This is a genomic window from Amycolatopsis orientalis DSM 43388, from assembly GCF_000411975.1.
Classification (GTDB): domain Bacteria; phylum Actinomycetota; class Actinomycetes; order Mycobacteriales; family Pseudonocardiaceae; genus Amycolatopsis; species Amycolatopsis orientalis_D.
On record NZ_ASXG01000155.1, the window covers coordinates 1 to 56413 of the forward strand.

Here is a 56413-nt window from a genome sequence, read left to right on the forward strand (position 1 = left end):
ACCGGCACCCCGAACCGACCAGTACCCCCGCTGCCGCTTGACAACAACATAGGGACACCCCCCGTTCTTTTTGGAGCTCGCCCAAGAGCCGGGAGTCCGGAGTCAACGGGGCGGCACCAGAGACGTTTGCCAGCAATTCGGCGACCTGCAACAGCGCGACCCGAACGGCTTCGATTTCCGCGCGCAGTTCTTCGATGTGTTCCCATGCGTTCTCGTGGTCGATCGGAGCCACGCCATCCGTGCGGGTGGCTTCCCACGCGCCGAGGCGGGGGTGCCAGCGCGCCAGCAACGGGCGCACCGCCACGTTCAGCACCGTCAGCGCGAGTTTGCCGAACGTGATCGCGTCCGCGCTGTCCCGCGGCGAAACTTCGGGACCGTACTTGCGCAGGATCTCCCTGGTCGTGCCGAACAACGTGTACAAGCTGCTCAGTGCTTCCCGCGCGAGGCCTTCGTCCCGGCGAAGCTTGACCACTGAGATCCGGGTCGCCAGTTCGACGTACAGCTCCCAGGCCGCTTTCGCCTCGGCCTGGTGCGGCGTCCAGGAACCGCTGATCTCGCCGACGAACGGCAGCTTGAGTTTCACGCCGACCTCGCGCGGCCGGAACTGCCTGGTTCGCCTGCCCATCACCGCACCGCCACAAGGAGCGAACCGGCACCGGCGAGTTCAGCGAGGCGTTCGGTCGCGTCGCGCAGCAGGACTTGCAGGTCGGCCAGTTCAGCGCGCAGTTGCCCGGCCTGGTCCCAGGCCCTCTCGTGCTCGAACTGGGACGAGTTCGGCGGACGACGCTCCAGATGGGCGTCGAGCAGCGGATGCCATTTGGCCAGGAACGGCCGCAATCCGTCGTTGAGCAGCCGGAACACCACCTGGTGCAACGAATCCGACGTCAGCGACTGCTCCGGCGGGTGCTCGGCCAGCGCGCGGCGGGCTTCGGTGAAGACCTGGTAGAGGCTGCTGAGCGCCTCCGACAGCAAGCCTTCGTCCGGGCCGAGGCGGACCGCGGAGACCCGGCTGGCCAATTCGACGTGCAAATTCCAGGCCAGGGACCGGTCAGGTCGCTCGGACTCGCTCATATTCGGCATTCTAGGTGTCGGCGGCAGCGATGGCAGCCGCCTCGGAGGGGAGGGCCGAGTGCCGGACTGGGATGTGTTCGTCAGCTACGACCGGACGGACGCGGCGGCCGTGCAGCGCATCGCGACGGCGCTGGAAGGCGCGGGACTTCGAGTGTTCCTGGACACCGAGCAAATCCGGCTGTTCGAGTCCATTCCGGACCGGGTGCGCCACTCTCTCGAACACTCCCGGGTGCTGCTCGCTTACTACAGCCGCAGCTACGGGTCGCGACGCGCTTGCCAGGAAGAATTCGTGACTGCGTACCTGGCCGGTCCCGAACGCGTGCTTGCGGTGAATCCCGAGCCAGGTGTCGACCACCTGACTCCGCGGGAAATCCGCGAGGTGTTGTTGCCGGGCCATCCGGTGACGGAATCCGCGGTGGCGGACCTGGTCGACGCCGTGCGGGCGCGCAGTGCCGCGCTGCGGGGACCGATCGGGAGCCAATCGCCGTCCGCCGGGTTGCCCGCGCTGGCCAAATTCACCGGCCGGTGGACGGAATTGTGGCAGCTGCACTCAGCTTTGCGCCACGGAGGAACCGCCGTCGTCCACGGGGTTGTCGACGTCGGCAAGACCACGCTCGCCCACGCCTACCTGCAGTTGTTTGGCCACCTGTACCACCGCGTTTTCCTCGGCAATGCTCCCTCCGCAGCCGCCGGTGACCTGATCGTGCTCGACGACGTGACCGCTCCGCCAGATCGGCTCCCGGACGAGACGTCCGTCCTGCTGCTGACCCGCGACCGGCGCCTGGCGAAACTTGGCACAGCCATCGAACTGACCGATCTGCGCGACGACGAACTGGACCTGGAGCCGATGCTGCGCACGGCCGCGAAAGGCAGCACCGGCCTGGCGCACCGGCTCGCCGTCCAGTTCTCCGGGAGCCCGGATTCCGTGCTCGACCGGCTGCACAGATTCGGCTCGCCCTTGCTGGAACCTCTGGCCGAACGGCTTCTGCCCGCGCTGCACCGCACTGGCGAATCCGGCTGGGACCTGGTCCGGGCATTCGTCGCGATCGCCCCGGAGCACGCGACCCGAGATCTGCTCAACGACATCCTGGCCAGAGCGGTCGGACCGGCTGTGATCGACGACGGCCTCGCCGAGCTGCTCGCCACCGGGGTACTCGTCGACGACGGAGTCGGGCATTTCGCGCTGCCTCCGGCATTCAGACTCGTGCTGCACCAGAAGGACTCCCGGCCGGGCCGAGCCGAGCAAGTGCGCAAGGCGGCGGTGAAACTCCTTGCCGACCGCACCCGGCCGCCGCACATCGCCATCGCCCCGAGGCGGCGATCGGACTTGGACGAGGCCGAACGCCGGACCGCGCACCGGATCCACAACGAGCTGGCGAGCCGGATCGCACTGCGCGAACTGCCGGACAGCGAAGGTCTGCTGCGTGGGGCACTCGCGTCGCTCCACGCCCTGTTCGACCGCCTCCGGCAGATCAGCGGCGAGGTCGACCCGGACGTCCTTCGCACCTCGACGCCGGTAAGGCCAGGACTGGGCACTCTCATCCATCAGCTCCGGGAAGAGATTCTGCGGCCGTTCCTGTCCCGATGGCACCCGCGGCTGGACAATCACCACGACCTTCGGCCGCCGGGAATCGGCAGTCGCGACCACGAGCTCGCCTGGCCGATGCAGGCCGAAATGCGTACCGACCTCGCGACCCTGCAGAGCGAAGTGGCCGAGGTTGCGGCAAAACTGGCCGTGCTGAGCGGAAACCCGCTCAGCTGACCGGCCAGGGAAGCTGTTCCCCGCGCAGTTTTTCGAACTCCGCCGCCACCCGCAGGACCTCCAGGTCGGCGAACCGGCGGCCCGCGATCTGCAACCCGATCGGCAAGCCCTCCGGCGTGTAGCCGCAGTTCACCGATACCGCGGGCTGGCCGGACATGTTGTACGGCACGGTGAACGCGATGTGTTCGAACGGCCGCGACGGGTCGTTCGTCGGGGAGGGCCAGTCGGCGGGCGGGGGCAGGACTGGGCAGGTCGGCGACAGGACCACGTCGTACGGTTCGGTCGCGCGCAGGGCCGCCACGCTGATCGCGTCGATGGCGGCGAAGCCTCGGTAAGTGTCCACACCGGACGTATTCGCTCCCCCGGCGGCCCATTCCGCGATGTACGGCAATACTTTCGCGCGCTGGTCCTCCGAGAGCACGGCCAGGTCGGACCAGGCTCGGACGCGCCAGAAAGTGTCCAGGCCGTCCAGGTGTTCGCGGGTCAGGAAGGGGGCGACGGGTTCCACGGTCGCACCCGCACCAGCGAACAACTCGGCCGCGGCGGTGATCGCGTCGGCGACCGCTGAGGCGACGGGGAGGCCGACGCCGGGGTCCACCTGGAGGCCGACGCGGAGGCCGGCGAGGGAACCGCCCAGGGAAATCCAGTCGATGGAAGCTGGCGGCAGGCTCAGGTGGTCTCGCGAATCAGGCTGCGCCAGGACGCTCATCAGCAGCGCGGTGTCGGCGACAGTCCTGGTCAGGGGGCCGACGACTCGACCGAGGAAGGGCGGGTCGACCGGTACGCGGCCGAAGCTGGGTTTCAGGCCGACTAGTCCGCACCAACCGGCCGGAAGCCGGATGGAGCCGCCGATGTCGGTGCCGACGTGCAAGGGTCCGTAGCCCGCGGCGGCTGCGGACGCGGCACCAGCGCTGGAGCCGCCGGGAGTGCGCGTGACGTCCCACGGGTTGCGCGAAGCAGCGTGGAAGCTCGAGAGGCCGGAGGTGAGCATGCCGTAGTCGGGCATGGTCGTCTTCGCCAGCAGTACTGCACCTGACTCGCGTACGCGCGCCGCGGCGGGAGCGTCAGCGGTAGCGGGCGTCAACGTTGTGGCGGCGGTGCCTAACGGCGTGGGGACACCTGCGGAGGCGATGTTTTCCTTCAGCGTCAGAGGGACACCGTCGATGGGACCCGAGGGCTCACCGGCGTGCCAACGTGCTTCGGACGCCTTCGCTGCTTCGCGGGCTGAAGCGGCGTCGTACGCGTACAGGGCGTGCAGTTCGGGTTCGCGAGCGTCGATGCGCGCGAGGACGGCTTCGGTGACTTCAACCGGCGAGAACGTCTGCGCGCGGTACCCGGCTACCAGCTCGTTAGCGGTCAGGTCGGCCAATTCGGTCATCGCGGAACCTCCGATTCACGAAGCGGGTGGGTCAAAGCGGCCGTCGACTGCGGTCCAGCCGCCATCGACTGCCAGGACGGAGCCGGTGACGAAGGTCGAAGCGTCCGAAGCGAGGTACACGACAGCGCCAGCCAGCTCGTCCGCGCGCGCCCAGCGGCCGAGGGCGCCTTTCTGGGCGTAGGCGTCGTACCACTCGGGACGCGCTTTGATCTGTGCGGTCAACGGTGTCTCTACAACGCCAGGGGCGATGGCGTTGACGCGTACGCCGGACGGCCCGAACTCAGCGGCCGCTGTGCGGAAGAGCTGCACTAGGCCGCCCTTCGTTGCTGCGTACGGGCCTTGGCCGGGTTCGACAGTAGTACCGCGGATCGAAGAGAAGCCGATGATGCTTCCCCGGCCCTGTGCGACCATCGGGGCCCCGAACGCGCGCAGCACCTCGAAGGCGACGCCTAGGTTCAGCTCCACTACGCGGTCGAACTCTTCGCGCGTGTAGTCCAGCAGGCGTTTCCGGACGTTGGTGGCAGCGGTGAGCACGACGGCGTCCAGCGGACCCAGTTCGGTCGCGGCAGCGGCGACGGCACCCGGCGCGAGCAGGTCGATCTCGTACGCCTCGCCGACGCCGGTCTCCCGAGCAGCGGCGACGTCACGGTCCGCGCAGATCACCGACGCACCGTGCGCGGCCAGCGCTCGGGCGGCCTCGCGGCCGATCCCGCTGCCCGCGCCGAGCACGACGGCTCGGCGACCGTCCATTCGGAACAGTCCGGCGTAGTTCACGGGCGCAGCACCGCCATCCTGGTCACGGTCAGCTCTTCCACCGCGAAGCGCGGCCCTTCCCGGCCGATCCCGGAGTCCTTGACCCCGCCGTACGGCATCGTGTCGGACCGGAAACCCGGCACCTCGTTCACCACTACCCCGCCGACCTCCAGCTCGTCCAGCGCCCGGAACGCGGTCTTCAGCGAGCGGCTGTACACGCTCGCGTGCAACCCGTACCGCGACGCGTTGACCGCGGCGAATGCTTCGTCCACATCGGACACGGTGCGCAGGCAGACGACTGGGCCGAAGATCTCCTCGTCCCAGCATTCGACGCCGTCCGGGACGTCCGCGAGCACCGTCGGTTCCAGCACTCCGTCCCGCACCGAACCACCGGCCAGCAACCGAGCACCCGCCGCGGTCGCTTTGTCGACCCACTCGGCGACCCGGGCGGTCGAGCGCTCGTCGATCAGTGCGGACACCCTCGTCGACGGAGAACGCGGGTCACCCACGGTCACTTCACCGAGCCGTGCGAGCACCTTGCCGGTGAACTCGGAAGCAACCGACGAAACGGCCAGCACTCGCTGTACCGAAATGCAGGCTTGCCCGGACGCGTAGAATCCGCCGCGCAGCACGGCGTCCGCGGCCGCGTCCAGGTCGGCATCCTCGGCGACCACGAGCGCGGCGTTGGAGCCCAGTTCCAGCAGGGTCTTCGTCGGCGCGGCGTCGCGGGCGATCCGGTGGCCGACGGCGGCCGAACCGGTGAAGGACACCGCACCGATCCGCCGGTCGGTGACCAGCTCCGATCCGACGGGAGCGTCTCCGGTGACCAGCTGGACCATCGCGGGCAGCCCGGTGCGGGAGCGGACCAGGTGCACCAGCCACAGCGTCGCCAGCGGGGTTTGCGGGGCCGGCTTCACCACCACCGGGCAGCCCGCGGCGATCGCGGGGGCGATCTTGTGCGACGCCAGCAGCAGCGGGTAGTTGAACCCCGCGATGCCGACCACCACGCCGATCGGCTTGCGCTTCCAGAACCCGACCAGCCCGTCCCCGGACGGCAGCAGATCGAGCGGCACCGTTTCGCCATGGAGCCGTGCCACTTCCTCGGCCGCGGCCTCCCAGGTCACGATCGTCCGCGCGACCTCCACCTGGCAGTCGACCAGCGGTTTTCCGGTCTCCAGCACGAGCAGCTGCGCAAATTCCGCCCGCCGTTCACGCACCGCCGAAGCCACGTCGTTCAGCAATGCCCGACGGCTCCGCGAAGGCAGCGAAGCGACCTCACGCGCCACTGCCACCGCCTCGTCCACCGCGCGCGAAGCGAGTTCGGCGGTGCCGACCGGCGCGGTGCCGATCACGCTGCCGTCATAGGGAAAAACGACGTCCGCGGTATCCGCTGTGGACACCCAGCCGGGACCGATCGGCAGGCCGTCCGGGTAGTCAGGCATCCGTTTCTCCCTTCAACCGAGCCAGTTCGGTCCGCAGATTCGGCGCGGCGGCCAGCAGCTCCCGGGTGTACTCGTGCTCCGGCGCGGCGTAAACCCGGTCGACCGCACCGATTTCCACGATCTCCCCGCGCCGCATCACCGCGACGCGATCGCACACGTGCCGTACCACGCCGAGGTCGTGCGAGACGAAAATCAGCGTCAGCGCGAACTCGTCGACCAGCCGGGCCAGCAGGTCCAGGATCTGCGCGCGCACCGAAACGTCCAGCGCGCTCACCGGTTCGTCCGCGATCAGCACGCTCGGATTCGGGGCGAGCGCACGGGCGATCGAGATCCGTTGGCGTTGCCCGCCGGAGAACTGGTGCGGGTACCGCGTCGCCGCGTCCTCCGGCAGCCCGACCGCGGTCAGCAATTCGGCGACGCGCTCGGGCGACCGGCGGCCGAGCGGTTCGGACACGATGTCCCGCACGCGCATCCGCGGGTCCAGCGAGCCCATCGGGTCCTGGAACACGATCTGCATTTCCCGGCGCAGGAACCGCAGTTTCCGTTCCGGCAACGAGTCGATCCGCTTGCCCTGGAACGACACCGTGCCCGCGGTCGGCCGGTCCAGCGCGGCGAGCAGGCGGACCAGCGTGGACTTGCCAGACCCGGATTCGCCGACGATCCCGAACCGCTCACCAGCCGAAACGTCGAAACTCACGCCGCGCAAGGCATGCACGTCGCGCCGCTGGTACCGCCGCTCCAGCTCCCGTACCGAGATCATCGCGCGCCCTCCAGGTCGGAAGCCGCCAGCAGCCGCTGCGTATAAGCGTGCTTCGGCGCGGTCAAGACCTCGCGTGTCGAGCCATGCTCCACAATGGACCCGTCGAGCATCACCAGCACCCGGTCGCACATCTGCGCCACCACCGCCAGATCGTGCGTGATGAACAGCAGCGAACTCTCCGCCGACAGCCGCTCCTTGATCAGCGCCAGAATCTGCGCCTGCACCGTGACGTCCAGCGCGGTGGTCGGCTCGTCGCAGATCAGCAGCGCCGGGTCGTTGGCCAGCGCGATCGCCAGCACCACCCGCTGCCGCTGTCCGCCGGAGAGCTGATGCGGATACGCCCGCGCGACGCCCGGCAATCCGACCGCGGCCAGCAGCTCCTCCGCCGGACGCCCGCGCCGGCCGTGCACCCGGAACGGCTCGGTGACCTGCCGTCCGATCCGCATCGCCGGGTTCAGCGCCGTCATCGGTTCCTGGAAGACCATCGCCATCCCGTTGCCGCGCAACCGGGACAGCTCCTTTTCCGGTGCGCCGAGCAACTCCCGGCCGTCGAGCCGCACCGAACCGGTGGCCGACAACCCTTCCGGAAGCAGGCCCAGCACGGACAGCGCGGTGAGCGATTTCCCGGACCCGGATTCGCCGATCAGCCCGACCCGTTCCCCCGCGCCCAGTTCGAACGAGATCCCCCGCACCAGGTCCGCGACCCGCAGGTTCTCCACCGTCAGCGTCATACCCGCGCCGCCAATCGGGGGTCGAGACGGTCGCGCAGACCGTCGCCGAGAAGGTTGAACCCGAGCACCGCCAGCGCGATCGCCACGCCGGGCACGAGCGCCAGCCGCGGATGCGCGGTGAGCAGTTCCTGCGATTCCTGCAGCATCCGTCCCCACGACGGCGTCGGCGGTCGCGTGCCGAATCCGAGGAACGACAGCGCCGCCTCGGCCAGCACCGCGATCGCGAACGACACCGAAGCCTGCACGATCAGCAGTCCGCCGATGTTCGGCAGCACGTGCGACCAGGCGATCCGCGTCCGCGACCGGCCGCCCGCACGCGCCGCGAGGACGTATTCGCTGCTCATCACCTGCAGCGCACCGGACCGCGCGATCCGGGCGAACGACGGGATGGTCGCGATGCCGATGGCCGCCATCGCGGTGAGCGTGTCCGCGCCGAACACCGCGCCGAACATGATCGCCAGCAACAGCGCGGGAAACGCGAGCACCAGGTCGTTCACCCGCATCACGAACTCGCCGAGCCAGCGGGGAGCGATCGCCGCCAGTACGCCCAGCGGGGTGCCGAGCACCGCCGCGATGCCGACCGCGACGACGCCGACGTAGAGCGTGGTCCGCGCGCCGACGAGGATCTGGCTGAAGACGTCGCGGCCGAATTTGTCGGTGCCGAACAGGTGGTCCGCGGAAAACCCGAGCAGCCGGTCCGCCGCGTTGACCTGCACCGGGTCGTACGGCGTCCACCCGAACGACACCAGCGCCGCCACCACGACGAGTGCGACCAGAATCCCGCCGAGCAGGAGATTTCCGTTGCGGCGCATCAGGACCCCCGCAGTCTCGGGTCGAGCACCGAATACAGCACGTCGACCACGAAGTTCACCAGCAGCACCCCGGCCACCAGCACCAGCACGATCCCCTGCACGGTCAGCAAATCGCGCCGCGCGACCGCGTCCAGCAGCATGCTGCCGAGACCGGGCAGCACGAACACCCGCTCCACCACGACCGCGCCGATCAGCAGTGTCGTCAGCTGCAGGCCAAGCACGGTGACGACCGGGACGGAAGCGTTGCGCAACCCGTGCCGGAACAGCGCTTGACCAGGCAGGAGACCCTTGGAGCGGGCGGTGCGGAGGTAGTCCTGGCCGAGCGTGTCGAGCACTGCGGAGCGGACATACCGCGTGAGCACCGCGCCCTGCACCAGGCCGAGCGACAACGCCGGGAGGATGAGACCGCGCAGGAACTCGCCCGCATCCTGGTTTGGCGGTGTCCATCCGCCGCTCGGCAGCCAGCGCAGCTGCACGGCGAAAATCTGCACCAGGATGATGCCCGCGAGGAACGCCGGAATCGCCACGCCGACCTGCGAGAGTCCGGAAACCGCGACGCCGCTGGCCTTCCGGTGCCGTACGGCGGCGAACGCGCCCGCCGGCAGCGCGATCACCAGCGCGACCAGCATCCCCGCGCCGACCAGCCACAACGTGACGCCGAGCCGGTCCAGCAGCTGCGGGCTGATTGCCTCGCGCGTGACGTACGACCGGCCGAAGTCGCCGTGCAGGACCCCGCCCATCCAGCTCAGGTACTGCTCGACCAGCGGCCGGTCGATGCCGAATTCGGCGCGCGTTTTCGCGAGCAGCTCCGGCGTCGCGTTCACGCCCAGCGCGACCTGCGCCGGATCGCCCGGCAGCACCGCCATGAACAGGAACACCACAATGGACGCCACGAACAGGCTCACCGCGAACACGGCCAGCCGCCGCAGCACGCGCGCGGTCATGCCGGCCTCACCCCGGTCAGGTCGAAGGATTCGCTGACCTGGTTGCGCGCGAGTCCGGTCACCTTCTTCTTGGCGACCACGACGTTCGGGAACAGGAACAGCCAGTCCGCGGCCGCGTCGGTGTTGATCTGCCGCGCGACCTCCTTCATGTCCGCCACCTGCTCCTGCGGGGTGCCGCTGTCCGCCGCGGCGAGCAGCTGCTGCACCCGCTTGTTGTCATAACCCCAGTAGTACTTCGGCTTTCCGAACGTCGAGATGTCGCGCGCCTCCACGTGCTGGATGATCGAGAGGTCGTAGTCGTGGTCGGTGAAAACCTGCTTGAGCCACACCGCCGGGAAGTCGAGCGGCTCGATCGTCGCGGTGACCCCGACGTCCGCCAGCTGCGATTGCACCACCTGCGCCGCCGACACCGCGTACGGCAGGTTCGGAATCCGCAGCCGCAGCTTGAGATCGTGCACGCCGGCCTCGGCGAGGAGCTGCTTAGCCTTCGCCGGATCGTACGAGTAGACCTTCGACAGGTCCTCGTACCACGGGTCGGTGGGCGGGACCATGCTGCCGATGAGCGTGCCGCGACCGTTGAAAACCAGGTCCAGCACGGCTTTTCGATCGATGGCGTAAGTAAGCGCGCGGCGGACGCGCACGTCGTTGAGCGGTGCGCGACGGCCGTTGAAGGCCAGCGTGACCTCGCTGTTCGTGGTGCCCTGCTGCACGGTGAACCGGTCGTCGCCCTGGAACTGCGGGATCGAATCGGCCGACGTGAGGTTGGAGATCACGTCGATTCCGTTGGACAGCAACGCGTTGTTGAGCGCGGTCGGATCGGCGAAGTACTTGAGCACGACCGTTCGATACGCCGGTTTCCGTCCCCAGTACCGCGGATTCTCCCGCAGCACGATGGAATCTCCCCGGCGACGCGAGGCGACCTCGTACGGTCCGGTGCCGACCGGATGGTTCGCCAGATCCGCGACGCCGGTCGGGCTGAACATCGCACCGAGCCTGCTGGTGAGGCTGAACAACCAGCCGTTGCTCGGCTTCGACAGCACGACGCGCGCGTGATCCGGCGCGACGACCTCGACGTGGTCCACGACGTCCATCGCCGATTTGAGCGAGATCGTCCAGTCGGTCTTCACCCGCATCAGCGAGAACTGGACGTCGGCGGCGGTGAACGGCGCTCCATTGCTGAACTTGACGCCCTGCTGGAGCTGGAAATCGTAGGTCTTGCGATCCGGGCTGATCGTCCAGGACTTCGCCAGCAACGGCACGATCCGGCCCTGCGGATCGAGCTTCACCAGGCCCTCGTAGACGTTGTAGAGCAGCGCCTGCGGGATGGCCACGCCGTCGGAACGGGTGAAGTCGAAGTTCGCCGGCTCCGCCGTGTATCCGACGGAAAGCGTGTCCGGACCTGGGGAAACACTCGCGCTGGAGCCTGCCGAACAGCCGGAAGCCACCAGCAGCAGCGCCAGGGCCGCAGCAGTGCTCCGGGCTTTCATTCCGCCTCCTGTGCCCTGCGGGATACCCGCACCCAGTCGGCGTCGCGAGCAGGCTGTCGCGATGATATGCCCACGCCGCCTCCAACTCAGTACACTGGTCTGACCAGTAACCCTAGGCAGACTCGCATCCGGCAGACACCGAGGTCAAGATGAAGTTCGAACCGGTGGCTCCGGTCCGCGCCTACGAGCGGATCGTCGAGCAGATCGAGGAAGCCGTGGTGAGCGGCCGCCTCAAACCCGGCGAACGGCTGCCCGGGGAACGAGAGCTGATGACCCAGTTCGGCGTCGGCCGGTCCACCGTGCGCGAGGCACTGCGGGTGCTGCAGGCCGCCGAACTGATCCGGTCGCGGCCAGGCGATCCGCGCGGCCCCGAGGTGCTGGCCGCGTCGCCGCGTGCGCTGCATCGGTCGATGCACCGGCTGGCCCGGGCGGAACACGTCGGCCTCGCGGAACTGCTGCAATTCCGGATGGTGCTGGACGGTTCGTCGCACCTGCTGGCCGCGGAACTGCGCACCGCCGAGGATTTGACCGCGCTCGATGTCGCGCTGGAAGGAATGGCCGCGGCGGACGGATACGCCGAATTCAGCCGGGCAGACGTCGCATTCCATGACGTCATTGCCCGAGTGTCGCGGAATCCGCTGTTGGTCGTCAGCGGCGAAGTGGTCCGCGGGGTGGTGCTGGAATTGATCGAGGACAAGCTCAGCCACGCCAACGACCGCGGCACGCTGATGCGCTCGTGGCTGCGCCACCACGAAGAGGTGCTGAACGCGATCCGCGCCGCCGACGGGGAGTCGGCGGCGCGGCTGGCGCGGCAAGCGCTGTATGACAATTACGCGGAATACGTGCCGAAGGACCAGCGAACGCTGCTCACTCCGTTGCTGACCTGAGTCAGGAGACCAGGTTCGCGTACACCACGATGTTGTCCTTGTAGCTGTGCTCGGCGTGGTCGAACGCGCCGCCGCAGGTGATCAGGCGCAGCTGCGGCTTGTCCGTGTTGCCGAAGACGGCCTGCGTCGGGAACGTGTCCTTGGGGACCTGTTCCTTGTGGTCCACGACGAACTTCAGCTTCTTGCCGTCGCTGCGTTCGATGTCGACCTCGTCGCCCGGGTTCACGTCCTTGAGCTTGTAGAAGATGCCCGGCTTGTGGTCGCCGTCGACGTGCCCGAGCACGATCGCCGGGCCCACGTCCCCCGGCACCGGCGAAAGCCGGTACCACGCGGCCTGCATCGGGTTCTTCACCGACGGAACCGAAATCTGCCCGTCCTTGTTCGGCAGGACGGTGATCAGCGACGATTTCGCGCCGATCTTCGGGATCTCGACCGAGGTCGGCCGCAGCCCGGTGAACGGCTTGGTCACCGGGACCGCGGCACTGGCCGGGGCCTGCGCGGCCGGGGCCGCCGGGGCGTCCGAACCGCACGCGCTCAGCGAGAGGGAGAGGAGCAGAGCGCCCGCGAGAGCGACGCCCTGCCCGTACTTCCTGGTCATCAGGCGGCCATGCCCCCGAAGCCGGTCTCGATGCCGTGCTTCGGCGCGTACTTCACCTGCGAGCCGCCGTGACCGCCGGTGGTGCCGGCCGAACCCGCGCCCGCGCCGCCCGCCGGGGGAAGCGTGCCGCCGTCGGTCGGCTTGCCGCCGCAGGTCCATTCCGCGCGCACGGTGCCGCTGTCGAAGGAGACGCCGTCGTGGCGCTTGACCAGCCACTCCCAGTAGCGACCGTCGGTCTCGTCCTGGTGCGGGCCCTCGAGAAGGTCGAAGTCGTTGGAGCGCAGGCCGGTCGGCTCGCCCGCGGCGCAGGCGATCACGACGACGCCGAGGTTCTCGTCGAGGTCGACGCCGTAGCCGCTGTCGTCGACGTACGGCGGCTCCTCCGGCGTGGAGGTCTCCGAGGAGGTCGGCGTGGTCGGCTTGCCGGTGTCGGTCGGCTTGCCCGTCTCGGTCGGCTTGCCGGTCTCGGTCGGCTTGCCCGTCTCGGTCGGCGCGCCCGTCTCCGTCGGCGCACCGGTCTCGGTCGGCGCGCTGGTCTCGGTGGGCGGCGTGGCGGTTTCGCTGGCCGGCGGCGTGGCCGGGGTGGTCTCCGTCGGGTCGGCAGGGACCGAGACCGACGTCGAGGTCTCGTCCGCGTTCGCGGCAGGCACGACGGCAAGGCTGATCAGGGCGCCCGCGAGCACAGCGCCCGCGAGTCTGCCCAGGGTCGTCTTCAAGGTGATTACCCCTCTGAGGAAAGGCGCGATGACCCCCACCGCGCCCGCTGATCCTGCCGGGGAATCAGCCCATAGGGGTAACCCTTTAGCTGGTGATTAACAACACCGGGGAAAGAGGTAACGAACGGCTTCTCGTGAGCGATGATTCCGCCCGATTGCCGGAATTCCGGCCCGTCGTGCCCATACCGTAACAGTTGCGAGGCAACCCGCCCAGCCCTCGTGAGGAAATGGCGGAAATCAGCCGAGTGCGGTCAGCAAATCCCGCCACAGGTCCTCCGGGTCTTCCAATCCGACGGAAAACCGGATGAGCCCCGGCGGCACGCGCTCCTCGCCGGGCAGCCACGCCCGCCGTTCCATCAGGCTTTCCACGCCGCCGAGGCTCGTCGCCGGCCGGATCAACCGGACGCTCGCGCACACCTTGTCGGCGGCGTCGGCATCGGCGACCTCGAACGCCACCATCATTCCGAAACCGGGGTAGCGCACCTTGGTTACCGCCGGGTGTTCCGCCAACCGGGACACCAGCAGCTGTGCGGTGCGAGTTTGCTCGGCAAGACGCACGGGAAGCGTCCGCAACCCGCGTAACGCAAGCCACGTTTCGAGCGCACCCGGTGTCGCACCTACCCGAGTCCGCGCTGCGCGAAGCTCGTCCACAATGTTCTGCTCGGCTGCGACCGCGACGCCGAGCAGAAGGTCGCTGTGTCCGCCAATGAGCTTCGTCGCGCTGTGCACCACGATGTCCGCGCCGAGCGACAGTGGTTGCTGATGCAGCGAAGTCGCGAAGGTGTTGTCGACGACCACGCGTCCACGCGTGCCGCGCGCGATGGTCTCGATCTCCATCACGTCGAGCGTCGGGTTAGTCGGCGATTCGAGCCACAGCAGATCTGCGTCGCACTCGAGCCACGCCTGCGTGTCCGTCGGCTCCAATTCGGTGACCGTGAGGCGGCCGAGTTGCTGCGCGTGCTTCAAAGCTCCGCGCGTGACGGCGTAGCTGAACGACGGAACCGCGACCGTCGACCCGACCGGCAGCGCATCCAGCACCGCGGACAACGTGGCGACGCCGGACGCGAAGGAGACCGCAGTGCCGCCTTCCAGTGAGCCGACGACCTCCTCGAAGGCCGCCCAGGTATCCGTGCCGTCGGAGCGGGCGTACACCGCGTCGCCGCCGGCCTCGAAGGTGCTCGTGGCGACAATCGGCGTGGTCAGCGGCTCGCCAGGGCCGTGCGGCCGGCCCGCCGCGATCGCGCGGGTCCGCGGAGTCCAGTCGTCCATGCGGACACGGTAACTTCGCGACCGCTCGGACGGCAGGCGATGAATATCACCAGGTGGTCAGGCGTTCCACCTGGTGATCAACGCGAAGAACCGCCCCGGCCGATCCCGCTGGCCGGGGCGGTCCATCACTGCCGAGGTCAGTGCGCGTAGACCTCGAATTCGTACAGCGAATACCCGTACTTAGTCCCGCGGGTGACGCCCTGCATCCGAACGAACCGCGCGTCCGAGGGCGCGAACGAGACGTTGTCCACGCCGCCGTTCCCGTCCGTCACCACCGCGGCGTCGTGCCAGTCCGTGCCGTCCGTGGACAGCTGAATCCGGTATCCCTTCCCGTACGCCTTCTCCCACGACAGCACCGCGCGCGAAACCTGCTGCACCGAGCCGAGATCCACGGTGATCGACTGGTTGTCGCTCCAGTCGCTCGCCCAGCGCGTGCCAGGGTTGCCGTCGACCGCGTTCGAGGCCGGGGAGGGGTAGAACCCGGTTTCCGCGCTCGAAGCGTTCACCGGCTTGCCCGCCGCGAGGTTCGAGACGTTGTCGCCGCGGTGCGCGGGGTACTCCACGACCTGCTGGAAGGTCGGCCGGTTCTGCGTGCTGATCTTGCCGTGCGAGATGCCGCCCAGCGGACGCTGGATAACCGTGTCGGCGCACCACTGGTCGCCCGCCGAGCAGTCGCCGTCGCCCGGGTACACCGTGTTCGCGGGCTGGCCGGCCGCCGTGGTCAGCGAGTCGATCAGCATCTGCCGGCACGCGGTCAAGTCGCCGCCGCCGCAGAACTTCGCGCCGAGCGGGCCCGCCACCGGCTGGCCGAGCGCGGTGCGGAGGTCCTTGCTGACGTAGCCCCACCAGCCGTGCTGATACGCCGAACCCTGGTGCGGCTGCCCGACGTGCTTGCCCGGCGTCTCGTTCTGGAACCCGGACGGGCTTTCGTTGATCTGCAGCACGTTCGTCATCGCGCCGAACGCGTCGTCGCCCATCGCCGGTTTGAACTCGCCGGTGACCAGCAGCGGCCACCACGCGTCCATGATCCGGATCGCGTCGGCGTCGTTGTAGGTCTTGCTGCCCGGGCTGGACTCGACGCGCTGGTGTCCGTGCTGCATCCACGTCTTCAGCTTCGCCTCGGCGTCGGCCGCGGCACCGGTGAGCGGGGCCTGGTCGAGCACCTGCAACAGCAGCGGCAGCACCTTCTCCGCCCGCAGGTCGGCCAGCGCCGCGTCCTCCATCGCCTGGGTCAGGTTCACCCGGGTCACCTTGGTGCCGCTGGAAAGCAGCGCCTTGACGCGGGCGTCGAGGAGATCGCCGCGGTGCACGGCGGACTTGTCCGCACCGCCGGACGCGTAGCCGGCTGCCTGCGCGTTGTTCCAGCTGATGTAGTAGTCCTGGTTCACCGACTGCGGATGCTGCGCCGCGGGCGTGTACTCGGCCTGGTTGCCCGCCGGGTTCCAGCCCTTCCAGTCGAACCCTCGGTCTCCCCACACGGGCATCATCGGGTCCACAGTGGAATTGCGCACCGGGTTCGCGCCGGAGTTGAAGTACGCGATGTCCTTCGAATCCGCGTAGAACCAGTTGAAGGTGAAGTTGACGTCGTTCGCGGCGCGCTGGAAGTCCGCGGCCGATTTGACGAAGCCCGGGTCGTTGAACTCCTGGAACCCGATCAGCGAGTCCACCTCGTGCAGGAACGACGACCGCAGCGACGAGTACGCCACCGGCTTCCCGTCCACCGTCGCCCGCGCGGTCACCGGGCCGTACTTCGTGCGGTAGCTGCGCAGGGTGTAGGACCCGGCGGCGGTGCCGTCCGCGACGGTCGGCGACCAGGAGTTCTTGCGCTCCACGGTGTCCATCGGGAGGCACTTGCCCTGGTAGAGGTAGTAGTTCGAGTCCTTCGTGGCCGGTTTGCCGCTCGGGTCGCACAGCGGCAGCGCGTAGGTGTCGATGATGTCCTGCGCCGCCGTAGTCGCGCTCCACGAGTAGTCCTGGCCGCGGCCGAGCAGCACGTACATGCTGAGCCCGGCGAACGACGCGCCCCGCGCGCTGATGCCCGGCCCCTGGATTTCCTGCAACAGCAACAGCTGCGGCGCGAAGTACCCGGTCTGCGGACCGAACACGGCGACCGGATGCCCGCTGGCGGTCTTCGCGCCGGATACCAGCAGTGCGTTGGACATGCCGTGCTTTTCCTTGAGCATGTTGCCCGGAAGCACGCCGTTGTCGAACATGCCGCGCGCGGATTCCTGGTCCTTCGGCGCGGGAACCTTGACCTTCGCGGAGTTCGCGGAAGCCGCCGAACCGGTCTGGTCGAACACGATCTGCTGATTCGTCACCGAGCCCTTGTCCGGCAACGCCGCGCCCCGCGGGTTCGCCGGAGTGGTGCCGTACGGGAAGGTTTGCCCGTCGTGCAGGGTCTTCACGGCCTCAGGATCGTCCGCGGCGCGCAAGCTCTGCCACACCTTCTCGCCCTGTTCGACGCCGTATTTCTCCTGCAGCGCCAGCTTCGCGACCGCGTTCTGCACCTCGCCGCCACCGCCGGCGCCGAACTGCGCGCCGACCACCGAGGCGAGCACGACGAGATCGGTGAGCTTGAACGGTTCGATGGTGCCCGCGTTGGTGATCGCGTCGACGTGCCCGGTCAGCACGTATTCGCCGGGGAAGTACCGGCCGTTGTGCGCATCGGTGATGTATTTGTTGATGCCTTCGATGTACGCCTGCGCGTCGGCGAGGCCCTGCTTGCCGCGCGGACCGCTCGCCGCCACCGCGTCGATCTGCCGCTGCAGCTCTTCCTCGGTATAGGGCGCGGAGGCGAAGAAGGACTGCTCCAGCTCGCGGTTCGCTTCCGCTCCGCCGGCGTACGAGGTCAGCTGGCCGCGGCCGACCCGGCGCATGATGTCCATGAGCCACAAGCGATCCTGCGCCGCCGCGTATCCCGCGCCGTATTCGGTGCCGGACCGCGTCGTGCCCTGGATGTGCGGGACGCCGGTGGCCTTGTCGCGCGTGATCGTCACGTCTTCGCGCGGTTTGATCGTGCTCGCGACCTGGTCGGCGGGAACGCCGAAGGACGAGTCGTTGAAGAATTTGCCGATGGTGTCGGTGGTCAGCGTTTTGTACCCGCCCGCCAGGTCGGCGTATTTGCCGAGCTGGTCGTCGGCATGCCCGGGCTGGGTGCCGAACGCCTTGTTGGCGAGGATTTCGGCGAGCGTCGCGCTGCCGTTCTCGCCCGGCGGGAGGATGTCGTTGCACTGGCCCGCGCAAAAGTCGTTGCCGGGCAACGCGGCGGACGCCGGTGCCGCGGTCCCGATCTGCACTAGGCCGGCCGTGAGCACGGCTACCGCGCCCGCGGCCAGGATGGGAATGCGTCGTCGCATGCCACAGCTCCGTCCACGATGGATGCCCCAGGGTGACCCAGCGCACGCTACCGACGGGTAGGGCACATGTGAAGACTTTTCGCGTTTATCCCCTCGTTGGGAGTAGTCCATCCGGCGGTACTCCACCCGACTCCACCCGGCGCAGGGAGTACCCGATAGGTACGGTGAGCCCCATGAGCGTGGAAAAGCCCCAAGTCGAGCGCCCGGACGGACCGCCGCCCGCCGAGCTGCAGGTCAACGACATCACGGTCGGCGACGGCCCCGAGGCCAAGCCGGGCAACGCGGTCAGCGTGCACTACGTCGGGGTCTCGCACTCCACCGGCGCGCAATTCGACGCGTCGTATGACCGCGGCGCGCCGCTCGAATTCCAGCTCGGCGCCGGCCAGGTCATCCCGGGCTGGGACCACGGCGTGACCGGCATGAAGGTCGGCGGCCGCCGCCAGCTGGTGATCCCGCCGCACCTGGCTTACGGCGAACGCGGCGCGGGCGGCGTGATCGCGCCGAACGAAACGCTGATTTTCGTCGTCGATCTCGTCGGCGTGGGCTGATCTTCACGGACAACGCGGGCAGCCGGGAAAGCCCGATCGGGCAGCCCCGGCTGTTCCCCCTTTCAGGGGAAACGGAAGGCGCCTAACGTTCGCCTTGAGTAGTCGTCTTCCGGAGGATATTTCATGCGTTTGCGTGCTGCCCTTTCCGCTGCCTTCCTCGCCGCCGGAGCCGCGCTGGCTTTCGCGGCACCCGCGTCCGCGGTAGCGAACGGCAACGATGTGGCGCCCGGCGAATATCCGTTCGCGGCCAAGCTGTCCATGCCCGTCATCCCGCGCGCGGACGGCACCACCTATTCGAGCGGATGCTCGGGTTCCCTCATCGCGCCGCAGTGGATCATCACGGCGGGACACTGTTTCCACGACATCAACCGCAAGCCGGTTTCCGGCCCGGTGCCGTACGGGACTTCAGTGCTTCTCGGCGCGACCACCGACGAGCCGGGCAAGGGCGAGCGGCGCAAGGTCACCGAGGTGCTGCAGGCGGGCAAGAACGACGTCGCGCTGGCCAAGCTCGACACCCCGGTCACCGACATCGCGCCGCTGACCGTTTCGCCGTCCGCGCCGGTCACCGGTCAGCAGGTGACCCTCGCCGGATGGGGCAGCCTGACCGAGGTTTCCCCGAAGCCGTCGGACAAACTGCAGCAGGGTGCGATGCAGGTCGTCGGCTCCGACGCCACCACCGCGAGCGTCATCGGGATCGCCCCGCACCAGGACACCAGCGCGTGCAGCTACGACTCGGGCGCGCCGTACTTCGTCGCCGAAGGCATCTCCGGCCGTCTCGTGTCGGTCGAGTCGACCGGCCCGGACTGCCCGCACTCGACGCCTGAGACCACCGCGCGCGTCGACATCCTCGCGGACTGGATCGCCACCCACACGGCGTGAAGACAAGTCCCGCGATCGGTCGGTTTTCGTCGCCCATCAAGGGAATTCCGCGGTGCGAACGGTGTCGTTAGCGTGGAAGGCCGAGTTCATCGGCATCCGCCGATGACCCGGACGAAGGGACAGAATGCGCGTCCGCGCCGCGATCTCCGCAGCAGTTGCACTGCCCATCCTCACCGCGAGCCCGGCCTTGGCCGTCGCCAACGGTTCTGACGTCCCGGCGGGCCAATTCGGCTTCGCCGCGAAACTGAGCATGACCGGCATTCCGCTGCCGAACGGAAGCACGTACTCGAGCTTCTGCTCGGCAGCGCTCGTCGCACCGCAGTGGATCGTCACCACCGGCCACTGTTTCCACGACGCGAACAAGAACCGAGTGTCCGGCCCGGTGCCGTACCCGACGACGGTGTCGCTTGGTCTCGTCGACGAAACCAAGGAGAAAGGCATCCAGCGCAAGGTGACGCAGGTGCTGCAAGCCGGGCCGAACGACGTCGCGCTGGCGCAGCTGGACAGCCCGGTCACCGAGGTCAAGCCGCTCACCGTGAACCACCTGGTGCCCGGCGTCGGACAACAGGTGACGCTGGCCGGCTGGGGCAGCCGGACGGCGCAGAATCCGGTGCCGTCCAAGCAGTTGCAGCAGGGCACGATGAAGATCTCGTCGGTCGGCGCCACGACAGTCGGCATCCATGGCGTCGCGCCTTCGCCGTCCACCAGCGCGTGCGCCTACGACACCGGCGCACCGTATTTCAGCGACGGCAAGCTGATCTCCATCGAGAACAACGGCCCGGACTGTCCGCACACCGGCGCGGAAACCACGTCGCGCATCGACGTCGTCGCCGACTGGATCGACCAGCACGCGAAGTGAGTACCGTGGAAGGGCCGTCGACCTGAGGAGAGTCGCATGCCCGAGCCGATCTTGACCGCTGTCGCCACCGCACTGGCCACGAAGGCCGCGACCGGGCTGTACGACCTGGTCAAGCGCAAGTTCTCCGGCAACAGCAAGGCCACCGCGGAACTGGAGGCGGCCACTCCGGACGACCCGGCCACGGTAACCGCACTGGCCGAACGCCTGGACGAGGTCAGCCGCCAGGACCCGGAATTCGGCGCGGCGCTGCGCACCGAGTTCGAGGTGCACCAGGAGGCCCGCAGCGGCGGGGTGACGAACCACGTGGGCACCGTGGCCGAAGGGGCCAAGGTCGTTCAGTTGCGTGACGTACAAGGCAATATCAGCCTCTGAGCCTTTTCCGACGACCGGCACGGAGCGCGATCGGTAGGATCGCTCTCCGTGCCTTCGTCGTCTTTCCCGGTGCCGCGCCGATGGCGCACCGTGCCCACGGAACGGACGCTGCTTGCGGTAGTGCACAACGTCACCGCAGCCACCCGGCTCCTGGACGTGCTGCCGCTGTTCGCCGGGGATCCGCGGCTGCAGGTGGTGTTCACGTGCCCGGACTCGAGCGCGTTCACCCGGGGGACGCAGGAGTACCTCGCGGCGCGCGGGATCCCGCTGGAACCGTGGGAAGACGTCGTGCTGGAAGACTTCGACTGGGCACTGGCGGCTAGTTACGGCGGAGATTTGCATGAATTGCGGGCTCCGTTGACTGTTTTGCCGCACGGAATGGGTTACAACAAGTTCTTGGAAACCGGTTGCGGGAAAACGGTTTTCGGGTTGTCCGAGCAATGGCTGATGCATGACGGCGAGGTGATCGCCGAACATCACGTCCTGTCGCATCCCGAACAGCTCACCCGGCTGCGCCGGTACTGTCCGGAAGCCGCCGACCACGCCGTCATCGCCGGAGATTCCTGCCTGGACCGCCTGCGAGACGCCCGGGAACTGCGCGAATCTTACCGTCAAGCCCTAGGCGTCACCGGCGAGCAAACCCTGGTACTGATCTCATCGACCTGGGGCCAGCTCTCCTCGTACGGATCCGGCCCAGACCTCCCCGGACGCATTGCCCGGCAGTTGCCGCTGGACGAATTCGCCGTCGTCCTGGCTCTGCATCCCAACATCGGCCAGGGCCATTACCCGTGGCAGCTGGAAATGTGGCTGCGAGAGTGCCGACGCGCGGGCGTAATCGTTCTTCCAGAAGAAGACCTGTGGCAACCAGCGGCAGTAGCCGCCGACGTCACCATCGGCGACCACGGCTCCGTCACCTATTACTCCGCCTGCCTGGGAAACCCGGTCCTGCTGGCCGCCGCACCTCACGAAGCCGTCGACCCGGACTCCCCCGTAGCCGCCCTCTTGCGCGCTGCCCCTCGGTTGACCGAGGAAAACCTGGCGGACCAGCTGCGCACCGCGGCCCAGCCACCAGCGCTCGTCGCCGCGACCGAACTCGCCACCAGCGTCCCCGGACAGTCCGCGGCTCTCCTGACCGACCTCGGCTACCGCACGCTTCGCCTGACCGCGCCAGCTCAACCAGCCGGGTTCACCGCGTTCCCGCTGCCGCGCGTCCAACGCCCAGAACCCGGTGCACAGTGGATCCAGGTGCGCGGCGACGAAGTCACCAGATTCGCCGCCGAAACCGTCGACGCACACCTGGTCGTCCACGTCGACGGCCCCGACCCGCGCCTGCTCCGCCGCGCCGACATCGTGCTGGGCGACCGTTTCCCGGACCCAGGCCGATGGATCGCACTCACCCTCGCCGAATTCCCGGGCTGCGAGTGGGCCGCCTGCCCCGCCGGATCAGGCTGGCTGGCCGGCAGCCGCGACGGCCGGGTCGTGTCCTTCACCGGGACCGACCTGCCGCAAGCCGTGCCGTCGCTGCTGTACAACCGCGACGTGCTGGGCCTCGATTTCCCCGAACAACTGCCCTTCACCGCGGGCGGCCGCAAACACGAGGTGCGGCTTACCGTCCACTATGGATAGTCAGATCTGTTCGATCCAGGTCAGCAGATCAGCAGCCTAGGCCGTGAAATCGTGCCACTGAGCGATGTCCAACGCATCTTTCGCGTGCGCCTTCGCCTGATCGCGGTAGCCTCGCGCGAGCGCTGCCTCCGCACGCGACCACAACGCGGCGATGCGTTCACGGTGCATGCGCAGCTGTTCCACCAGCGAGTCGAGTTGCTCAGCGGCTTCAGCTCGACATCCCGAACGTAATACCGGGCACGCAACACTTCCAGTCCCGATCCGACCACGAGCACATACGAGCCGGGATGCGTCGGCAGCAGCGCCGTGACTTCCGCGGCGCTCAACGCGTCGTCGATCAGCAGCGCGACCTTGAACTCGGCGGTCCGCGACTGCCACATCGCTCTGCGCGCCTCGAGACTCGCCGGCATCTCGTCCAGCCCGTATCCCAGCTTCGCCAGCAGCTCGGCCAGCACGTCCGCACCCGCACGATGGCCCACACGCACCTGGTAGGACCGGTCAAACCGCTCCTGGTTCTGGTGCAGCCAGGTTTCGCACAACGTCGTACGTCCGCTGCCCAGCGCGCCCAACACGATCGCGATCGCGACCCGGTCCAGCGCCGCGTCATAGATCTCGATCAGCAGATCGAGCTGCGGCTGGTGTTCCCGGTGATGCGCCGGCGGTGCCTAGACCCGCAAGGCCGGTGCCGTGGGCTGCTGCGGCCCGTGGAAATGCGCGTCACCGTAGACATAGGCGCTTGGAAGACCTTGTCCGCCTGACCGTCCAGGTGATTGCCGTCGCTCACAGTGCCTCTCCGCCCAGCCGGTCCGACCAGCCTATCGGGAACGTCACGGTCCGTGTCCAGTCCTTCACCACGATCAGGTGCAGGTAAGGTTTCAGCAAGGAATTCCGGGACGGATTTGGTAGAATTGAATTGAGCAGCAAAGCAGCAAAGCAGCAAAGCAGCAAAGCAGCAAAGCAGCAAAGCAGCAAAGCAGGTGGCGGACCTTCGACCCGGTCGTCGTGCTCGGGGTCGTGCGCACCTGGACTTCGGCGATCAAGCTGCTCGAGGTTTGCCGCCTGTTCCGGGATGACCAGCGGATTCGCTTCACGTTCACGGTCGACCACGGGTCCCGGTTCAGCGCGGGCGTGGAAGAACTGCTCGCCCGCGCGCAAGCACATAGCACGCCGTGGGAAAACGTTCCGGAACTCAATTACACACTCGCGATCACGGCCAGCGAAAACATCGATTTCGACCACGTCCGCGGACCGGTTCTCGTCCTTCCGCACGGCGTCGGATTCCACAAGTACGTTCCCGACTCCGGTTCTGCCGGCACCCGGCTTTCCGGGCTGATCCCGTCGGCCGCGCTGCGGTCCGGGCGGGTGCTGATGGCGGTGTCGCATCCGAGCCAGCAAAAGCAGTTGCGCGACGCCGACCCGCTTACCGACGGCCAGACCGTGCTGGTCGGCGATCCGCAGTTCGAACAGCTTCTCCGGAGCGAACCGCACCGCGACCACTACCGCGCCGCTCTTGGAGTGGCTGGACGCACCTTCGTACTGGTCAGCTCCACCTGGGGGGAGACCTCGCTGATCGGCCGCCGCCCGCGGCTTCCCGCCGAACTGCTAGCGGCACTGGACTACGACTCCGCAGCCGTCGGCCTCGTGCTGCATCCCAACGTCTGGTCGCGTTACCGGCCGTTCCAGATCCGATCCTGGTTCGCCGCGGCTGAGGACGCTGGGCTGCTGCTCCTCCCGCCACAACGGGGATGGCAGGCCGCCATCGTCGCTGCGGACGTCGTCATCGGCGACCACGGCTCGGTCTCCTTGCTGGCAGCCGCGACCGGACGACCGCTGCTTCTTGGCGCGTTCGGCAGCGAGGTCGTGCCCGGCACCAGCGCCGAACTGCTCGGCCGACACGCGGCCCGGCTTACCCGGGACCGGCCGTTGCGTGACCAGATCGCCGAGGCAGAAACGCAGCCCTGGCAAGAAGATCTCGCCGAACGCACCTTTGCGAACCCGCACGGAGCCACTGCGGAACTGCACACGCTGATACTCCGGCTAGTGAATCTCGAACCACGACCGCTCGAACTCCTGCGCGCACCGGACCCAGAACCGCAACCGATCGTTCCGCTCGGTTTCACCACATACCCGGAGTTCACCGGACCGTATTCTCTTACGCTGCATCGGTTTCCGCGCTCAGTCGAAGAATGGCGACCCGAGTTCGAGCGAGCCTCGACCAAGCTGAGACACGTGGTCACTGACGAAAGCGACGACAATCTTGGCCGGATCGGCAATGCCACCGTGCTCACCAGAACCGCTGTGCACCCTGCGCCAGAAGACTGGTGCGCCAACGCATTGCGGCTCCATCCCAGCTGCGCGCTGGCGGCGGCCGCAGTTCCGGATGGATGCGTCGCCCGCACCAGGAACGGCGAGATGTTCACCGTCACTGGCTCAGCTGATCTCGCCGCGTTGGCTTCGGCGCTGCACGCGTGCCTGGCGACCGGCCGGGAGGGCGGCCGTCCGTTGTCGCTACGACTCGGCTCCGTCGAGACCACCGTCGTTTTCTGAAGACAGTTTCTCGGCCCGCGGACTGCCAAGTTCTCGATACAGCTGAATCGCCCGATCCAGGTGCCCACGTGCTTCCGCTGGATTCTGCTCGACCAGCGCAGCGTGCAGCGCTTCGCGTGCCTGGGCCTCGTAGAAAGTCGCCCCGCTCGTTTGGAAAGCCTCCGCCGCCGCGGTCAACGCGTCGACGCCGCCCGGCAGCCCGCTGCGCACCCGCAGCTGACCGGTGATCAGCAAGGCACGCGCGGCCAACCGCTCGTCGCCGAGCTCGCCGAACGCGCGATGCGCCACCTCCAGCTCACGCAGGCCCTCCGCGTCGCCGAGCGACTGGCCGAGGAACATCCGGCTCAACGCCTCCCCGCGCTTTTCCCCGGCCGCCTCGTTCAGCTCGATCGACTCGCGGTAGTTCTGCCGCGCCTGTTCCGGCTGGTCGGTCAAATCGTGGTATCGACCGGCGAACTCCCGCACCGATGCCCGCAGCACGAGGTGTCCGTCCTGATCCGCCAGCTCGATCGAGCGGCGTACGAAGCGCCCGGCTTGCTCGAACTGCTCGAGATCCGTCAGCGGACGCGACGCTAGACTGCGCAACCGCGCCTCCGCCGCGCGATTCCCGGCCTCCTCCGCGGCCTTGACGCCATACCGGAGGCTGCTGAGCGAATCGGCGTGCCGCTTGCGATCGAAGTAGTAGGCCGCGAGCGATTCGGCGATCTGCCAAATCTCGTCGACTAGGCCGATCTGCTTGGCCACCGGCAGCAGTTCGTGCAGCGCGCGCCGGTTTTCCTCGAACCAGGCCAGTCCGTTGGCCCGCCGATCGCCGGTGAAGGGAACCGGGATGTCCGGCGCTTCCGCGACCCGATACCGCTGCACCCCGATCACCGCCGCGTCCGCGTAGTAGGCGGCGTCGCGGAACCCGCGCACCACCCGGGCGAGCGCCTCGTGGGTCTCCTCGTCGCCGAACCCCGTCAGGGACGCCGCGTGGTCATGGACGAGCGGATGCATGGAGTACCTGCCGTGCTCTTCCTGGACCGCCTTCAGCAGGACCAGTTCGGCGAGAATGTCCCTCGACGTGGCCTCGTCCAGTCCGATCAGCAGGTCGAAGACCGGCGCGGAGAAGTCGATCGCCGGGTACGCGCCGAGCATCCGGTACGCGCGCTGGGCGGGTTTGGTTGCTTCCTGGTACGTCGATTCGAACACCGGACCCCCCTTATTCGGCCCGCGGTCGGACCGCATCAATTCGGCGCGCGAACGCCGAAGCCGGACTGCCAGCTCCGGCAACGAGGGACACCGTCCGACCACGACGAGCGTCGCGGCGTTCCGGAGGGCCAACGGCAATCCGCCGCAGTAGCCCAGGATTTCGGTCAGCATCGGATCGTCCAGGTCCGCGTCCAGTCCGCTCAGCTCCCGAAACAGCTGAGCAGCCTGCCGATCGTCGAGCGGCGGGACGGGGATCGTCTCGCCGCCGACCTCACGGACCTCGATCGGCGACTCCACTCGGCCGGCGACGAGCACCAGCCAATCCCGGCCGCCAGGCATCAACTGGAGAAACTGCTCGGATTCCGTGACGTTCTCCAGCAGCAGCACCGCAGCTGGTCCGGACGACCGGCTCCGCCAAAGGCTCGCCAGCCCGGGTTCGGCAGGCATCACTTCGTCGCGGACCCCGTCGCGGCGCAACAATGAACGCAGAGCCGCCGCAGTTACCGGCTCGCCGTCGACCGTGTGGGTCGCGTAGTCCGTGTAATAAGCCCCGCCGGGATAGCGGTCTTTTACTCGCTCTGCGACATACCGCGCCAACGCCCGCCGCCCGACCCCGCTCAGTCCGTCGAACACGACCAGCGGCGCGCGTTGATCGTCAAGACAGCTCTTGAGCTGCTCGTCCCGCCCGACCAACCGCCGCAACGCCCGCGGCGTTTCGTGCGGCACCACCCGCTCGTGCCCGGGCATCTGCTGCGTGACCGTGCCGATGTACTGCGCCTGCACGAGAGAACCGCCGTTGCCCACCGACCCGACTTCGTTGTGCACCAGTCCACCCCTCACCCCGAGTGACCGCTAGCTTACCGATGCTCTGCCGCCTGGGAACCGTACCTGGTCAGCTTGCCGGGAGAAGGAAAGAAAAGGGAAAAAAACGATGATCAGGTTCGCGGAGTTGATGATCGACGCAATGCCGGGGAGGACCAGGTAGAGCACGATGGGCACCGTGAAGTGCAGCCGTTCCACGGCGGAGTAACCGCCGGAGGTCGTCACGGAAATGACGTACCAGAGGACGAACCCGAACGTCGCCAGCCATCCGGGGATGGCCGTCCCCAGCTGAACTCCCAGTACGGTGTACTCCTTGCGGTACCTGAGCTGATCCGCCACGAAATAGGTACGCGCCACCATCAAGCCGATCCCGGAAATCAGCAGGCAGCACGACGCAAGAATCCCCAAGACCACTGTCAGCGAAGTAGTCACGTCATACGAAGTAGGCAGGTTGTACCCAAAGAGGGGCACCGCAATAATCATGAGCACGCCAATTACGGCACTCACAGAACCCCACCGCATCGTAGTGACCCCTATCTTCCCTACCAGCGCAGGCGGAAACCAGCGCCCCAGAGATGCCGCAGGCGCATTGGGGTTCATCCCTCTCCATTACCTCTCTGCTCTGTCAGCCCACTCCCAAAGCCGCCACCGAAGATGACGCGTACACCTCACCTGGCCGTACCGCAGGCCTCAGATACGGTAGCTGTCCGTGATCAATGGATCACTCTGACAGTACTGCCGCAGCGCCGGGATATGTCCTGGCCAACGCCCCCAAACCGCGACTAAGCACAGATGCCTCGCGTGCGAGGGACTTGCTCCAGGGTGCCCGCCACCAGCTGTACAGTCCAGCCGGCCACGAAGAGCCGCACGCGAAACCAGACGCTGCGGTCGGCGACGATGACCGCTGACTGCATACAGCCCTTGCCGCCAGCCGTAAGCCGAAGCCGCTCGAATCGCAGGCTCCGCTTCGGCCGCACCTCTATCTCCGCAGTTCACGGGACACAGGGTTGCGGGTTGGCTACCATCGGTTCAGCTTAGTGAAGCTATGGGCGCGGCTAGCCGCAAGGGGAGGATGCAGATGGCTGAGCAGGCGACTCCACCAGGCGATACCGGTGCGATCGGAATGCTCACCGGGGCGAGCTTTTTCGTCGCCGACGGCCAGGCCGGCGGCGCGTCCGGGGGCGGAGGCGCACCCGGCTTCTACCTGAGCAAAGACGCCATGACCGCCGAACTCACGAACCTCCAGAAGCTGCAAGAACGCATCAAAGGGCAACTCGAAGCAGCCCGGCCCATGTGGTCCATCCTGTCGCCAGGCCAGGACCCGGCCTCGCTGCGGAACACCGACGCCAGCAACAACTCCGGATACCACTACCGCGACCATTTGCTGCGGCAGAGCGCCTACCTCAACTCGATCATCCAAAAGATGCAGGACGCGCTGGGCATCCACGAAGCGCACGACGAGCAGGCAGGCAAAGACATCAAGCAGGCAGGCCAGGAACCGATCTGATGACCACACGCACCCGCATGGCCGCTGTCGGACTCGCAGCTTCCGCCCTAGTCCTGAGCGCATGCTCCGGCAATCCCGGCACGGCGCAGCCGTCGTCGCCGGTAGCTCCGTCGCAGTCCCCGTCGGCAGCCGGGTCCGGAGCGCCGAGAGTCGCGAACCCCCTCCCGGCCGGAACGCTTGACCGAGACCCGTGCAGCACCTTGACCGCTGGCCAGATCAACGCGTTGCTGGGCACCTCATCGCCGTATGTGCAACCGGCGAAGGACACCGGGCTGGCGAAACAGTGCCGGTGGGCGAACCTCGACCGCGGATCGAGTGTCGGCGTGCAGCTCGTGTATGCCTGGAAAGACGGCCTCGGGCACGTCTACGCCAAGAAAGACCAGGGGTTCTTCAAGGAACTGGCACCCGTTCAGGGCTACCCCGCCGTGGCGTACGGCCCGACCGATGACAGCTCCACCGGCAGCTGCGGTGTCGCCATCGGCATCTCCGACACGATGGCGTTCGAAGCGGATGCGACCATCTCGCGGTCGAACGTCGGAAAACCGGGATCCGACCCGTGCGAGGCCGCGCGCCGCATCGGCGACGCCGTCGTCACCACGCTGAAGGCCGGTGCGTGACGATGAGCTTCATTGCGGACAGATTCAACGCGTTCCTGAAGCAGATGCAGGCCGAGGGGAAGATCATCCTTCCGGGCGAGTTGGTGCGGCGGGTGAAAGCCGGACCCGGCCCGGACAGTCTCGGGCAGGCGCAGCATGCCGCGTGGCAGCAGTCACAGGAGCAGCAGGGCATCGAGTCCGACACCCTGACGGCGGTCGGTCGGTTGGAAAGCGCCTGGTCGGGGCAGAGCGGCGACGCGGCGAGAGGATCGCTGAAACCGCTTGCGGACGTCGCGACCTCGGCGTCGATGGCCTTGCACGACAGTCAGAACACTCTCGCCGACCAAGGGCACGCGTTCACCTCGACCCGGGATTCGCTGCACGACGTGTCCGACGACCCGCCGTCGAAGTCCGCCTGGGACACGGCGACCCCGTGGGACACCGACAACGAGAAGAACATCAACGCGCGCAACGCCGCCATCCAGCAGAACAACGCCACCTATCAAAGCTTCACCGACACCAGCGACGGCCACGCACGGAAAATGCCAGTCGACTACGGGCAGGTACCCGATTCCTCGGACGGCACCTACGGGCTCGCTCCGCAGCAGGGACCGGTCGAGCATCCGCCTGAGCCACGCAAGAAGGAAAGCTTCACCCCGTACCCGCCCAGCCATTCCTACGGCCCGCCTGACCAGGGCGGCCCGGGGACCGCGCCGCCGCCCGGATCGTTCTCACCGCAGCCGGGGCACAGCGGGGTCTCCGGCAGTCAACAGCAGCCTCAGCCCTACGTGCCGGCGGCCGCGCACGGTGACGACAGCACCCGCACATCCGGATACGTCCCGCCCGGATCCACCGGCACAGGCAACACACCCCTCCAGTTCGGGCCCACCGGCTCCGGCTATGTGCCCGGCGGCTCCAGCAGCTACCAGACCCCCGGATACCTCGGCAGCCTGCCCGGGGCGTTCGGACCCGTCGGCGGCGCCGGAACACCCGGGTTCGGTGGCAGCGGAGCGGGCGGCTCTGGTTCTGCCGTGCGCGGCGGCCCGGGAGGCGCGGCCGGTGCGGGTGGGTCGTCCGGCGCTGGCCGGTTCGGTGAACCGGAACCCGGGATGCGCGGCGGAGCAGCTGGCACCGGTGCGCCCGGCGCCAAGGGCGCGAACGGGATGCCGATGGCCGGCGGCGCGGGCAAGGGCGGGAAAGGCGAGGAGGACAAGGAAAAGAAGTCCGCGTCCTACCTCCAGGAAGCCGACCCGAACGCGTTGTTCGGCTACGACGGCAAAGCGACTCCGCCCGTCATCGGCAAGTAAGCGGCATCAGCTGTATCGAGGGGAAACAACGTGATGCTGCTCGACGAACCCGTGACGCTGCCGCGCCTGGCGGTCGCGAAAGCCTGGGAATGGGAACGAATCGGCCCGGCGCACCCGGTCATCGGTGTCGTCGACCTCTGGGTCGAAGACGCCGCCGCCGCGCGCCTGGACGACCTCACCCGGCAGGTGCTGGCCGAGCCGGGGTTCTACAACCTGCGCACCAACCGGGTCACCGGAGAATTCCGCGACCTCATGCTGGCGGTCGCGAACGCCGACGCGGAATGCTACGGCTGGTCGGCCGACCGGCACGGCCGCGACCGCGCCCTGCTCGCCGTCCTGACCGGCCGCAACGCCGTGCTGGCCACCGTCCAGGACGAGCAGCTCACTTTGACAGCGATCGGCGCGGACCAGCTCGTCCGCGCCGTCGTGAGTGAACTGCCCGACTTCCCGGCCGCGAACATCCGCGAATTCACGGTGCCGAAAGCCGAGTACGACGGCGGCTCCAGCAGCGAGTCGTACGACCTCGACACCAGCAGCGACTACACCGTCACCACCCCCTCCGACCAGCTCCGCGCGGTCATGGGGTCGCGGCGGGAAGCCGGCCATCAGCTGTTCGTCGCCACCCGCCCCGGAGGCCACCGGGTCGCGAGCATGCCGCTCACCGCAGTGGACAGCCTCGACCACGGCCGGGTCCTTACCTACCTCCGAGACAGCCCCCACGGACACGTGGACATCGTCTGCGGACCCGGCAACCCCGGCTACATCACCGGCACCCTCGACAACACACTCCGGCTGCTTCGCGGCTGAACCACTCCCCGGAAATCCTTTCCTCGCGCATGGAAGGAACGGAACAAACCGACATCAGCATGATTTGAATTCGACTGAATCGAGTCCTCGACGGCGTGGGTCGCGCAATTCGCCGACCGGAGCCGTTCAGACAGCACTACGCATTCATCCAGTCGATGTTCGAGCCGTTCTCCAGAATACCCGGCCCCGCAGGCTACGGATCTGAACTCGGCCATGGCCAAGCAGAACACCGGATTGGCACACACGACCGAGCTCACCAACAACGTCACCTTGGCTCCCCGAATCTCGACAAGATGATGACCGATCGCGGCTACTGCAAGGCTGGAACGGCGAGGCCGCCATGGCGTTCAAAACCAACTCAATCGACACTTTCAAAACTGTCGCCGGGAACCAGTTCACGTCCTGTCCACCCACAAAGGCGTACTCCAAGCACCCCAGGCGATGCGGGCCAAGACTGGGGAGGATATCGACAAGATCGCGGAGAACACGAAGAACGCTCTGGACAACGCTGGCGGTTGCGGCAAGAACCAGTCGACTTTCGGGTTCTCGGTGCTCTCCGCGTTCGGCGCGATCGACGGCGTCGTCGTGCCGCTCGCCGCCATCGGAGGGCGACTCGGTCGAGACGCAGCGAATCTCCGACCAGGCGCGTGCGCTCACCGATGCCGTGCGTGCGAACAAGGACAAGCTCGTCTCCGCCCGCCCGAAGCTCGCCGGGATGAACCACCGTGAGGACCGTCATCCTGTTCAAGCTTGCACCCGTGGTGAGTACGAATGGATGCGGCCAGCTGAGTGATGGTCCTCCGGCCTCGGCGCCCCATCCGGCTGAACTCGCCACAAGCAAGTGCTCGGACAACACCGCTCGAGCTGGCGATCAGAAGTGTGTCCTGGCCCACATATCTGTCCAGACCCCACCCGACCCGCCCGCCAACCGCACCGAAGGCACCGCGGGGCCCTGGGGGCCGAGCCCCCGGGACAAGGAACGACCGACAAACGGAAAAGGCCCCCAGTCGCGCAAGCGGCTGGGGGCCTGACCATGGTGGGCGAGGAGGGAGTTGAACCCTCACGTCCTTTCGGACACACGGACCTGAACCGTGCGCGTCTGCCATTCCGCCACTCGCCCGAGTTGCTTCCTTGAGGCAGCCAGCAAAGCTTAGCAGGGCCCTCAGACGGGTTTCACCGGGGGCATGCCCAACCCTTCCTCCCCCGGATAGGATCGATGCGGAAGCACACGTGTGAGGAGGTTGTCCCCGGTGGGTCGCGTTGAGCGGTTCGACAGGCGGCTCGAGAACCTGGTGGGGAATACCTTCGCGCGCATGTTCGGCGGCAACGTCGTCACGCAGGAAGTGGCGGTTGCGCTCGAGAGGGAAGGCGAGGAGAACGTTCGTGAGCTGGCAGGCGGTCGGCAGCTCGCCCCGAATCACTACATCGTGTCTTTGGGGGCGGCTGACCACGATCGCATGGCCGGCGATGAGCAGCGGGTCACCGGGGTTCTCGCGAAGGCGGTGGCGGAACACCTCGCCGCGCAGGGCTGGGACACCTATGGTGACGTCGTCGTATCACTCGAGCGCAACGAGGCGCTGCATACTGGACAGTTCAAGACCCGTTCGTCCGTCGATCCCGACGCCCGCGCCAGCGCGGGGGGAGGGCCGTCACGGTCGGCACGACCCAGCAACGCAGGAGACCCACCAATGAGCCAGCCCCCCGGCTACGGCCAACACGACCAGGGTGACCCGTACGGCCAGCACGGCCAGTACGGCTACGGACAGCAGGGTGGCCAGCAGCCCGGGTACGACCAGGGTTATGGCGGTCAGCCGCAGCAGGGCTACGACCAGGGCTACGGCGCGCAGCCGGGCTACGACCAGTACGGCGGCCAGGCCCCGCACGGCGGCTACGACCAGGGCTACGGCGGGCAGCCGCAGCCGGGTTACGACCAGGGTTACGGCCAGGCCCCGCAGCCGGGCTACGACCAGTACGGCGGCCAGGCTCCGCAGGCTGGGTACGACCAGGGCTACGGCCAGCAGGGCGGCTACGACCAGGGGTACGGCCAGGCCCCGCAGGCCGGTTACGACCAGGGCTACGGCCAGCAGGGCGGCTACGACCAGGGTTACGGCCAGCCGCCGGCGGCGTACGGCCAGGACCCGTACGCGCAGCAGGGCGCGCCGGCCGCGGGCCGTCAGCTGCAGGCGAGCCTTCAGCTGGACGACGGCTCCAACCGCACCTACTCGCTGAAGCAGGGCGGCAACGTCGTCGGCCGCGGGCAGGACGCCGACTTCCGGCTCCCGGACACCGGGGTTTCGCGGCGGCACCTGGAGATCACCTGGGACGGGCAGAGCGCGACGCTCGCCGACATCGGGTCGACCAACGGGACCACGGTCAACGGCACTCCGGTGCAGACGTGGCAGCTGGCCGACGGCGACGTGATCCGGGTGGGTCATTCGTCCCTGGTGTTCCGAACCCAGGGCTGAGCGCAGACCGTCCACGGGGTTCCCGCAGAATTGTCGTGCGGGGGGAACCGCGGCGTGCGTGGCGCCGCGGCTTGCAGGCACAGGCGGGAGCGGACACAACAAGTGCCAGAGCTGGTCGTTCAACTCACCAGAGTGGGCTTTCTCGTGCTGCTCTGGCTCTTCGTGTTCGCCGCGCTCCGAGTCGTGCGCTCGGACCTCTACGCCGCGTCGGGCCTCCGGGTCCAGGTGCCGTCCTTCCGCCGCAGCAAAGAGAAGAAGCCGCGGGGCAGCAAGGTCCCGCAGCAGCTGCTCGTCACGCACGGGGCCCTCGCGGGCACCCGCATCGCGCTCGACGGCAGGCCGATCCTGATCGGCCGGGCCGACGACTCGACGCTCGTGCTCGACGACGACTACGCGTCGACCCGGCACGCCCGGATCGCGCTGCGCGGGGAGGACTGGTACGTGGAAGATCTGGGCTCGACGAACGGGACCTACCTCGACCGGGCTAAGGTCACTGCACCCCTCCGGGTCCCGCTCGGAGTCCCCATCCGGATCGGCAAGACGGTGATCGAGCTTCGCCCATGACTCTCGTCCTCCGCTACGCGGCCCGCAGCGACCGGGGCCTGGTGCGTTCCAACAACCAGGACTCCGTCTACGCCGGCCCGCGTCTTCTCGCGCTCGCCGACGGCATGGGCGGGCACGCCGCAGGTGAGGTGGCCAGCAAGGTCGTCATCGCCTCGCTCGCCCCGCTCGACGACGACGAGCCGGGCGACGACCTGCTCGCTCAGCTTCGCGAAGCCGTCCAGAACGGCAACGCGGCGATCGCCGAACTCGTCTCCCAGGACCCGGACCTGGACGGCATGGGCACCACGCTCACCGCCGTCCTGTTCGCCGGAAGCAGACTTGGTCTGGTCCACGTCGGCGACTCGCGCGCGTATCTGATGCGCGGCGGCCAGTTCGCCCAGATCACCCGGGACGACAGCTTCGTCAACGAACTGCTCGAACAGGGCCGCATCACGCCGGAAGAGGCGGCGGTGCACCCACAGCGGTCGCTGCTGCTCAAGGCGCTCACCGGACACGAGGTCGAACCGAGTCTCACCGTGCGCGAGGCGCGTCCCGGTGACCGGTACCTGATTTGCTCCGACGGACTGTCCGGAATGGTCAGCGACGAGACGCTCGCCGAGGCCGTGCAGATCCCGGATCCCCAGGACTGCGCCGACCGGATGATCGAGCTGGCGCTCAAGGGCGGCGGCACGGACAACGTGACCGTCATCATCGCCGACGTGGTCGACGTCGACTTCGGCGACGACGCCCCGATCGTGGGCGGCGCCGCGGGCGACGGCAGCGACGAGATGCATCAGGGCGATTCCCCGGCGGCCAGAGCGCGGGCGCTGACCCAGCCGCCGCCTCCGCCGAGGCAGGAACCGCAGGCTCCGCAGGAAGACCCCAAGGCGAAACGGCGGAAACGGTTCCGCTGGCTCGTGGGGGCGGTCGTGGTGCTGATCGTGCTGGGCGCCGCCGCGATCGCGACTCGATACTTCGTGCTCAGCCAGTACTACGTCGGAGAAGGCCCCGATCAGGAGGTCGTGATCTACCGCGGCGTCCCGGGCAGCATCCTCGGCATCGATCTGCACTCGCTCGAGCAGGGCTCGTGCCCGCCGGGCCAGCTGTGCACCGACAAGCTCCGCGTCACCGCGTTGCAGGAGGACGCGCGGATCGCCGTGCAGAACGGCGTGAAACGCGACAGCCTCGACGACGCGCGCAAGTACATCGACGATTTCCTGCGTCTCAAGAAGAAGCTGTCGGACTGCAAGCCGACCACACTTCCGGGCGTCCCGGCCTCGGGCGCGCCCTCGTCCAGCGTGCCGCCTCCGAGCGGCGCGCCGTCGTCGGCGAACCAGCCTGCGGGGAGGGACTGCTCGACGGCGGGTACGCCGCCGACGGGGGGCGGTAACTGATGGGCCAGCCGCTGGCCGACCCGACGTCCGCCCAGTTCGCCACGAACCCGCCGCGAGACCTCCCCAAGCGCAGGGGCACGGAGCTCGCGTTGCTGGCGTTCGCGGCGGGCATCGTCACGCTCGCCCTGGTCATCGTCGAGGCGAACCAGGAGCAGGAGCTGACGCTCTCGATCCTGTGGGTCGGACTCGCCTACCTCGGCGTGCTCGCCACGACGCACCTCGCCGTGCGCCGGTGGGCCCCGTACGCCGATCCGGTGCTGCTGCCGTGCGTCGCGCTGCTGAACGGGATCGGGCTGGTGATGATTCACCGGCTCGATCTGGCGAAGGCCGAAACCGCGTTGCAGCGCGGCAAGGAGTACTCGCCGGAGATCACCAAGCAGCTGCTGTTCACCGCGGTTTCGCTGGTGCTGTTCGTGATCGTGCTGGTGGTGATCAACGACCACCGCACGCTGACCCGCTACAGCTACATCTGCGGCCTGGTCGGGCTCGGCGCGCTTGCGCTGCCCGCGGTGCTGCCTTCCAGCCTGTCCGAGGCGGGCGGCGCGAAGGTGTGGCTGAAGCTGCCGTTCTTCTCGATCCAGCCGGGCGAGTTCGCGAAGCTGCTGCTGATGATCTTCTTCGCGTCGTTCCTGGTGTCCAAACGCGACTTGTTCATGGTGGCGGGCAAGAAGTTCCTCGGTGTGGAACTGCCCCGCGCCCGTGACCTCGGCCCGATCCTGATCGCCGCCGCCGTCGCGATCGGCGTGCTGGTGTTCGAGAAGGACCTCGGTACCTCGCTGCTGTATTTCAGCATCATCCTGGTGATGCTCTACGTCGCGACCGAGCGCGCGATCTGGGTGGTCGTGGGGCTGACCTTCTTCGTCGGCGGCTGCCTGATCGCCTACAACCTCTTCGGGCACGTCCAGCAGCGCGTGGAGAACTGGCTCAACCCCACCGGCCCGCGCTACGACGTGCTGGGCGGCAGCTACCAGCTCGCGCAGGGCCTGTTCGGGCTCGGCACCGGCGGCGTCGGCGGCACCGGACTCGGCGCGGGCCGTCCGGACATCCCGCCCGCCGCGAGCACCGACTTCATCACCGCCGCGATCGGCGAGGAGCTCGGCTTCATCGGGCTGGCCGCGGTGCTGATGCTGTACGTGCTGCTCGCGATGCGCGGCATGCGCAGCGCGCTGGCCGTGCGGGACACGTTCGGCAAACTGCTCGGCGGCGGCCTGGCGTTCACCATCGTGATCCAGATCTTCGTGGTCGTCGGCGGCGTCACCGCGCTCATCCCGGAAACCGGCGTCACCGCGCCGTTCCTGTCCTACGGCGGGTCCTCGCTGCTGGCGAACTACATCCTGGTCGCCCTGATGCTGCGGATCTCGGACGCGGCGCGCAGGCCGGCCACCCGGCCGAAGCCGCAGCAGCCGCAGGCTCCGATCGCCGAGGCGCACACCGTGATGGTGCGGCGTCCGCCGGCCGAAGGCGACCCGAACGGGAGGACCGCGTGAACGCCCCCCTGCGCAAGGTCGGCATGGCGATGCTCGCGATGATCGTGCTGCTGCTGGCCAACGACACCTACGTCCAGGTCATCAAGGCCGACACGTACCGCACCGATCCGCGCAACCAGCGCGTGCTCTACGACGAGTACTCCCGCCAGCGCGGCCAGATCGTCACGCCGGACGGCACCGTGCTCGCCGGCGTGCGGCCCTCGACCGACAAGTTCAAGTTCTTCCGCACCTACGCCGACGGCCCGATGTACGCCCCGGTCACCGGGTACTACTCGATCAACTACGGCGCGGGCGGGCTCGAGCGCGCCGAGGACGACGTGCTGAACGGGTCCGACCCGCGGCTGTTCGTGCGCCGGCTGTCGGACATGGTCACCGGCCGCGATCCGCGCGGCGGCAACGTGAAGCTCACCATCGACCCGAAGGTGCAGAAGGCCGCCTACGACCTGATGACCCAGCGCGGCTACACCGGCGCGGTCGTCGCGATGGAGCCGAAGACCGGACGCATCCTGGCGATGGTGTCGACGCCGTCGTACGACCCGAACCAGCTGGCGACGCACGGCACCGACCAGAACAAGGCGTGGTCGGCCTACTCGAGCGACCCGAAGAACCCGATGCTGAACCGGGCGATCTCGGAGAACTACCCGCCGGGGTCGACGTTCAAGATCGTCACCGCGACCGCGGCGCTGGAGAGCGGCATCGGCCCGGACACGCAGGTCAGCACCGCGCCGAACGTGCAGCTGCCGGGCACGAACACGACGCTCGAGAACTACGGCGGCGAGACCTGCCCGGGCAACACGTTCAAGGACGCGCTCGCGCACTCGTGCAACGTGCCGTTCGCGACCTTCGCGGGCCAGCTCGGCGCGGACAAGCTGAAGGCGGCCGCGGCCAACTTCGGCATCGGGCAGAACGACCTCACCGTGCCGATGCGGGTCGTCGGCTCGACCGTCGGCCCGCTCGACTCGCCGGGCGCGCTCTACCAGAGCGGCATCGGCCAGCGCGACGTCCGGCTCACCCCGCTGCAGGACTGCCTGCTCTCGGCGACCGTCGCGAACAACGGCTACGCGATGAAGCCGCAGCTGATCCAGTCGATCCTGGCCCCGGACCTGTCCACGATCGAGAACGTCGACCCGGAGCAGCTCACCGGCAAGCCCGCGCTCTCGCCGGAGAACGACAAGATCCTCACCGACATGATGATCGCGTCGGAGTCGTTCACCAAGGGCGGCGGCAAGAACGACGCGCTGAAGATCGCGTCGAAGACCGGTACCGCCGAGCACGGCGCCGACTCGAAGAACACCGCGCCGCACGCCTGGTACACCGCGTTCGCGCCGTCGGACAACCCGCAGATCGCCGTGTCGGTCATCGTCGAGAACGGCGGCAACCGCGGTCTCGCCGCGACCGGCGGCACGGTGGCCGCCGAGATCGGCCGTGCCGCCATCGCCGCCCGGCTCGGGGGTGGATAGCCGATGCTGTCCTCGGGTCAGCTGCTGGCCGAGCGCTACAAGCTGACGAACCGGATCGCCGTCGGCGGGATGGGCGAGGTCTGGCAGGCGAGCGACACCCGGCTCGACCGGGTCGTCGCGGTGAAGGTGCTCAAGGCCGAACTGTCCGGCGACGCCGAATTCCTGCACCGGTTCCGGACCGAGGCGCGGATGACCGCGTCGCTCAACCACGCCGGGATCGCCGCGGTGCACGACTACGGCGAGACGGTCGACGAGGACCTGTCCATCGCGTACCTGGTGATGGAGTACGTGGAGGGCGATCCGCTGGCGGGCATCCTCGCCAAGCACGGAAGACTCACCGCGGACTGCACGCTCGACCTGCTCGAGCAGGCCGGCAACGCCCTGCAGGCCGCGCACGAGCAGGGTCTGGTGCACCGCGACGTGAAACCGGGAAACATCCTGGTCACGCCGGCGGGCAAGGTGAAGATCACGGACTTCGGCGTGGCCAAGGCCGCCGACGCGGCCCCGGTCACCCGGTCCGGCATGGTCATGGGCACGGCGCACTACATCGCGCCGGAGCAGGCGCTCGGCCAGGACGCGGAGCCGGCCAGCGACGTCTATTCGCTCGCGGTGTGCGGCTACGAATGCCTCGCCGGGCACCGGCCGTTCCTGTCGGAGAACGCGGTGACCGTCGCGATGATGCACATTCGCGACGTCCCGCCGCCGCTGCCGCCGGACGTCCCGCCGGGCGCGCGGGCGGTCATCGAGGCGACGCTCGTCAAGGACCCCCGGCAGCGCTACGCCAGCGGCGGAGAGTTCGCCGGCGCGGTGGCCGCGGTCCGGGCCGGCCGCCCGCTGCCAACGCCGCTCGGCCTGGTCAACGCCGCCTACGCGGGCCAGCCGCCGCCCGTGCCGCCGGTCCCGCAGGCGGCCCCCGGCGCGCCGGTCGGACCCAGTTCCAACCCGGCTTTCCGGCCGCTTTCGGCCCCGCCGGGTCCCCCGAGTCCGCCGGTCCCGCCGCCGAAACGGAACCAGTGGGGCTGGTGGGTGCTGCTCGCGGTGGTCATCGTCGTGGTCCTGGTGGCCGTGGCGTTCTTGATCGCGAGAGTGGTGTCGGCCGGCAACGGCGGACCGCCGCGAAGCGTGGACAACGGGAGCGGACCGACCTCAGCCACCCCGGCCGGCACAAGCGAGGCCCAGGGCCGGCAAGGCATGATGACCACACCTTGGACGGAATGGAACGGCACGAAGCGATGACGACACCCAGACTGCTCTCCAATCGGTACGAGCTGGGCGACACGCTCGGGTACGGAGGTATGTCCGAGGTCCACCACGGGCACGACGTGCGGCTGGGCCGGGAGGTCGCGATCAAGGTCCTGCGCGCGGACCTCGCCCGCGATCCGCAGTTCCAGGAGCGGTTCCGGCGCGAGGCGCAGAACGCCGCCGCGCTGAACCATCCCGCGATCGTCGCCGTGTACGACACCGGCGAGGCGAACACCGACGTCGGGCCGCTGCCCTACATCGTGATGGAGTACGTCGAAGGCCGGACGCTGCGCGACATCGTCAAGACCGAGGGACCGCTGTCGCAGAAGCGCGCGATGGAGGTCATGGCCGACGTCTGCGCCGCGCTCGACTTCTCGCACCGGCACGGCATCGTGCACCGCGACGTGAAGCCGGCGAACGTGATGATCACGAAGAACGGCGCCGTCAAGGTGATGGACTTCGGCATCGCGCGCGCCATGCACGACGGCCAGTCGTCGATGACGCAGACCGCGGCCGTCATCGGCACCGCTCAGTACCTCTCGCCGGAGCAGGCTCGCGGCGAATCGGTGGACGCCCGGTCGGACGTCTACGCGGCGGGCTGCGTGCTGTACGAACTGATCACCGGCGAGCCGCCGTTCACCGGCGATTCCCCGGTCGCGGTGGCGTATCAGCACGTGCGGGAAGACCCGAACCCGCCGTCGTCGGTGAACCCGGCGGTGTCGCCGGAGCTGGACGCGGTCGTGCTGAAGGCGCTGGCCAAGGGCCCGGCGAACCGGTACCAGTCGGCCGCGGAAATGCGCTCGGACCTGGTCCGGACGCTGTCCGGGCAGCGGCCGTCGGCTCCGATGGTGATGTCGGACGACGAGCGCACCCAGGTGATGAACGCCGACCGGCGGCAGCCGGTCGCCTACGACGACTACGCCGACGAGCCGGATGAGGACCCGCGGGCCAAGCGCCGCCGCCGGATCATCTTCGGGCTGATCGCCGCGCTGCTCGTGGCGGGCGTGGTGCTGCTGATCTTCTGGCTGAACGGATCGTTCCGCGACAAGACCCAGACCGCGCAGATCCCGCCGGTGCTCAACCAGCAGGTGGTGCAGGCGAAGGCGGCGCTGCAGCAGGCGGGCTTCTCGTCGTTCGCGCCGAACAAAGAGGTGGTGTGCGGGGCGGAGGCGAGCAACCCCGGCGGCCTGACGTGTACCGAGGACCAGGCCGGCAAGGTCATCGCGATCGACCCGCAGGTCGGGGCGACGGTGCCGACCACGTCCACGATCACCCTCACCGTCGGCGCGCAGCCGGGCAAGACCACCGTGCCGGATCTGAAGGGCAAGTCGCCCGACGACGCGAAGTCGGCGCTCGAGCAGGCCAAGCTGAAGCTCGGCAACACGACCTCGCAGCCGGTCGACAACCCGAGCGACGTCGGCAAGGTCGTGTCGCAGAACCCGACCGCGAACTCCTCGATCGCCGAGGGCACGCCGGTGGACATCGTCGTCGGCTCGGGCGTCAACCAGAGGGAAGTCCCGTACACGGTCGGCAAGGACTACGCGACGGCGAAGCAGATCATCCAGGACGCCGGGTTCAAGCCCCAGCGCGTCGACCAGGCCTCGGACCAGCCGAAGGACCAGGTCATCGAGCAGCAGCCGAACGGCGGCAACCTGCCTCCGAACAGCACGGTGAAGCTGATCGTGTCGTCCGGTCCGCAGCAGATCCAGATGCCGGACCTGACCGGGATGACCCAGGACCAGGCGACACAGAAGCTGCAGAGCCTCGGCTGGTCGGGCACCATCCAGCCGCAGTCGGCGCACGGCGGCAGCGGGCAGCCCAACACCGTGGTGAAGCAGAGCCCGCAGGCGGGCAGCCAGATCAGCCCGAACCAGACGGTCACGCTGACCATCCAGGAGGACGACGGCAGCGGCGGCCCGACGACGTCCAGCTCCGGCGGCGGGATCTTCCCGCCGGGCGGAATCCGCAACAACAACGGCGGCTGACCCGCGCATGAGGAGGGCCCGCACGGTGCGCACCGTGCGGGCCCTTTTTTCGCGCCGGCCGGTCAGTCTTGGTCGAGGAAACTCCGCACGCTGGCGAGCACCTCGTCTACGTCGTGGCCGCCGCAGTCGACGTCGAGCTCCTCGACGGCCCCAGAACGTTTCACGGTGAGCGACACCTGCCGTCCGGCGCGCTGCCCGCGCAGCCAGCCGAACAGCGACCGGCAGAAGGTGCCCGCCGACCGGCTGCTCACCATCACGACCACCCCGCTGCCGGGCCCGGCGAGCCGCACCCGCCCGGCCAGCTCGTCCTCGGCGCCGAGCCAGGAAACCAGCTGCTGCAACTCGTCCGCGGAAGCGTCCACGGTGATCGCGGCGATCCCTGCCGTCACGGATGCTCCCCTCCCGGGCCTAACAGACGGCGCGAGGGTAACCGACTCGATACCGAACTCGTAACCCCCGAATCGGCATTTGCTTACTGCAATTTGCAGTCCGCCGCGATAACACCCCAGAAGTGCGGAATATTCCGCAGTAAACCCCGCTCCGGATTCACGACCGGCGCGCCGAGACCGCCCCCACCGCGGTCATGCTCGCCGCCAGCAGCACCACCGACGTGCCGATCGCCAGTGCGAGCGGGCCGCCGTACGGGGAGCCGTTCATCAACGCTTCGAGCAGCGGATGCACCAGCGGAACCCACTTTCCCAGCAGCACCACACCAAGCACGAGAACCGCGGCGAGCACCGTCCAGCCGATGCGCGACACCAGCAGCCGCGAGCACGGCAAGCCGATTGCGATGCCGACCAGAGCGCACGCCAAATGCGTGGCCAATCCGGCGCCGGCAATCTGCCAATGCAGCTGATTCCGATGGGTCGCGGCCCATCCGACGGTCACCAGCGTGCTCGCCAAGGTGCAGCCGAAAACCGTCAGCACCGCGCCGCCGATGGTTGTGCGGGTGCCGCCGGCGTGGTTGAGGGTGATCAGCCGCTGCACCGGATCTTCGAGGTCCAGCAGCGCGATCGTGAGCCAGCAGCCGAGCACGAGCACCCCGGCGCCGCTCACGCCGTACAGCGGAAGCACCGGCGAACTCGGGTCTGCGTAAAGGATTGCGCACAACGCGAGGTACGCGAGCCCAGCGGGCAAATAGCGCTGCGAATGCCCCAGCAGCGCCAGGTAATAGCGGCTCACGGCGAGCACGGCGCCACCTCCCGCACCGACCAACCGCCGGACAACGCGCGCAGCAGCACGGCGTCGGCGTGTTCGGCGTCGACCGTCAGGACCACGCCGCCTGCCTGGTCGACGACCGCGTGCACGCCGGGTTCGGCAGACCAGTTGTCGACGCTCGACGACACCGGCAGCAGCGTGATCCGCTTGCGTTCCGGATGCGTTTCCAGCGGCGCGACCCGGCCGGATTCGAGCCGGTACACCTCGTCGGCGTGTGCGCGCACGATGTCCGGCCGGTGGTCGGTGAACACGACGCTCGCGCCGCGCGCCCGGGTTTCCGCGACCAGTTCGCCGAGCACCGCGTGGGTGCCGACGTCGAGGCCGGACCAGGGCTCGTCGAGGATCAGCAGATCCGGCCGCACCAGCACGGCTTGCGCCAGGCCGACCTTCTGGGCATTGCCCTTCGACAGCGTGCGCAGCTGCGCGTCCGGGCCGCCGACCAGCGCGAGCCGGTTCAGCAGCGGATCGATCCCGGACAAATCAGCCAGCCCGCGGATCCGCGCGAGATGCCGCAGGTACGCCCGCGCGCTCAGCCGCTGCCCGCCGGGAAACCGGTCCGGCAGGTAGCCGACCGTCGGGGTTCCGGCGAGGTCGCCGTACGACGCCCGCGAGACCCCGGCGAGGATTCGCAGCAGCGTGGATTTGCCCGACCCGTTCGTGCCGAGAATGCCGACCACGCGTCCCGCGGGTACCTCGAAATCGATGTACGTCAGGACCGGTTCGCCCCTGCCGTACCGTTTTCCGACTCCGCTGAGCCGGATCAGCGGGGTCGGCGCGGTCACGCAGCCGCGGCCTTCTGCAGTGCGCGGGTGGCCCGCTCCAGATCGTCGACGACAGCCGGTGCGACCGGGTGGCCCGCGGAGGCCATCCAGTTCGCCAGCATCCGGTGGCCGCATTCGGTGAGCACGGACTCGGGGTGGAACTGCACACCCTCCAGCGGCAGCTCGCGGTGGCGCATGCCCATCACGATGCCGCTCTCGGTGGTGCCGGTGACCTCGAAAATGTCCGGATCGATGGTGTCCGGCAACACAGTGAGCGAGTGGTAGCGCGTGGCGGTGAACTCCTCCGGAAGCCCGGCGAGGATGCCGGACCCGGTGTGGCGGACCTGACTGGTCTTGCCGTGCAGCAATTCGTCCGCCCGGTCGACGGTGGCTCCGAAGTGCACTCCGAGCGCCTGGTGGCCGAGGCAGACGCCCAGCATCGGCGTGCGCGTCTCGGCGCATTTCGCGATCACGTCAATGCTCTGACCTGCGCGTTCCGGCGTGCCGGGGCCGGGGGAAACGAGCACCGCGTCGAATTCCGGCACGCGGTCGAGATCGACGACGTCGTTGCGCCACACCGTGCAGTCGGCGCCGAGCTGCGCCAGGTACTGGACCAGGTTGTAGACGAAGCTGTCGTAGTTGTCGACGACGAGAACGCGCATGCCGCCAGCTTAGCGGCTCCCACCTGCTGGACCGTACGCCAGATCACAGTGATTGTTAGGATCACCTAACTTACCGTGGAACGGGTGAGCCGAATCCTTCGTGTCGCCGTGGTGGGCGCCGGCCCCGCCGGCATCTACGCCGCCGACCTGCTGGACAAGTCCGACGCGGACGTCGAGATCGACCTGTTCGAGCGCATGCCCGCGCCGTTCGGGCTGATCCGCTACGGCGTCGCGCCCGACCACCCGCGCATCAAGGGCATCGTCAACGCCCTGCACAAGGTGCTGGACCGGCCGAACATCCGGCTGCTCGGCAACGTCGACTACGGCACCGACCTGAAGCTGGACAACCTGCGCGAGTTCTACGACGCGGTCATCTTCGCGACCGGCGCGATGGCCGACCGCGCGCTCGACCTGCCCGGCATCGACCTCGAAGGCAGCCACGGCGCCGCCGACTTCGTGTCCTGGTACGACGGCCACCCGGACGTGCCGCGGACCTGGCCGCTGACCGCGTCGTCGGTCGCGGTCCTCGGCGTCGGCAACGTCGCGCTGGACGTCGCGCGCATGCTCGCCAAGACCGCCGACGAACTGCTGCCGACCGACATCCCGGCGAACGTCTACGAATGCCTCAAGGCCAGCCCGGTCACCGACGTGCACGTGTTCGGCCGCCGCGGCCCGGCGCAGGCGAAGTTCTCGCCGCTGGAACTGCGCGAACTCGACCATTCGCCGAACGTCGAGGTCATCGTGCACCCCGAGGACATGGAGTTCGACGAGGCGAGCGTCGCCGAGCTGAGGTCGTCGAAGCAGACCGACATGGTCGTGAAAACCCTGCAGGAATGGGCGATTCGCGACGAGGGCACCCGCCCGCGGCGGCTGCACCTGCACTTCTTCCACGCGCCGGTCGAGGTGCTCGGCGAGGACGGCAAGGTCGTCGGCCTGCGCACCGAACGCACCGAGTACCGCGACGGCAAGGTCGTCGGCACCGGCGAGTTCCACGACTGGGACGTGCAGGCGGTGTACCGCGCGGTCGGGTACCTGTCGTCGCACCTGCCGGAAATCCCGTTCGACCACGCCGCGGGCGTGATCCCGAACCAGGGCGGCCGCGTGCTGGACCTGGACGAGAACCAGGTCCCCGGCGTATACGTGACCGGCTGGATCAAGCGCGGCCCGGTCGGCCTGATCGGCCACACGAAGGGCGACGCGGCCGAGACCGTCGCGAACCTGCTGGCGGACGCGGACACGCTCGCCGCGCCGCGGCATTCGTCGCCGGACGCCATCCTCGATTTCCTCGCCGCGCGTGGAATCGCGTTCACCACCTGGGAAGGGTGGGGCAAGCTCGACGCGCACGAGAAGTCGCTCGGCGAGGCCGAGGGACGCGAGCGGGTGAAAGTCGTGGAACGCGACGAGATGGTGCGAGTTTCGCGCTCCTAGTTGACGTAAACGATCTTGCCCGGGGCGTGGCTGCGTTCGCTCAATTCGTGCGCGGCCGTGGCTTCGCTCAGCGGGAAGGTCGCTGCGACGGGAATGCCCAAGCGTCCTTCCTCCGCGAGTTTCACCGCAAGTCCATGGACTGCCAGCGGATCCGCGCCGGGGATCGCGGCGCTGTGCGAGAAGTGCACGCCGTGCCGCGGCGCGGCGGGATCGGTGATGGTGACGACCCGTGCGGGGTCTCCGGCGATCTCGATGAGGTCTGGCAACGCTCCCCCGGCACAGTCGAAAACCGCGTCGACACCGCGGACCCGGTCGGTCAAGCCGGGTCCGTAAGTCGTCGGCTCGGCACCGAGGGAACGCAGGAAATCGTGGTTGCGCGCACTCGCGGTGCCGATCACGGTGGCCCCGCGGGCGATCGCCAGCTGAACCGCGACCGTGCCGACTCCGCCCGCCGCGCCGTGCACCAGGATCGTTCCGCCAGGAAGCTGATCGAGCACTCTGGTCGCGGTTTCGATCGCGCCCGCGGCACCGCCTGCCTCGGCCCAGCTCCACACGGCCGGCTTGGCTGCCCAGTGGACCAAAACGGCGTACTCGGCGTTGGCTCCGCGCCGATTCGCGGCGGTCATGCCGAAGACCCGCGCCCCGAGTTCGCTCGCGTCGACTCCTTCGCCGATCTCGTCCACCACGCCAGCCGCGTCGTACCCGGTCCGGAACGGCAGCGTCACGAGGTCTTTGCGCGCACCGGACCGAAGGGCGGTTTCGCCGGCGGAAAAGCCGGACGCGCGCACGGAAATCCGAATCTCCCCGGGCCCGGCGTGCGGTTCGGCGACATCCGCGACGTGCACGACGCTCGGCGGGCCATACTGGTCAAACTGGACGGCTTTCATGTATTCGACGCTATTCCAGCAGGTCCGCGAGACCGCCGGAAGTGAGAAGGAGGGCGGCCGAAGTGAGACGAACCGACGCCGCCCACAACCGAGTCCGCATCCTCGCCACGGCCCGGATGGCCTTCGTTGCCCGCGGATCTGGCGTGCCCATGCGGGAGATCGCGCGGCAAGCCGAGGTGAGCGTCGCGACGGTTTACCGGCATTTCCCGGCCAAAGACGCGCTGATCGCCGAAGCCTTCGCCGAGGAACTGGCGCTGTGCTCGTCAATCGTCGAGGAGGGCTTGGCGGCGGCTGATCCGTGGCACGGATTTGTCCTGGTGCTGGAGAAGCTCACCGAGGTACCCGCGCGTGAGCAGGGCTTCCGCGCGTTCGTCGCGCAACTGCCGCGAAAACTCGACTTCGCCGCCGACCGCGCCCGAACCCTGCGAATGCTGCTCGAACTGATCCGCCGAGCGCAGGAAACCGGCGAACTGCGTCCGGATTTCGTGCTGGAGGACTTGGTGCTGGCACTGGTCGCCAACGAGGGCATCCGGGTGGAACCGGCCGCCGCCCGAGTCGCCGCGGTACGACGGTTCACGGCGCTGCTGATCCAGTCGTTCCGGGCTCGTCCGGACGCCGAACCGCTGCCGCCTGCCGTGCGGGTGCCATTCCGCCGCGGCTAGCAACGAGTGCTCGCCGTGCGGCTGTTCCGGTGGGAGTGATCCACCAAAGTGGTGATGAAACTCGTTTTCTCTTGTCGCCGGGTCCGGCGGGCCGGTAGCTCTGAGGGGTACCGCTGACCATGGAGGTTGTCTTGTCCTTGGACGTATCGCCCGCGCTGCTCGAAAAGGCCGAACGCGGGGAGGTCTCCGACGCCGAGTTCGTGGCCTGCGTGCGGGAATCGCTGCCGTACGCGTGGGAGGTCATCACCGGAGTGATCGCGGAAGCGGACACCGCCGCGGACGGATTCGCGGACAACGAAACCCCGCCGCCGGACGAGGCCGCCCGCGGGCAGCTGCTGCGAGCACTGGCCTCGGACGCGATCCGCGGCGGGCTGGAGCGGCATTTCGGCGTGAAGCTGGCGTTCCAGAACTGCCACCGGGTGGCCGTTTTCCGGGACACGGACGGGGATCGGTACCGGGCGTTCGTCTCGCCGCGGGGGCAGTTGCTGAACCAGAGCCCGGAACTTCGGGACTGCTAGCCCTCCCGTAGCGCGGGCAGCACCTCGGCACCGATCCGCGCGATGTTCGCCATCGTCCCCTCCGGCGTACCGGACGCTTCCACGAACATGATCACGTGGGACACCCCGGTGCGCCGGAGGCTGGTGCGCAGCGTTTCGACGCAGTGCCCAACCGGACCAACCGGATGGATCGAGCACAGTTTTTCCGTGTACTCCCAAGGATCCCGAGCCGGCCAGGGCCGGTCGTCCACCGGCACATGGGCGGCTAGGCCGTCCGCCAGCCACCCCGGCAACGCCCGGCGCACCACCTCGCCCGCGTCGTCGCCGACCTGGCACAGCACCGTCGACACATGGGGCGCGGGCGCGCCGTAAGCAGCGACGGTTGCCGCCTTCTCCGCGTCATCGGCGTGCAGGCCCAGCAACAACGGCAATTCACGTTCCGCGGCCAACCGAACAGCGGAGGAGGTCGGGCCGGCGCAGGCCACGACAACCCCCAAAGACCGTTGCGGAACCGGGCGAAGCGGCACTTCTCGGAAAGCGAAGTGCGACCCCTCGGCCGACACTCGCCCGGTCGCCGCGGTCAGCAAGAGATCCAGCGACTCCGCGAAACCCGTTTCGTAGCGCGGCAATCCGGTGCCGAACACCTCCAGGTCCTGCCACGGCCCGCCGCGTCCGACGCCCAACCGCAGGCGGCCGTCGGAGACCGCGTCGAGCATGGACCACTGCTCGGCCAACGCGACCGGATGCGTCGTGGACAGCACGCTCACCGCGGTGCCCACGCTGATCCGCGACGTCTGCCCGAGCACGTGCGCGGCGAGCGTGATGGCCGACGGGCACACCCCATACGGCATGAAATGGTGCTCGGCCAGCCACACGTCGTCGAAGCCGGCGGCCTCCGCCGCGCGGGCCGCGCGGACGGTGCGCCGCAGGACGGCGGCGTCGTCCTGGCCCGGGAACCGGCCCGAGACCAGGAAGACGCCGAACCTCAGTTGTTCACCGACACGTTGTTGAACCACAGCAACGGGTCCAGCCACGGAAACACCACGAACATCAGCAACGCCACGATTCCCAGCACCAGCACGAGCGCGATCACGAACTTCACCGCGAACGGGCCGGGCAGATGCCGCCAGAGCCAGCCGTACATCAGGACGCGACTCCGATCTTCTTCAGCAACGTCGTGTAATCCGGCACCTGCGTCTTCGGCACCTGGCGAGTCAGCACGGAGGTGATGATCAGCCGCTCCTTCGCCGAGAACTGCGGGTGGCACGTGGTGAGCGTGAGCAGCGAGGCCTGCTGCGCCTTCGGCAGAATGTCGGACGGCTTGTACGGCACCGGGTTCACCGCGTCGCCCTGGCTCGGCTGGACGACCTTGCGGCCGAACGTCTCGTCGTACGGTCCGCCGCCCGGAATGCTCGAGTTCCGCAGCGTCGACACGCCCTTGCACTCCGGCTGCGCGCCCTTGCCGCTGCTCCAGCCGTTGATCTCGTCCTCGTACGGCAGCACCTGGTAGATGAAGAAATCGGTGTGCGTTTCGATCACGATCTGGTCGCAGGAACTCAGGTTGTCCAGGTCGTTGAACGGCGCGCCCTTGCCGACGCGGTGCCCGGCGATGCCGAAGTTGCCCGGTTCGCCCGGCAGCGCGGTGCCCTTGTAGTGCCCGGGGCCGACCGCCAGCGAATCCTCGCCGGTGCCTTCCTGGATGGTGAAGTTGAAGTCCGCGCCGAACGACGGGATGTGGATGCGCGCGAACGCCTTCCCGTCGATCAGTTCGGGGTGCAGCGTGCGGTCCTTCGCCCAGTCGCCGTCGAGCTGGTCGCTCGCGGTGTGCTGTTTCTCGGCGGAGAACAGGTCGGTGACCCACACCTCGTACACCATGAACAGCAGCACGATCACGCCGAGCGTGATGAAGATTTCGCCTGCGGTGCGGATCGCCAGCCCGCCCTTGCCCAGCGGAGGCGGGGTCTTTTTCGCCTTCTTGTCGTCCTTGTCGGCGACCGCGACCGCGGAGAACACCTCGGTCGGCTGCTCGGCGAACTCCGGTCCGGTCATCCGCCGCCGGGACGGATCCGGAGCCCCGGCGCCCACCCGGCGAGGCATCTGCCGGCCTTCTTCCGGCTGGCGACGGGGCGGCTGTCCGGAATCTCCGGGCTGGGCGCGGAATTCCCCGGTAGGCCGCGGTTCGCCCGGACGTCGCTGCGGGCCCCCTTCGGCGCGGAACTCCGCGGTACGGCGGGGCTCGCGCGGACCGCCGAAATCACCGCCGCGGGGGTCCCCCTCGCGGGGCCGCCCCGGCACCGGCCGGTTTTCGCCGCCGTCCCGGCGCGGTCCGCCCCGGTCGATCGGCGTGCGCTGTTCGGGTGATCTGCGACCCGGGTCCCCGGCCACTCTTCGCCGCGGCGGGGTATCCCCGGACTGCCTTCTCGGCGGCGGCTGGCGGCGGACCGGGCGGTCAGGTCCGGTGCCGGGGCGGCGGTCGTCCTCGCCCGGCCAATCTTGCGGCGTCACGCAAGCTCCTCCCGCGCCCGGCCGGAGTCCTCCTCGGGACTCCAGGTGGCGCTATTGTCACAGTCTGAGAAACCCGACCGCTCCCGCCCGGTGCTGCGGAGCCGTCCTTTACGTTAACGTGTGCACGTGGCGCTGGTTGCGCACCCCGACAGCGGGACCTCGTCCAGGATGCCGCCACCAGGAATGCCCGAGAGCACGCGAGGAAACGATGCCGAAGTCGAAGGTCCGCAAGAAGACCGCGTACACCCCGCCGGTCGACCGCCGCACCCCGGTGAAAGTCCAGGCCGCGGGACCGTCGAACCTGTTCTACAAGATCGTCATGTTCGGCCTCATGCTCCTCGGGCTGATCTGGCTGGTCGTGAACTACATCGCCGGCGACAAGGTTTCGTTCCTCAGCGAGCTCGGAAACTGGAATTTCGCGATCGGATTCGCCGCGATGATCGCCGGCCTCCTGATGACGATGCGGTGGCGCTGACCATCCGCCGGATCGGCTTTGCTCCGGTCGGCCGATTGACCTCGAATCACACCAGTGTGACTCATCCCCAGTGTGGATAACCCCTGTGGATAACCATCCGACCTCCTGGGCCCCGCGCCGCAACCTCGTGGTAGTGGCGTGGGGCCTGACCACGTTGCTGCTGGTCGGAACGGTCCTGGACACGTTCTTCGGCGACGGCAAGGGCGCGCTCCTCACCGGCCTCGCGACGCTGGCCGTCGGCGCGTTCGCGGTCCATTGGACGCTCGTGCGGCCCCGCCTGTCCGCGGACGAGCACGGCCTCCAGGCCCGCACCCTCACCGCCACGCACCGGCTCCCCTGGGCCGGCACGGCGGTCCGGCTGCGCAGCACGCGGCGTCTCGGGCGCGAGGGCGTGACGCTCGAACTGGAGCGAGACGACCAGCTGTTCATCTTCGGCCAGACCGACCTCGGCGAGGATCCGCGCGACGTGTTGGACGTGCTCACCGCGCTGCGGGCACGCTCAACTGGAACGTGACGACCCGCAGCCGTACTCGGCCTGGCCCTGAGATTGGTGGAAACCGCACGACACCGTCGGGATCTGGGTGGCCCGCCAGCCGATCAGCCCGGCGAGCGCGAGCGCGACGATGACCGTGCCGATCGCCTGCCAGCGGACCAGATTCCGGGCGGGGGCGTAGAGCATCGCAGCCGTCACCAGGGCCCCGGTGACGAGGCCGCCCGCGTGCGCCCAGATCGAAATGCCGGGGACTGCGAAGGTGATGTAGGCGTTGAGCACCAGGTTGATGAGCAGCGCGGAGGGGTTCAGCCGAAGCTTCAGCACAATGACCGCGTAGCTGCCCAGCAGCCCGAAGATCGCTCCGGACGCACCTGCGGTGGCGCCGTTCAGGTCCTGGAAGAGCAGCACCGCCGTGGAAGCGCCGAACATCGACGCGAAGTAGAGCGCCAGATACCGGACCTTGCCGAAGACCTGCTCCAGCGCACGGCCCATCATCCACAGCGAGAACGCGTTCGCCGCGATGTGGATGGGTCCGTAGTGCAGGAAGCCGGAGGTGAAGATCCGCCACCACTCGCCACCGCCGAGAGTGGCTGACGGCCAGAGAACGCCCGCCTGCTCGACGGGGGCTACTTGGTTGTCGAACAGGCTCTTCGCCTGGACGACGGTGATCAGGAAGACCGCCACGTTCACCGCGATGAGCGTCGCGGTGACGACGTAAGAACGCGAAAACCGGGCCCCGGCGATCGTGCGGGAGCCCATTCCGGCGTCGCGATACTGCCGCTGCTGCTGTTTCTGCTGCTGCGTCCCGGTCTGGACGCAGTCGGTGCACTGGAACCCCACCGGGGCTTCGCGCAGGCAGTCCGGGCAGGCCGGACGCCCGCAGCGGGCACAGCTGAGACCGGTCGGGCGGTTCGGATGCCACCAGCAACCGGGAAGGGAGGGCGCGGGCGGGTTCGGCGGTTGGCTCACGATGCCTCCAACCTACCGAAACCCCAGCCCTGCCCGCGGCGCGTCAGTCTTCGACGGTGATCTTCTCGATGACCACGTCGGACAGCGGGCGGTCCGCCGGTCCGGTCGCGGTCGTCGCGATGGCGTCGACGACGTTGCGGGACTCCTGGTCCGCCACCTCGCCGAAGATCGTGTGCCGGAAGTTCAGGTGCGAGGTCGGCGCGACGGTGATGAAGAACTGCGAGCCGTTGGTGCCCGGCCCGGCGTTCGCCATGGCCAGCAGGTACGGCTTGGAGAACTGCAGCTCCGGGTGGAACTCGTCGCCGAACTTGTAGCCGGGGCCGCCGCGGCCGGTGCCCGTCGGGTCACCGCCCTGGATCATGAAGCCGTCGATGACCCGGTGGAAGATCGAGCCGTCGTAGAACGGACCGGAGGTGCCGCCCTTCGCGTTCGGCTGGGTGTACTCCTTGGAGCCGGTGGCCAGCCCCACGAAGTTCGCCACGGTCTTCGGCGCGTGGTCGGGCAGCAGGTTCACGTGGATGTCACCCTGGTTGGTGTGCAGGGTGGCCTTGCGGGCGCTTTCAGTCACGCCGCCATCGTGCCACCCCTTCGCACAAATGGGGGGTTCAGGGGGCCGTCCCGGCCCGTCGCGCCGGGCAACACCCCAGGAAGAAGGCCCTTTCCCGAGGTTTCCCGGACGCCCGGAACGGGAAGCCGCAGCGGTGCGGGCGGAAAAAGGGCAGGATAGATGTCAAGCAACAGATCTGTTTCACAACGATTGATGAGGTGAAGACCATGACCCGGGCCGTGGAATCGGTCGGCGAGTCGGTCAAGTCCGGCTCGACGGACCTGCGGAAGCTGGTCGTCGAGGCGGGCAAGGCGGGCGCGAAGGCCGCCGAGGCCGGCGCGGAGGAGCTGGGGAAGCGGAGCCGCCGGGCCCAGCGCAAGCTGGCGAAGAAGACGGAGCTGACCCGCAAGGAGCTGAAGAAGAGCTCCGCCGCGGCGCGCAAGGAAGCGCTCGCCCGCATCGCCGAGATGAAGAAGCCGGGCCGCAAGGCCAAGAAGGCCGCGATCAAGGCCGCCGCGGCGGCCGGCGAGTCGAAGCGGCGCGGCAAGAAGGACTTCAAGGCGGCGAAGAAGGAGTTCCGCGCCGCGCTGGAGGAGGCGAAGAGCGCCGCCAAGGGCGCCCGCAAGCGCCGCCGCTGGCCGTGGCTGCTCGGTCTCGGCGCGGTCGCGGTCGGCACCGCCGTCGCGCTGAAGTCGCGGCAGCAGGAGCCGCCGGTCGCCCCGGCCCCGCCGAAGGCCACCCCGCCCGCCCCGCCCGCCAAGCCGGCCGCGGAGGCCAAGGACGCGAGCGACGCCAAGCCGGGCGAGCCGAAGACGAACGGCAAGGCGCCGAGCCCGTCGGCCGCCGAGAAGAAGAACTGAACGCGCGAAAAGGGCCCCGGGAAGTGCGTCCCGGGGCCCTTTTTCGCAGGTCGCTCAACGCGGTTCCGTGACCGGTGCGGCCGATTGCCCCAGGTGGAATCGGGGCGATCGGGAGCCAGGGAACCTAGCCGGTTCAGGCCGTGGCGGCGTGCTTGTCGATCAGCTGGCCGAGACGCGGCAGCGCCTCCTCGACGTTCTTCTTGCCGTTCGGGCGCAGCTTCGAGTAGACCTTCTTGATGCTGTCGCGGCTGCTGCGCTCGGCGCGGGCGTCGGTGACCCCGAGCAGCGCGTCCGAAGCCTTGTCCGCGTGGCTGCTCAGGTAGGCGCCGAAGTCGTTGCCGCCCTGGGCGCGGTAGTCGCCGTAGAACGGCTCGAGCGCGTTCGAGAAGTCGTCCAGCAGGCTGTCGATCGCGGACGGGATGATGCCCGGCTTGATCTTCTTGACCGCGGCGAAGCCGGTCTTCACGACCGCGCCGGAGACCCCGCCCTTGTCGGCGACCTCGGCGTCCACGAGCTCCGCGAAGTCGGCGACCACGGTGGGGCGACGGCTCGAGTCAAGCAGGATTTCCTTGAGGGTGTCAGCCACGAATCTGTCCTTGTCGTCGAAAAGGGGTAACCAAAGTATTCGGTGCCGGACGGGCACCCGCCGCGCGAGTGTTGGGGGGACCGCGCGTGCTGCTTAGAGTAATACAAGATCAACTTCACTCACCCGTGCGGAGCCCGTTACTCAGAGCTTCAGGGCAGCGATAGCCTTTTTCGCCACTGTGCGTGCTTTGATGCTCTGCTTCTGGTTGCTCGTCACGATGACGGCGGCGTCCCCCTTGGCGACGGCGTAGACCACCCCGTCGCCGGCCGGCTGGTAGCCGCCCTTCCACCCCGCGGGCTCCGAAGCCGGGTTCGACGTGTCGACCGGCGCCGCCTTGTTGACCAGCGCGGTTGCCACGTCGCTGTTGCCCACGTACACCCGCACGGTCAGCTGGATGCTGCCGTCCGGGCGGTAGAAAAAGCAGGTCGGATGCGGCTGGTCGGCAGACACCCGCACCGTGGTGACGTGCTGTCCGTTCGCGTCCTGCACCGTCTCGTTCGACAGGTACGGGCACTCCGCGGTACGGACGGGCTGCGGATCGGGCGGCAGCGCCGCCGACGTCGGCGCGGAACTCGCCGGCGCCGAAGACGGAGTCTCCTTCGCCGGGCTCGACGGAGTGCAACCGGCGAGCAGGACCAGGGCTGGGGCGAGAACGAGAAGTCGGCGCATGGCGGGCACAGTCAACCATGCCCGGTCAAGTCCCCGCGAAGGCGGCGCGTGCGACGATGGCAGCGATTCCGCTCAGCCCCGGGGAGGTCGCGGACGTGCTCACGCCCGAGCAGTACCTGCAGGTGGTCGCCGAACGCGTGGTGCGCAGCGGCGGCAGGCTCAACACCGTCCAGATCGGACCGGTGACCTCCGCGGTCGGCCTGTTCGCCGAGTCGATCATGCTCTCGACGATGAACTACTGCGTGGTCGCCGGGGCCTACCCGGAGATCAACGCGGCGACGCTGCAGCAGTTCACCGGCCTGGCCACCCAGCACGCCCGCGCCAACGTGCAGGGCACGATCGGCTGGACCGCCGCGTCGGTGGTGATCTGCGGGCTGGTCGGACGCGTGCACCCGGACGCCGCGCAGCTGGCGAGCGCGAAGACGAGCAACCAGTTCGGCGGCGAAACCCGGATGGTCGCGGTGGATCCGTACGCGGGCGTGACCTACGCGTTCACCGGCGGGAAGCTCTGGGGCGCGGCGATGCACGGCGCGATCAACGCGAAGCTGACGTTCTGTTTCCCGCAGCCGGGCGAGGCTTTCCAGCAGCTCCAATGGCAACAGCAGCAACAGCCCGGCTACGGGCAGCCCCCGCGGCCGGGTCCTGGCGGGTTCCCCGGGCAGATTCCGTCCGGGCCGATGCCGCAGACCGGGCCGCCGCCCGCCGCCGGTCCGGCCGGGCCGCGGCCGCCGCACTACCCGCCGCCGGGACAACCGCCGTACGGTCGGTGACATGGTTTCGTTGCGCGGCTGGCAGTCCTTCCCGGAACAGCTCCCCGAATTCGACCCGGACCACGTCCCGGAAACGCCCGAGGAGCTGTTCCTCGACTGGCTGACCGAAGCGGGCGAGCACGTGCTGGCCCCGCACGCCGTCACTCTGTCCACAGTGGACGCCGACGGGGCGCCGGACGCGCGCGTGGTGATCCTGAAGAACGTCGACGAGGACGGCTGGGCCGTCGCGACCAGTTTGGAAAGCCCGAAGGGCCAGCAGCTGGCGGCGAACCCGCGCGCGGCGTTGACCTTCTTCTGGCCCGGGCGCGGACGGCAGGTGCGCGTGCGCGGCCTGGTGGTCCCGGCCGCGCCCGAGGTGTCCGCCGCCGACTTCCTGGACCGCCCGCCGGCGTCGCGGGCCGAGGCGTACGTCGGGCATCAGTCGGAGGTGCTGTCCGATCCGGCGAAGCTCGCCGAAGCCGCCGCGGCCGCCGCGGATTGGGTAGCGGAAAACCCGGACGTGGCACCGGAAACGTGGACGCGCTACCTGATCCAGCCGGAATCGGTCGAATTCTGGCAGGCCTCGCACGACCGGAAGCACCTCCGGGTCCGCTACCGCCGCGAACCCGCGGGCTGGGTCCGCGAACGCCTCTGGCCCTAGAGCCGGGAGTTGGCCAGCAGCTTGGAAATCGCGCCGACCGTGGCGTAGCCCCGCCATTCCAGTGCGGCCGCCGGGGAGAAGCTGGCGAAGTCGACCGTCCAGCCGCCGTCGGGCTGCTGGCCCTGTTCCAGCCGGGTCAGGTCCGCTTCGACCGCTTCCGCGGTGAACAGCCGCCGGGACG

The 56413-nt window shown here is 68.6% G+C and carries 58 protein-coding genes and 1 tRNA gene (1 of these 59 cut by a window edge); 27 read left to right on the forward strand and 32 right to left on the reverse strand.

The genetic code is table 11. From position 1 onward, the window contains the following. Both L942_RS31615 and L942_RS44570 read right to left on the reverse strand, forming a co-directional pair. Nucleotides 1–625 (reverse strand): hypothetical protein (locus L942_RS31615; RefSeq protein WP_063695824.1); only part of this gene is annotated, 625 nt, incomplete at its 3' end. Next, complete coding sequence (locus L942_RS44570) at nt 625–1071, reverse strand: hypothetical protein (RefSeq protein ID WP_051166380.1); 447 nt, start codon at nt 1069–1071, stop codon at nt 625–627. The genes L942_RS31615 and L942_RS44570, both read right to left, overlap by 1 nt. Before the next feature lie 58 nt (nt 1072–1129). On the opposite strand from L942_RS44570, the gene L942_RS31625 reads away from it, so the two are divergent. Beyond that, the gene (locus tag L942_RS31625; protein ID WP_037367429.1) at nt 1130–2833 is read left to right on the forward strand and encodes a toll/interleukin-1 receptor domain-containing protein; all 1704 of its coding nucleotides are present in this window, start codon (nt 1130–1132) and stop codon (nt 2831–2833) included. On the opposite strand, the gene L942_RS31630 is transcribed toward L942_RS31625, so the two are convergent. The 8 genes from L942_RS31630 to L942_RS31665 are packed head-to-tail and all read right to left on the reverse strand — an operon-like array spanning nt 2826 to nt 11140. After that, a complete protein-coding gene (locus L942_RS31630; RefSeq protein ID WP_037367430.1) occupies nt 2826–4211 on the reverse strand; it encodes an amidase in 1386 nt (461 codons plus the stop codon). The genes L942_RS31625 and L942_RS31630 overlap by 8 nt on opposite strands. Before the next feature lie 15 nt (nt 4212–4226). Beyond that, nucleotides 4227–4985, reverse strand: coding sequence for an SDR family NAD(P)-dependent oxidoreductase (locus tag L942_RS31635; protein ID WP_037367431.1), 759 nt, complete (start codon nt 4983–4985; stop codon nt 4227–4229). Then, complete coding sequence (locus L942_RS31640) at nt 4982–6406, reverse strand: aldehyde dehydrogenase family protein (RefSeq protein ID WP_037367432.1); 1425 nt, start codon at nt 6404–6406, stop codon at nt 4982–4984. The genes L942_RS31635 and L942_RS31640 overlap by 4 nt, the downstream gene beginning before the upstream one ends. Further along, nucleotides 6399–7166, reverse strand: coding sequence for an ATP-binding cassette domain-containing protein (locus L942_RS31645; RefSeq protein ID WP_037367433.1), 768 nt, complete (start codon nt 7164–7166; stop codon nt 6399–6401). The genes L942_RS31640 and L942_RS31645 overlap by 8 nt, the downstream gene beginning before the upstream one ends. After that, nucleotides 7163–7897: an ATP-binding cassette domain-containing protein gene (locus L942_RS31650; RefSeq protein ID WP_037367435.1), complete on the reverse strand. Its 735-nt coding sequence runs from the start codon at nt 7895–7897 to the stop codon at nt 7163–7165. The genes L942_RS31645 and L942_RS31650 overlap by 4 nt, the downstream gene beginning before the upstream one ends. Beyond that, nucleotides 7894–8709, reverse strand: coding sequence for an ABC transporter permease (locus L942_RS31655; RefSeq protein ID WP_037367437.1), 816 nt, complete (start codon nt 8707–8709; stop codon nt 7894–7896). The genes L942_RS31650 and L942_RS31655 overlap by 4 nt, the downstream gene beginning before the upstream one ends. Then, nucleotides 8709–9653: an ABC transporter permease gene (locus L942_RS31660; RefSeq protein WP_037367438.1), complete on the reverse strand. Its 945-nt coding sequence runs from the start codon at nt 9651–9653 to the stop codon at nt 8709–8711. Before L942_RS31660 ends, L942_RS31655 begins: the two co-directional genes overlap by 1 nt. Beyond that, complete coding sequence (locus L942_RS31665) at nt 9650–11140, reverse strand: ABC transporter substrate-binding protein (RefSeq protein WP_037367439.1); 1491 nt, start codon at nt 11138–11140, stop codon at nt 9650–9652. Before L942_RS31665 ends, L942_RS31660 begins: the two co-directional genes overlap by 4 nt. A 149-nt stretch (nt 11141–11289) precedes the next feature. Between L942_RS31665 and L942_RS31670 the strand changes: the two genes are divergently transcribed. Further along, nucleotides 11290–12027 (forward strand): FadR/GntR family transcriptional regulator, encoded by a 738-nt coding sequence (locus tag L942_RS31670; RefSeq protein ID WP_037367440.1) that lies wholly within the window; start codon nt 11290–11292, stop codon nt 12025–12027. Between the two features lies 1 nt (nt 12028). Here the strand turns inward: L942_RS31670 and L942_RS31675 are convergent, their stop codons facing one another. From L942_RS31675 to L942_RS31690, 4 genes are all read right to left on the reverse strand, one after another. Then, nucleotides 12029–12625 (reverse strand): class F sortase, encoded by a 597-nt coding sequence (locus tag L942_RS31675; protein WP_037367441.1) that lies wholly within the window; start codon nt 12623–12625, stop codon nt 12029–12031. Continuing rightward, nucleotides 12625–13341, reverse strand: coding sequence for a hypothetical protein (locus tag L942_RS44575; RefSeq protein ID WP_037367442.1), 717 nt, complete (start codon nt 13339–13341; stop codon nt 12625–12627). The genes L942_RS31675 and L942_RS44575 overlap by 1 nt, the downstream gene beginning before the upstream one ends. A 237-nt stretch (nt 13342–13578) precedes the next feature. Then, on the reverse strand, nt 13579–14610 hold the full coding sequence (locus L942_RS31685) for a trans-sulfuration enzyme family protein (RefSeq protein WP_037367443.1): 1032 nt from the start codon (nt 14608–14610) through the stop codon (nt 13579–13581). 137 nt (nt 14611–14747) lie between these two features. Continuing rightward, nucleotides 14748–17966 (reverse strand): penicillin acylase family protein, encoded by a 3219-nt coding sequence (locus L942_RS31690; protein ID WP_051166382.1) that lies wholly within the window; start codon nt 17964–17966, stop codon nt 14748–14750. Between the two features lie 173 nt (nt 17967–18139). Here L942_RS31690 and L942_RS31695 point away from each other — a divergent pair, with 173 nt between their 5' ends. From L942_RS31695 to L942_RS31715, 5 genes are all read left to right on the forward strand, one after another. Further along, nucleotides 18140–18514, forward strand: coding sequence for an FKBP-type peptidyl-prolyl cis-trans isomerase (locus L942_RS31695; protein WP_037367444.1), 375 nt, complete (start codon nt 18140–18142; stop codon nt 18512–18514). A gap of 123 nt (nt 18515–18637) precedes the next feature. Continuing rightward, complete coding sequence (locus L942_RS31700; RefSeq protein WP_037367445.1) at nt 18638–19393, forward strand: S1 family peptidase; 756 nt, start codon at nt 18638–18640, stop codon at nt 19391–19393. A 124-nt stretch (nt 19394–19517) separates the two neighbouring features. Next, nucleotides 19518–20252 (forward strand): S1 family peptidase, encoded by a 735-nt coding sequence (locus L942_RS31705; protein ID WP_037367446.1) that lies wholly within the window; start codon nt 19518–19520, stop codon nt 20250–20252. A gap of 36 nt (nt 20253–20288) precedes the next feature. Continuing rightward, nucleotides 20289–20624 carry a hypothetical protein gene (locus L942_RS31710; protein ID WP_037367447.1) on the forward strand — a complete coding sequence of 112 codons (336 nt, stop codon included), beginning with the start codon at nt 20289–20291 and terminating at the stop codon, nt 20622–20624. Nucleotides 20625–20672: 48 nt separating this feature from the next. After that, nucleotides 20673–22250, forward strand: coding sequence for a hypothetical protein (locus tag L942_RS31715; protein WP_158684562.1), 1578 nt, complete (start codon nt 20673–20675; stop codon nt 22248–22250). Between the two features lie 20 nt (nt 22251–22270). Here L942_RS31715 and L942_RS31720 read toward each other — a convergent pair whose 3' ends face one another. Together L942_RS31720 and L942_RS44580 are read right to left on the reverse strand one after the other, a co-directional pair. Continuing rightward, the gene (locus L942_RS31720; protein ID WP_037367448.1) at nt 22271–22822 is read right to left on the reverse strand and encodes a hypothetical protein; all 552 of its coding nucleotides are present in this window, start codon (nt 22820–22822) and stop codon (nt 22271–22273) included. Between the two features lie 208 nt (nt 22823–23030). Continuing rightward, nucleotides 23031–23357 carry a hypothetical protein gene (locus tag L942_RS44580; RefSeq protein WP_158684563.1) on the reverse strand — a complete coding sequence of 109 codons (327 nt, stop codon included), beginning with the start codon at nt 23355–23357 and terminating at the stop codon, nt 23031–23033. Between the two features lie 21 nt (nt 23358–23378). Here L942_RS44580 and L942_RS31725 point away from each other — a divergent pair, with 21 nt between their 5' ends. Beyond that, a complete protein-coding gene (locus L942_RS31725) occupies nt 23379–24797 on the forward strand; it encodes a hypothetical protein (RefSeq protein WP_158684564.1) in 1419 nt (472 codons plus the stop codon). On the opposite strand, the gene L942_RS31730 is transcribed toward L942_RS31725, so the two are convergent. Both L942_RS31730 and L942_RS31735 read right to left on the reverse strand, forming a co-directional pair. Further along, the gene (locus L942_RS31730) at nt 24759–26813 is read right to left on the reverse strand and encodes a hypothetical protein (RefSeq protein ID WP_037367449.1); all 2055 of its coding nucleotides are present in this window, start codon (nt 26811–26813) and stop codon (nt 24759–24761) included. The two genes, L942_RS31725 and L942_RS31730, sit on opposite strands and share 39 nt — an antisense overlap. Before the next feature lie 27 nt (nt 26814–26840). Continuing rightward, nucleotides 26841–27317 (reverse strand): hypothetical protein, encoded by a 477-nt coding sequence (locus L942_RS31735; protein ID WP_037367450.1) that lies wholly within the window; start codon nt 27315–27317, stop codon nt 26841–26843. A 571-nt stretch (nt 27318–27888) separates the two neighbouring features. Between L942_RS31735 and L942_RS31745 the strand changes: the two genes are divergently transcribed. The 4 genes from L942_RS31745 to L942_RS31760 are packed head-to-tail and all read left to right on the forward strand — an operon-like array spanning nt 27889 to nt 31027. Next, a complete protein-coding gene (locus L942_RS31745) occupies nt 27889–28317 on the forward strand; it encodes a hypothetical protein (RefSeq protein WP_158684565.1) in 429 nt (142 codons plus the stop codon). Between the two features lie 17 nt (nt 28318–28334). Beyond that, a complete protein-coding gene (locus L942_RS31750) occupies nt 28335–28934 on the forward strand; it encodes a DUF3558 domain-containing protein (RefSeq protein ID WP_235079529.1) in 600 nt (199 codons plus the stop codon). 2 nt (nt 28935–28936) lie between these two features. After that, nucleotides 28937–30220: a hypothetical protein gene (locus L942_RS31755; RefSeq protein WP_051166385.1), complete on the forward strand. Its 1284-nt coding sequence runs from the start codon at nt 28937–28939 to the stop codon at nt 30218–30220. A 33-nt stretch (nt 30221–30253) separates the two neighbouring features. After that, nucleotides 30254–31027 (forward strand): ESX secretion-associated protein EspG, encoded by a 774-nt coding sequence (locus L942_RS31760; RefSeq protein ID WP_037367455.1) that lies wholly within the window; start codon nt 30254–30256, stop codon nt 31025–31027. Nucleotides 31028–32061: 1034 nt separating this feature from the next. On the opposite strand, the gene L942_RS31770 is transcribed toward L942_RS31760, so the two are convergent. Beyond that, nucleotides 32062–32147: transfer RNA gene (locus L942_RS31770), tRNA-Leu, on the reverse strand. 130 nt (nt 32148–32277) lie between these two features. Between L942_RS31770 and L942_RS31775 the strand changes: the two genes are divergently transcribed. The 7 genes from L942_RS31775 to pknB all read left to right on the forward strand — a co-directional run bounded on the left by L942_RS31775 (nt 32278) and on the right by pknB (nt 41603). Then, on the forward strand, nt 32278–33492 hold the full coding sequence (locus L942_RS31775; protein ID WP_037367507.1) for an FhaA domain-containing protein: 1215 nt from the start codon (nt 32278–32280) through the stop codon (nt 33490–33492). 102 nt (nt 33493–33594) lie between these two features. Continuing rightward, a complete protein-coding gene (locus L942_RS31780) occupies nt 33595–34056 on the forward strand; it encodes an FHA domain-containing protein FhaB/FipA (protein WP_037367457.1) in 462 nt (153 codons plus the stop codon). Then, nucleotides 34053–35429: a PP2C family protein-serine/threonine phosphatase gene (locus L942_RS31785; protein ID WP_037367458.1), complete on the forward strand. Its 1377-nt coding sequence runs from the start codon at nt 34053–34055 to the stop codon at nt 35427–35429. The genes L942_RS31780 and L942_RS31785 overlap by 4 nt, the downstream gene beginning before the upstream one ends. Continuing rightward, entirely contained in the window at nt 35429–36916 is a 1488-nt protein-coding gene (locus tag L942_RS31790) for an FtsW/RodA/SpoVE family cell cycle protein (protein ID WP_037367459.1), read from the forward strand. The genes L942_RS31785 and L942_RS31790 overlap by 1 nt, the downstream gene beginning before the upstream one ends. Next, on the forward strand, nt 36913–38376 hold the full coding sequence (locus L942_RS31795) for a peptidoglycan D,D-transpeptidase FtsI family protein (protein ID WP_037367460.1): 1464 nt from the start codon (nt 36913–36915) through the stop codon (nt 38374–38376). The genes L942_RS31790 and L942_RS31795 overlap by 4 nt, the downstream gene beginning before the upstream one ends. 3 nt (nt 38377–38379) lie before the next feature. Next, nucleotides 38380–39612, forward strand: a complete 1233-nt coding sequence (locus L942_RS31800; protein ID WP_037367461.1) for a serine/threonine-protein kinase — start codon at nt 38380–38382, stop codon at nt 39610–39612. Continuing rightward, a complete protein-coding gene (gene pknB / locus L942_RS31805; RefSeq protein ID WP_037367509.1) occupies nt 39609–41603 on the forward strand; it encodes a Stk1 family PASTA domain-containing Ser/Thr kinase in 1995 nt (664 codons plus the stop codon). The genes L942_RS31800 and pknB overlap by 4 nt, the downstream gene beginning before the upstream one ends. Before the next feature lie 62 nt (nt 41604–41665). Here the strand turns inward: pknB and L942_RS31810 are convergent, their stop codons facing one another. The 4 genes from L942_RS31810 to L942_RS31825 form a co-directional block, all read right to left on the reverse strand. Beyond that, nucleotides 41666–41992 (reverse strand): effector-associated constant component EACC1, encoded by a 327-nt coding sequence (locus L942_RS31810; RefSeq protein WP_037367462.1) that lies wholly within the window; start codon nt 41990–41992, stop codon nt 41666–41668. A 157-nt stretch (nt 41993–42149) separates the two neighbouring features. Then, the gene (locus L942_RS31815) at nt 42150–42794 is read right to left on the reverse strand and encodes a hypothetical protein (protein WP_037367464.1); all 645 of its coding nucleotides are present in this window, start codon (nt 42792–42794) and stop codon (nt 42150–42152) included. Further along, complete coding sequence (locus L942_RS31820) at nt 42782–43585, reverse strand: ATP-binding cassette domain-containing protein (protein ID WP_037367512.1); 804 nt, start codon at nt 43583–43585, stop codon at nt 42782–42784. Before L942_RS31820 ends, L942_RS31815 begins: the two co-directional genes overlap by 13 nt. 14 nt (nt 43586–43599) lie before the next feature. After that, a complete protein-coding gene (locus tag L942_RS31825; protein WP_037367465.1) occupies nt 43600–44244 on the reverse strand; it encodes an aminodeoxychorismate/anthranilate synthase component II in 645 nt (214 codons plus the stop codon). 111 nt (nt 44245–44355) lie between these two features. On the opposite strand from L942_RS31825, the gene L942_RS31830 reads away from it, so the two are divergent. Next, complete coding sequence (locus L942_RS31830; RefSeq protein ID WP_037367515.1) at nt 44356–45672, forward strand: FAD-dependent oxidoreductase; 1317 nt, start codon at nt 44356–44358, stop codon at nt 45670–45672. Here L942_RS31830 and L942_RS31835 read toward each other — a convergent pair. Then, on the reverse strand, nt 45669–46559 hold the full coding sequence (locus tag L942_RS31835; protein ID WP_037367466.1) for an NADP-dependent oxidoreductase: 891 nt from the start codon (nt 46557–46559) through the stop codon (nt 45669–45671). The two genes, L942_RS31830 and L942_RS31835, sit on opposite strands and share 4 nt — an antisense overlap. A gap of 62 nt (nt 46560–46621) precedes the next feature. On the opposite strand from L942_RS31835, the gene L942_RS31840 reads away from it, so the two are divergent. Together L942_RS31840 and L942_RS31845 are read left to right on the forward strand one after the other, a co-directional pair. Further along, the gene (locus L942_RS31840; RefSeq protein WP_268745753.1) at nt 46622–47221 is read left to right on the forward strand and encodes a TetR/AcrR family transcriptional regulator; all 600 of its coding nucleotides are present in this window, start codon (nt 46622–46624) and stop codon (nt 47219–47221) included. A gap of 131 nt (nt 47222–47352) precedes the next feature. After that, on the forward strand, nt 47353–47739 hold the full coding sequence (locus tag L942_RS31845) for an SCO5389 family protein (protein WP_037367468.1): 387 nt from the start codon (nt 47353–47355) through the stop codon (nt 47737–47739). Here the strand turns inward: L942_RS31845 and L942_RS31850 are convergent. Genes L942_RS31850 through L942_RS31855 form a run of 3 tightly spaced genes read right to left on the reverse strand, consistent with a single transcriptional unit; the run spans nt 47736 to nt 49815 of the window. Continuing rightward, on the reverse strand, nt 47736–48734 hold the full coding sequence (locus tag L942_RS31850; protein ID WP_235079527.1) for an LLM class flavin-dependent oxidoreductase: 999 nt from the start codon (nt 48732–48734) through the stop codon (nt 47736–47738). The two genes, L942_RS31845 and L942_RS31850, sit on opposite strands and share 4 nt — an antisense overlap. Continuing rightward, nucleotides 48704–48862 carry a hypothetical protein gene (locus tag L942_RS45070; protein WP_009085537.1) on the reverse strand — a complete coding sequence of 53 codons (159 nt, stop codon included), beginning with the start codon at nt 48860–48862 and terminating at the stop codon, nt 48704–48706. Before L942_RS45070 ends, L942_RS31850 begins: the two co-directional genes overlap by 31 nt. After that, nucleotides 48862–49815: a class E sortase gene (locus L942_RS31855; protein WP_200862989.1), complete on the reverse strand. Its 954-nt coding sequence runs from the start codon at nt 49813–49815 to the stop codon at nt 48862–48864. Before L942_RS31855 ends, L942_RS45070 begins: the two co-directional genes overlap by 1 nt. A gap of 616 nt (nt 49816–50431) precedes the next feature. Between L942_RS31855 and crgA the strand changes: the two genes are divergently transcribed. Beyond that, entirely contained in the window at nt 50432–50698 is a 267-nt protein-coding gene (gene crgA, locus L942_RS31860) for a cell division protein CrgA (RefSeq protein ID WP_009085533.1), read from the forward strand. A gap of 85 nt (nt 50699–50783) precedes the next feature. Next, complete coding sequence (locus L942_RS31865) at nt 50784–51212, forward strand: PH domain-containing protein (RefSeq protein ID WP_037367469.1); 429 nt, start codon at nt 50784–50786, stop codon at nt 51210–51212. Here L942_RS31865 and L942_RS31870 read toward each other — a convergent pair. Beyond that, on the reverse strand, nt 51198–52031 hold the full coding sequence (locus L942_RS31870) for a rhomboid family intramembrane serine protease (protein WP_037367470.1): 834 nt from the start codon (nt 52029–52031) through the stop codon (nt 51198–51200). The two genes, L942_RS31865 and L942_RS31870, sit on opposite strands and share 15 nt — an antisense overlap. A 172-nt stretch (nt 52032–52203) precedes the next feature. After that, entirely contained in the window at nt 52204–52728 is a 525-nt protein-coding gene (locus L942_RS31875) for a peptidylprolyl isomerase (protein ID WP_037367471.1), read from the reverse strand. 206 nt (nt 52729–52934) lie between these two features. Between L942_RS31875 and L942_RS31880 the strand changes: the two genes are divergently transcribed. After that, entirely contained in the window at nt 52935–53567 is a 633-nt protein-coding gene (locus L942_RS31880; RefSeq protein ID WP_037367521.1) for a hypothetical protein, read from the forward strand. 133 nt (nt 53568–53700) lie between these two features. Here L942_RS31880 and L942_RS31885 read toward each other — a convergent pair whose 3' ends face one another. Continuing rightward, nucleotides 53701–54153, reverse strand: coding sequence for a DUF6918 family protein (locus L942_RS31885; RefSeq protein ID WP_037367472.1), 453 nt, complete (start codon nt 54151–54153; stop codon nt 53701–53703). A 141-nt stretch (nt 54154–54294) separates the two neighbouring features. Next, the gene (locus L942_RS31890) at nt 54295–54822 is read right to left on the reverse strand and encodes a DUF2020 domain-containing protein (protein ID WP_106965106.1); all 528 of its coding nucleotides are present in this window, start codon (nt 54820–54822) and stop codon (nt 54295–54297) included. Between the two features lie 95 nt (nt 54823–54917). Between L942_RS31890 and L942_RS31895 the strand changes: the two genes are divergently transcribed. Continuing rightward, entirely contained in the window at nt 54918–55592 is a 675-nt protein-coding gene (locus tag L942_RS31895) for a hypothetical protein (protein WP_037367525.1), read from the forward strand. A 1-nt stretch (nt 55593) separates the two neighbouring features. After that, complete coding sequence (locus L942_RS31900; RefSeq protein ID WP_037367473.1) at nt 55594–56232, forward strand: pyridoxine/pyridoxamine 5'-phosphate oxidase; 639 nt, start codon at nt 55594–55596, stop codon at nt 56230–56232. On the opposite strand, the gene L942_RS31905 is transcribed toward L942_RS31900, so the two are convergent. After that, nucleotides 56229–56413, reverse strand: partial view of a hypothetical protein gene (locus L942_RS31905; RefSeq protein ID WP_037367527.1) — the final stretch only. Its footprint extends 700 nt past the window's final position; the window shows 185 of its 885 coding nt (coding positions 701–885); its start codon lies beyond the right edge, outside the window — the gene reads right to left on this strand; its stop codon occupies nt 56229–56231. The genes L942_RS31900 and L942_RS31905 overlap by 4 nt on opposite strands.

What these genes read in the sequence shown, in the direction of transcription:
- crgA (WP_009085533.1), top strand. Translation starts at nt 50,432, where the DNA reads ATGCCGAAGTCGAAGGTCCGCAAGAAGACCGCGTACACCCCGCCGGTC.
- L942_RS31675 (WP_037367441.1), bottom strand. Translation starts at nt 12,625, where the DNA reads ATGACCAGGAAGTACGGGCAGGGCGTCGCTCTCGCGGGCGCTCTGCTC.
- L942_RS31655 (WP_037367437.1), bottom strand. Translation starts at nt 8,709, where the DNA reads ATGCGCCGCAACGGAAATCTCCTGCTCGGCGGGATTCTGGTCGCACTC.
- L942_RS31645 (WP_037367433.1), bottom strand. Translation starts at nt 7,166, where the DNA reads ATGATCTCGGTACGGGAGCTGGAGCGGCGGTACCAGCGGCGCGACGTG.
- L942_RS31665 (WP_037367439.1), bottom strand. Translation starts at nt 11,140, where the DNA reads ATGAAAGCCCGGAGCACTGCTGCGGCCCTGGCGCTGCTGCTGGTGGCT.
- L942_RS31835 (WP_037367466.1), bottom strand. Translation starts at nt 46,559, where the DNA reads ATGAAAGCCGTCCAGTTTGACCAGTATGGCCCGCCGAGCGTCGTGCAC.
- L942_RS31890 (WP_106965106.1), bottom strand. Translation starts at nt 54,822, where the DNA reads ATGCGCCGACTTCTCGTTCTCGCCCCAGCCCTGGTCCTGCTCGCCGGT.
- L942_RS31900 (WP_037367473.1), top strand. Translation starts at nt 55,594, where the DNA reads ATGGTTTCGTTGCGCGGCTGGCAGTCCTTCCCGGAACAGCTCCCCGAA.
- L942_RS31650 (WP_037367435.1), bottom strand. Translation starts at nt 7,897, where the DNA reads ATGACGCTGACGGTGGAGAACCTGCGGGTCGCGGACCTGGTGCGGGGG.
- L942_RS31710 (WP_037367447.1), top strand. Translation starts at nt 20,289, where the DNA reads ATGCCCGAGCCGATCTTGACCGCTGTCGCCACCGCACTGGCCACGAAG.
- L942_RS31790 (WP_037367459.1), top strand. Translation starts at nt 35,429, where the DNA reads ATGGGCCAGCCGCTGGCCGACCCGACGTCCGCCCAGTTCGCCACGAAC.
- L942_RS44570 (WP_051166380.1), bottom strand. Translation starts at nt 1,071, where the DNA reads ATGAGCGAGTCCGAGCGACCTGACCGGTCCCTGGCCTGGAATTTGCAC.
- L942_RS45070 (WP_009085537.1), bottom strand. Translation starts at nt 48,862, where the DNA reads ATGTACGGCTGGCTCTGGCGGCATCTGCCCGGCCCGTTCGCGGTGAAG.
- L942_RS31750 (WP_235079529.1), top strand. Translation starts at nt 28,335, where the DNA reads ATGGCCGCTGTCGGACTCGCAGCTTCCGCCCTAGTCCTGAGCGCATGC.
- L942_RS31630 (WP_037367430.1), bottom strand. Translation starts at nt 4,211, where the DNA reads ATGACCGAATTGGCCGACCTGACCGCTAACGAGCTGGTAGCCGGGTAC.
- L942_RS31745 (WP_158684565.1), top strand. Translation starts at nt 27,889, where the DNA reads ATGGCTGAGCAGGCGACTCCACCAGGCGATACCGGTGCGATCGGAATG.
- pknB (WP_037367509.1), top strand. Translation starts at nt 39,609, where the DNA reads ATGACGACACCCAGACTGCTCTCCAATCGGTACGAGCTGGGCGACACG.
- L942_RS31700 (WP_037367445.1), top strand. Translation starts at nt 18,638, where the DNA reads ATGCGTTTGCGTGCTGCCCTTTCCGCTGCCTTCCTCGCCGCCGGAGCC.
- L942_RS31760 (WP_037367455.1), top strand. Translation starts at nt 30,254, where the DNA reads ATGCTGCTCGACGAACCCGTGACGCTGCCGCGCCTGGCGGTCGCGAAA.
- L942_RS31785 (WP_037367458.1), top strand. Translation starts at nt 34,053, where the DNA reads ATGACTCTCGTCCTCCGCTACGCGGCCCGCAGCGACCGGGGCCTGGTG.
- L942_RS31685 (WP_037367443.1), bottom strand. Translation starts at nt 14,610, where the DNA reads ATGGACGACTGGACTCCGCGGACCCGCGCGATCGCGGCGGGCCGGCCG.
- L942_RS31755 (WP_051166385.1), top strand. Translation starts at nt 28,937, where the DNA reads ATGAGCTTCATTGCGGACAGATTCAACGCGTTCCTGAAGCAGATGCAG.
- L942_RS31695 (WP_037367444.1), top strand. Translation starts at nt 18,140, where the DNA reads ATGAGCGTGGAAAAGCCCCAAGTCGAGCGCCCGGACGGACCGCCGCCC.
- L942_RS31705 (WP_037367446.1), top strand. Translation starts at nt 19,518, where the DNA reads ATGCGCGTCCGCGCCGCGATCTCCGCAGCAGTTGCACTGCCCATCCTC.
- L942_RS31640 (WP_037367432.1), bottom strand. Translation starts at nt 6,406, where the DNA reads ATGCCTGACTACCCGGACGGCCTGCCGATCGGTCCCGGCTGGGTGTCC.
- L942_RS31855 (WP_200862989.1), bottom strand. Translation starts at nt 49,815, where the DNA reads ATGCCTCGCCGGGTGGGCGCCGGGGCTCCGGATCCGTCCCGGCGGCGG.
- L942_RS31660 (WP_037367438.1), bottom strand. Translation starts at nt 9,653, where the DNA reads ATGACCGCGCGCGTGCTGCGGCGGCTGGCCGTGTTCGCGGTGAGCCTG.
- L942_RS31825 (WP_037367465.1), bottom strand. Translation starts at nt 44,244, where the DNA reads ATGCGCGTTCTCGTCGTCGACAACTACGACAGCTTCGTCTACAACCTG.
- L942_RS31880 (WP_037367521.1), top strand. Translation starts at nt 52,935, where the DNA reads ATGACCCGGGCCGTGGAATCGGTCGGCGAGTCGGTCAAGTCCGGCTCG.
- L942_RS31690 (WP_051166382.1), bottom strand. Translation starts at nt 17,966, where the DNA reads ATGCGACGACGCATTCCCATCCTGGCCGCGGGCGCGGTAGCCGTGCTC.
- L942_RS31670 (WP_037367440.1), top strand. Translation starts at nt 11,290, where the DNA reads ATGAAGTTCGAACCGGTGGCTCCGGTCCGCGCCTACGAGCGGATCGTC.
- L942_RS31800 (WP_037367461.1), top strand. Translation starts at nt 38,380, where the DNA reads ATGCTGTCCTCGGGTCAGCTGCTGGCCGAGCGCTACAAGCTGACGAAC.